The following is a 55,813-nucleotide window of genomic DNA, read 5'->3' as shown; positions in this document are numbered from 1 at the left end:
CGGCGGACCCGGCCCCGGGGCCGTCAGGCGGCCACGCCGCCGTCGATCACCAGGTCGGTGCCGACCACGGATCCGGCGTCCGGCGAGGCCAGGTAGAGCACGGCCGCCGCGACCTCGGCGGTGGAGGACACCCGGCCCAGCGGCGATTCGTCCTTCATCCGGGCCGCACGCTCGGCCTCGCCCTCCCCCGGTCGCAGCGACATCGTGGTGGCCGTCGCGCCGGGGCTCACCGCGTTGATGCGGACCCCCTCGGCGATGTGGTCCAGGGCCGCGGCCCGGGTCAGGGCGGAGACGGCCGCCTTGGTGGTGAGGTAGCCGGCGGCCCCCGGGATGCGGGTGTGCGCGCCGAGGTTCGAGGAGATGTTGACGATCGCCCCGCCGCCGGGCTGGTCGCGCATGGCGGCGACCTCGGCCTGGAGGCTGAGCAGGACCCCGGTGACGTTGATGTCCAGCATGCTGCGCCAGTCCTCTTCCACAAGGTCCGCGACCGGGCCGCCGCCCCTGAAGACGCCCGCGTTGTTCACGGCGACGTCGAGACTGCCGAACTCTTCGACGCTGCGGCGCACCATGGCCCGTACGTCCTCGGAGCGGCTCACGTCCGCGGTCACCGCGACGGCCTTGCCGCCCTCCTTCTCGATCAGCTCGACCGTCTCGTCGAGCGGCGCCGCCGTGCGGCCGGCCACGACCACCGCCGCTCCTTCGGCGGCGAAGGCGAGGGCGATGGCCCGCCCGATGCCGGAACCGGCTCCGGTGACGAGGACACTCTTGCCGGTGAAACGTGCGGACATGATGGTGATTCCTTACTCGGTTGTCTGTCAGTTGGCTGTCAGTTGGCTGTCGGTTGCTTGATGCGGGTGCTCGGTTACTTGATGCGGGTGTTGAGGAAGGCGGCTGCGGCGAAGGCGACCGCCGTGGCGGCGAGCGAGACCGTGTCGGAGCCCAGGGAGAGGACGGCGGCGAAGACGACCGTCGGGCCGAGCTCCATCGCGGTGTTCATGACCCCGCCGGCGAGTCCCGCCTGGTGCGGGGCGACTCCGTCGGTGGCGAGGACCGCGGCCCCCGCGAAGGCGGCCGCGGCGCCGGCGGGCAGCAGGAGCAGGCCGGGGAGGAGGCCGTAGGCGTACGGGATCTGCGCGGCCAGGCCGGTGAGCGCGAGGAGTGCGAGTCCGGCCGCGGCGACCACGAGGCCGGCGGTGGTGACGCGGGACGCCCCGTACCGGCCCACGAGGGGTCCGGACACCCGGCCCGCCACCAGCAGCGCCACCGCGAAGGGCAGGAACGCCGCCGAGGTCCGCAGCGCCGACCAGCCCAGTTCCTGCTGGAGGTGCAGGGAGAGGAGGACGAAGGTCACGGCCGTGCCCGCGGCGGTGAGGCCGATGGCCGCCAGGGCGAGGGCCCGGCGCCGGTCGCGGAGGAATCCGAGCGGGAGCAGGGGGTCACGGACCCGGCGCTCGACGAGCGGGAAGGCCAGCAGGAGCGCGGCCGCGGCGATCAGGGTGACCAGGACGCCCGTCGATCCCCAGGACCGGACGTCGGTGAGGACGAAGCCGTAGCTGGCGAGGCTGATCCCGGCGGTGGCCAGCAGGGCGCCCGGCAGGTCCAGGGAGCGGCCCTCCCCCGCCGGGGTGGCGGGCAGCAGCCGGGGGGCGAGGAGCAGGGCGGCGGCGGCCACCGCGACCGGGACGGCGAAGGAGAGCCGCCAGCTGCTCAGGGCGGAGATGACTCCGGAGAGCAGGTTCCCGGCGGTCGCGCCGAGCACGGACAGCCCGCCCCAGGTGGCCATCGCCTTTCCGAACGCGGCGGGGTCGGGGAAGACCGCGCGCAGGACGGCCATGGCGGCCGGTGCGGTGAGTGCGGCGCCCACGCCCTGGGCGAAGCGGGCGGTGAGCAGGACCCCGGGTCCCTGGGCGAACGGTGCGGCGAGGGAGGCCACGGCGAAGAGGAGCAGTCCGGCGGTGAGCACCCGGCGCCCGCCGAACCGGTCGGTGAGGCGGCCTCCGAAGAGCAGCAGGCCCGCGAAGCTCAGCCCGTAAGCGGCGCTGAGGAGCAGCAAGTCGTCGCGGCCCAGGGTGAATTCGCGGCCGATGGCGGGCAGCGGCACGATGAGCGAGGTGAGCGCGAAGATCAGTGTCATCTGCACGGTGCCGAGCAGTGCGAAGGCCGGTCGGGCCCCGGCTTCGGACGCGGTGAGCGTCTGCGTGCTGTGTGCTGTCTGCGTGCTGTGTGCGGTCTGCGTGACGGTCATTACTCCCCCTCAGGATGATGCTGCATGAACTGGATCGTACATTCCAGAATGAAGGTCTAAAAGAACCTCCCCGAAGGGAGGTGTCCCATCGATCAGTCGAGCAGGCTCAGAGCCTGCTCGGCCGCGTTCCGCACCCGGGCCGGGTCCTGCGAGGCCTTGCCCACGACGCGCATGCCCTGCATCAGCACCAGCAGCATGCTGGCGAGCGTGCGCGGATCGCGGTCCGCGGGCAGTTCGCCCTGGGCCTGGGCCCGGGTCAGTGCCGAGTACAGCAGGGTCTCGATGTGGCTCCAGCTCGCTTCGACCTTGCGGGCCGCCGCCGGGTCGAGCGCGCCGAGCTCCGCGGCCGTGTTGGTCACGAAGCAGCCGATCTGCCGCAGGTCGCCGCCGCTCGACTCGGCGGCGAAGCGGCGTACCACCGTGCGCACGGCCGGCAGCGCGGGCCCCGGCTGGGACAGCTCGCGCAGCAGGTCGGGGTCGCGGTGCTCGTTGTAGCGGTCCAGCGCCTTCAGGTAGAGCTCGCGCTTGTTCCCGAAGGTGGCGTACATGCTGGCTCGCCCGATGCCGAGCGCCTCGACGAGGTCCGCCATCGACGTCGCCTCGTAGCCGCGCCGCCAGAACAGCTCCAGAGCCGACTGCAGCGCGGCGTCCGGATCGAATTCCTTGGTCCTGGCCACATCCCGTACTCTACGGATACTGGAACGGTCAGTCAAGTAATCCGGGTGCTTCGTTCAGATGGTTCGGGTCTCCCCCGCCGGGTGGGCGCTCAGCTCGACCACTTCGACGCAGCGCCGCAGCTTGGCCTGGGCGCGGGGCGAGTCGGTGACGGGGACCACGATCTCGCACACCGCGAGGCCGCTGCCGTCGGCGGCCCTGAAGGACAGCGTCCTGACGGACAGGTTGTTCAGCATGGCGGAGATGCGGGTGAGTGCGTGGCCGCCGTCCCGGACGGTGATGGTCAGCGTGTGGCAGGCGGTCTCGCCGGTGCGTACGGCGTCGTCGACGGCGGGGAGAACATCGCTGCGGGTCATGAGAGGTGGGCTCCTGTCCTGGGGCGGAGGTGCGTGGTCCCGGAAAACAAGAAGACCCCTCGCGGATGCGAGAGGTCTGCGTGCGGGCGGTGGGCTGCTGGGGTGGTCTCAGTTCAGCTCCGGGCCGGCACGCCGGCGCTAATCTTCTGCTGGCGCATGCGGAAGAGTTTGGCACGCCGTCGCCGACATGTGACACCACATCTCACGATGCGGATGGCCCGCGCCACGGGGCCCGTCGGGTCACTCCGGCATGCGCAGCCAGACCGTGGTGTCCCGGGGCAGTACGGGCCCGCCGTCCGCGCCGGTGTCGAGCGGGCCGCTGCCGAGCAGGACCCGGGCGCCCGGGGGAAGCGGGACCGGGCCGGCGAAGGCGGTCAGGCAGCGGAAGCCGCCGGGGCGGTCGAAGCACAGGGTGTCGGGCCCCGCGTCGACCCACTCCAGCGTCTCGGGCAGCCGGGCCAGCTCGGCGCCGCGCAGGGCGAGCGCCTCGCGGTAGAGGGTGAGGACCGAGTACGGGTCCTCCTGTTGCGCCGCCGCGCTGAGGGCGGCCCACCCTTCGGGCTGGGGCAGCCAGGGCGCGGCCTGTCCGGCCGGGGCGGAGAAGCCGAGGGAGGGTCCGGCGGGCTCCCACGGCAGGGGGACGCGGCAGCCGTCGCGGCCCCGGTCCGTCCCGCCCGAGCGGACGAAGGTCGGGTCCTGGAGGAGCGCGTCGGGCAGGTCCTGGACCTCGGGCAGGCCGAGTTCGTCGCCCTGGTAGATGTAGACGCCGCCCGGCAGGGCCAGGGAGACCAGGGCCGCTGCGCGGCCCCGGCGGCGGCCGAGTCCGGCGTCGCTGGGGTCCAGGAGCCGCTTGTCGCCCATGTCGAAGGAGGTGTCGGCGCGGCCGTAGCGGGTGACGTGGCGGATGGTGTCGTGGTTGGAGAGCACCCAGGTGGGCGGGGCGCCGACCGGTTCGTGCGAGGCGAGTGTGGCGTCGACGACCTTCCGCAGGGCGCCGGAGTCCCAGGGGCAGCAGAGGTAGTCGAAGTTGAAGGCGGAGTGCAGTTCGTCGTGGCGCAGGTACCGGGCGAACTGCTCGGCCTCCGGGAGCCAGACCTCGCCGATGAACACGCGGTCGCCCGGATAGGTGTCGAGGATCTTGCGCCAGTCGCGGTAGACGGCGTGGACGGCGTCGACGTCCTGGTACGGCAAGTCGGTGGGGTCGGGGTTTTCGCCGACGTCGGGGAGACCGGGCTTCTTGGCGAGGCCGTGCGCCACGTCGATGCGGAACCCGTCGACCCCGCGGTCGAGCCAGAAGCGCAGCACGTCCTCGAACTCGGCGGCCACGTCGGGGTGTTCCCAGTTCAGGTCGGGCTGCTCGGGGGCGAACATGTGCAGGTACCAGGGGCCTTGGGTGCCGTCGGCCTCGGTGATCCGGGTCCAGGCGGGGCCTCCGAAGTAGGAGTGCCAGTCGTTGGGCGGCAGTTCGCCCCGCTCGCCGCGCCCGGGAAGGAACCAGAAGCGCTCGCGCTCGGGGGATCCGGGTCCGGCGGCGAGGGCCCGGACGAACCAGGGGTGCCGGTCGGAGCAGTGGTTGGGCACGAGATCGACGATCACCCGGAGCTCGTGGGCGTGGGCCTCGGCAATGAGCTCCTCGGCCTCGGCGAGGGTGCCGAAGAGGGGGTCGATGTCGCGGTAGTCGGCCACGTCGTAGCCGGCGTCGGCCATGGGCGAGACGTACCAGGGGTTGAACCAGAGCGCGTCCACGCCGAGCTGCCGCAGGTAGGGCAGCCGCGCGCGGACCCCGGCGATGTCGCCGGTGCCGTCGCCGTTCCCGTCGGCGAAGCTGCGGATGTAGATCTGGTAGATCGCGGCGTGCCGCCACCACGGGGAGGCTGCGGGGTGCGGGACGGGCTGGGTCACGGGGTCTCCTGGTGCGGTGGGTGCGGGGGCATGCGGGGTGCGCGCGAGGGCGGGAGGGGCGCGCCCGGGTGCGGGGCCCGGTCGGGCGGGGTGCTGGGGTGACCGGGCCCCGGGTTCCGGTAGGGGGGAAGGTGAAGGTCTGCGGCCGGGCTACCAGCCCGAGTTGCCGGCTCCGCGGTTGACGGTGAACCCGCCGGCGAGGCTCAGGCCGCCGGAGGCCGCGTCGGTGACCGTGACCCCGCTGAAGGCGCCCGCGCCGGCCGCGTTGATCTCGATGCCGTAGCCGCCGGCCTTGGCGATCCTGGTGTTATTCACGGTCAGGTTCCCGACGTTCTTCTGCCAGGAGACGAGCAGGCCGCTGTAGGTGCTGTCCAGGATGTCGTTGTCCTGGAGGAGCACCGGGGTGGTGATCTCGGAGGTGTCCGCGTACACCCACAGGGCGCCGAGCTTGCTCGCCCAATTGGGCTCGTAGCCGCCGGCCCGGTCGATGGTGTTGCGCTGGACGGTCGCCGGTCCGCTGAAGGGGATGCCGAAGCGGGTGCTGACCGCGATTCCGGCGGCGCCGGTGACGGTGTCGGAGACCAGGTTGTCCTCGATCCGGTTCCCGCTGCCGCCGTAGATCGCGGCCCCGTTCGCGAGCAGCGGGAGCTGGACGGTGTTGAAGCGGAGCACGCAGTCGGTGACAGCCTGAGCCTCGGACCACATCGCGAGGGCGTCGTCGCCGGTGTTGCGGATGCTGCTCTGGGAGACCTCGCTGCCCGTGGTGCCCTTGTGCAGGTTGACCCCGTCCGCGTAGGTGTCGCGGATGCGCAGGCCGGTGGCGAGCAGGCCACGGGTCGGTGCGTCGATCCACAGGCCGACCTTGCTGTGCTGGATCCAGAGGTTCTGCAGGGTGGAGCCGGTGCCGAAGTCCCCTTCGACGGCGGCGTCGCTGTTGGCGTCGTCGCGGTGGTCGGACTCTCCGGTGATCGCCAGGTCCTGCACGGTGCTGGTGCCGCCGCGGCCGAAGAGGCCGCCCTTGCCGTTTCGGCCGCGCAGGGTGGTGTGCCATTCGCCCGCGCCGCGCAGGACGGCTCCGGTGAGGTTGACGGATCCCGAGACGTCATACGTGCCGGCCGGGAGCCAGAGGCCCTTGCCCTGGGCGGTGGCCGTGGAGAGCGCGCCGTTCAGGGCGGCGGTGTCGTCGCTGCCGTCGTTCGCGGTGACGCCGAGGGTGGTGGCGGACACGAATCCGGTGGCGGGCATGGTGGACGCCGTCGGGGCGGTCTCGGTCTCGACGAGGTCGATGGCGTAGGAGGCGGCGGTGTCCCCGGCGTCCTTCTGGAACTTCAGCACGGTGCCGGCGGGGAACTCTCCGGTGAGGGTGCGGGTCTCGTCGAAGAAGCGGTGGGCTTCGCCCTGGGAGGGGTCGTTGCCGTAGGGGTAGGCCCCGTAGACCCAGCTGTACTTGGAGGTGAGGGCGAGGTCCTTGGTGTGGGCGCCGTTGGCGTAGAGGCTGAGGGTGGCGTTGTTCCCCGTGCCGGCCGTGTTGTCCGGGATCGAGTAGCGCACGGTCACGGCGTTGGCGGCCTTGGCCAGGGTGAACTGGACGTACTCCCCCGTCTGGTCGAGTACGACGGCCCGCCGGCCCGATGCCTCGGAGGCCAGGGTCTTGTAGGTGCGGTCGGGGCCCGTGACGGAGGCGTTGGTCGCGCCGGCCTCGGCCTCGTAGACGGTGTACGGGAGGCTCGCGCCGCGGGCGGCATTCGGCGCGGAGCCGGTGACCTCGATGCCGTCGAGCTGGAGGTCGCCGTTGTCCCCGGTCTCCGTGCGCAGGGTGAGGGTGTTGAGCCGGGCCCGCAGGGGTGCGTCGGTGGTGACGGCGGCCCAGGCTCCCGAGGTGGCGGGGAGGGTGAGCCGGCGGACGGGGACTCCGTTGGCCGTCAGGGTGATGGTCGCGGCGTTCGCCCCGGGGGTGCGGTAGCGGACGGCCACCTGCCGGGTGGCGGCGGTGGGCGCGGAGACGGAGAAGACGGCGCGGGCGCCGGTGGCGGTGAAGCCCGTGAGGTAGCCGGTTCCGCTGAAGCCGGCCACGGCGGAGGCGGTCGCGGGGCCGCCCGAGGCGAAGGCGGTCTCGGCCTGGTGGCTGAGGGAGGCGGGCGGCGGGTCGGTGGGGGTGGTCGTCGGGCCGGTGGGGGTGATGCCGTCGAGGTTCACGTTGCCGGAGTCGGCGGTCGTGAAGGTCAGCGCGACCGTGTTCGCGCCGTTCACCAGGGGCAGCGGCTCCTCCCGGACGGCCCAGGTGCTCCAGTTCGCGGTGGCCGGGAGGGACACCTGGCGGATCTTGACCCCGTTCGCGTAGAGGCTCAGGGTCTGCGCCGAGCCGGTGCCGTTGGCGTACCGGATCGCGACCGAACCCGTACCCGACGCGGCGGACTGCACCGCGAAGGAGACCGAAGCGGACCCCTTGTTGGCGTCCGTCAGCCCACCGACGTAACCGCTACCGGTGTAACCGGAATGCTCCGACTCGACGCGGGCACCGCCCGACAGGACGGCCGACTCCGCCTCCAGGCCGGCCGAGGGGGTGGTGGGGCCGGCGTCGGCCGGGGTGAGCTGGTCGAGGTTCACGTTGCCGGAGTCGGCGGTCGTGAAGGTCAGCGCGACGGTGTTCGCGCCGGCGGACAGCGGGACGGGCTCCTGGCGGGTGGCCCAGGTGTCCCAGTTCGCGGTGGCAGGGAGGGACACCTGGCGGACCTTGACCCCGTTGACGTAGAGGCTCAGGGTCTGCGCCGAGCCCGTGCCGTTGGCGTACCGGATCGCGACCGAACCCGTACCCGACGCGGCCGACTGCACCGCGAAGGAGACCGAAGCGGACCCCTTGTTGGCGTCCGTCAGCCCACCGACGTAACCGCTACCGGTGTAACCGGAATGCTCCGACTCGACGCGGGCACCGCCCGACAGGACGGCCGACTCCGCCTCCAGAGTGACGGCGGCGGCGTACGAGCCGGTGGCGAGGGTGCCGGTGAGGCCGGTGGTGGCCAAGGCGGTGAGGAGGAGCGGGGAGATGAGGCGGGCGGCTCTGGTGCGGGTTCCTCGGGAAGAAGACACGGCGGCGTGTCCTTTCTGAAGGCGCGCCCTGCCCGCGGGGGGTGCGGGAGGGCACGGTGGGGGCCGCCGCGGCGGTCCGTCGCTGCGGCGGTATCGGGGGGTGGAGAGGAGCGGGGGGCGGGGAGGGGTCAGCCCTTGAGGCTTCCCGCCGTGAGGCCGGAGATGATGTGCCGCTGGAAGAGGAGGAAGAGGACCAGCAGCGGGACGCTCGCCATGACCATGCCTGCGAGGAGCTGGTTGGCCGGCATGAACTCCGCGAGGCGGTTCAGGGCGACGGTGACCGGCTGCTTGGTCTCGTCCGGCAGGACGAGCATCGGCCAGAGGAAGTCCTTCCAGACTCCGACGACGGCGAAGATCGACACCACGGCCAGCACCGGACGGGACAGCGGGAGGATCACCGAGACGAGGATCCGTACCGTGCCCGCGCCATCGATCCGGGCGGCGTCGAGCAGTTCCGTGGGGATCTGGTCGAAGAACCGCTTGAGGATGAAGACGTTGAAGGCGTTCGCCGCGGCGGGCAGCCAGATGGCGAACGGGGTGTTGATCAGGTTCACGTGGACGAGGGGAACGTCCACGACGGTGAGGTACGCGGGGACGAGCAGCGCGGAGACCGGCAGCATCAGGGTGGCCAGCATCATCGCGAGGACCGCGTTGCCCAGCACCGGGCGGAGCTTGGACAGCGCGTACGCGGCGGAGACGTCGATGACCAGCTGGAAGAGCAGGGCTCCGAAGGCGAGCAGGACGGTGTTGAGGAAGTAGCCGGCGAGCCCCGTGTTCGTCCAGGCCTCGGTGTAGCTCTCGGGGTGCCAGCTGCTCGGGAGCACGGTCGGATGGGGCTGCGCCAGCTCCGCGGAGGTTTTGAGGGCGCCGGTGGTCATCCAGTAGAGCGGGAAGACGAAGGCCAGGGTGAAGCCGGTCAGGGTCGCGCCCAGGACGAAGCGGTGCAGGAACCGGCCGACGGGCCGGGTCAGTTCGGCGGGCGCGATGAGCGTGCGGGAGCGGGGTTCGGTGGCGGCCATGGCGGTCCTCCTTTCAGTCCTTGGTCCGGGTCAGCCGCAGGTAGAGGCCGGCGAAGAGGCCCAGGACGACGAAGAGCAGGGTGCTCATGGCGCTGGCCAGGCCGAAGTCGTTGTAGACGAAGGCGTAGCGGTAGAGCAGCAGCAGGATGGTGACGGTGGCGTCGTCGGGGCCGCCGCCGGTGAGGACGAAGGGTTCGACGAACACCTGCATCGTGCCGATGACCTGGAGCAGCAGGGTGATCAGGAGGATGAATCTGACCTGCGGGATCGTGACGTGCCACAGGCGTTGGCGGATGGAGGCGCCGTCGAGCTCGGCCGCCTCGTAGAGCTCTCCGGGGATGCCGCCGAGCGCCGCCAGGTAGATGAGGGTGGTGGTGCCCATGTTGGCCCAGGTGGAGACGAGGACCAGGGAGATCATCGCGAGGTGCTCCGACTCCAGCCACTGCTGGGCGGGCAGGTGCAGGATGCCGAGCACGTTGTTGAAGAGGCCGGGGCCGGGATCGTAGAACCATCGCCAGAGCAGCATGGTGACGATGGGCGGGAGCATCACCGGGAGGTAGACGGTGAGGCGCAGGTACGACTGGCCGCGCCGGAGTTCGTTCAGCACGACGGCGGTGACGAACGGGGCGGCGAAGCCGAAGACGAGTGCCAGGAGCGTGAAGTAGCCGGTGTTGCGCCAGGCGGTGGCGAAGAGCGGATCGGCGAGGAGGCGGCGGAAGTTGTCCAGGCCGACCCACTCGGCGGGCTGGGCGAAGGTCACCTGCTGGAAGCCCAGGAGGACGCCGCGGACGATCGGGTACCAGGCGAAGAGGGCGAAGCAGATCAGTGCGGCGGAGAGGAAGAGGTAGGCGACCAGGTTCTCCCGCAGCCGGCGGGCCCGGCCGGCTGCGGGGACCCGGCCCGTGGCGGGGTTCTCGCCGGTGGCTCCGGTCCGCCGGAGGTCCCGGAGGCGACGCGCGCGCCGCGGGTTCCGGGGGCGCGGGACCGGGGCCGCGGGGGTGGGGAGTACGGACATGTCACTTCACCGTGGCGAGGATGGTGTCGGTGCGGGCGGCGGCGTCCTTGAGCAGCTTGTCCATGTCCGCGTCCTCCTTGGTCAGGACGGACTGCATGACGCCGTCCAGGACGGTGTAGATCTGCTGCGCGTTCGGCGGCTCGACCTTGACCTCGACCTGGGGGCTGCGGTCGACGAACGGCTTGTAGTTCTCCTGCGGAACGTTGGCGTGCGCGACGTGGATGGCATCGATCTTCTGCTGGGCGGCGCCGCCGAAGAGGTTGGGCTGGGGCAGGCCGATCGGGACGCCGAGGCCGGAGAACTTGGTGACGTTCTCCTCCTCCCGGTCGGGGTTGAGGTACTTCCACTGGACCCACTGCAGGCCGGCCTTGATCTTCTCGGGCGTGGCCTTGGGGTTGAACATGAACCCGTCGCCGCCGCCGAGGGTGGCCGTGCCGGGGAGGGCCGCGAGGCCGAACTCCTCGTACTTGCGCTCGAACTGCTTGACAATGGTGGGGATGTTGTCCGGTCCGGCCATGTACATACCGAGCTTGCCGGAGCCCATCATCTTCTGGACGTCGCCGATCTCCAGGAGCTGGCGGGTGCCCATGCTCCGGTCGGTCCAGCGCATGTCGTGCAGGGTCTGCAGCGCCTTGCGGCCGGCGTCGCTGTCGAACGCGGCCTTCCACGTGCCGTTCTGCTCGGTGGCCACCTCGCCGCCCATGGAGTAGAGCCAGGACGTCAGGTGCCAGCCGCCCTGGTTGTTCTTGCTGTAGTCGGCGTAGCCCACGGTGTCCTCGCCGAGCTCGCTGATCTTCTTCGCGGCGGCCCGGACCTCTTCCCAGGTGGTCGGGGGCTTGTCGGGGTCGAGTCCGGCCTTGCGGAAGAGCTCGCGGTTGTAGACGAGACCCATGGAGTAGTTGCCGGTGGGCAGGCCGTAGGTCTTGCCCGCCTTGTCCTTGAACACCTTCTGGAGCTCGGGGCGTATGTCGGAGAGGTACGGGACGTCGGCCAGGTAGGGGGTGATGTCGGCGCCCTGCTTGCGCTGGATGAGCCCGGCCGGATCGGTGAAGTAGACGTAGTAGACGTCTTCGAGCTGGCCCCCGGCGAGTTTGGCCGCGAAGGTCTTGGGGTCCATCTGGCCCTCGCGGGCATCGATCTTGATCTTCGGGTGCGCCGCCTCGAACTGCTTGACCAGCTCCTCGAAGTCCTTGCGGTCGGCGGCCTGCGTCGTGGCCGGCATGCCGTTGACCGTGATCGTCACCACCCCGCCGGCCTTGTCGCCGGCCGGGGCCGGTGTGCCGCCGCAGGCGGTGAGGCCGAGGCTCGCCACGAGGGCGGTGGAGGTGAACAGGGCGCGACGTCTGGTGATGCCATCCATGCGAACAGGCCTTCCGTGCGGGTCGGGCTTCGATGGCGCGACAGTAGAAGCCGTGAACGCAAGAAGTCAATAATGTTACGCAAGAGATTACGCATCAAGATTCAGCTAGGTGACGGATCGTGACGCCCGGCCATCACCCCCGCGACGGCATCTGACACGAAGAAGAGGGCCCGGCGACAGCCGGACCCTCTTTCCCCGCGGGCCTCCCCCGCTCCCCCGTCAGCCCTGCGAGGACCGGCGCGTGGTGGAGGAGCGGACGATGAGTTCGGTGTCGAAGAGGATCTCCGAGGACAGGGCCACGCCGGTACGGATCTGCTCGGCGAGGAACTGCACCGCGGCCGAGGCCATGGCGGCGACGGGCTGGCGTGCCGTCGTCAGCGGAGGGTCGGTGGCCACCATGAAGAGCGAGTCGTCGAAGCCCACGACGGACAGTTCGGCCGGCACCCGCAGCCCCCGCCGGCGGGCCCCGCGAATGGCTCCGAGGGCGAGGGCGTCACTGGCGCAGACCACCGCCGTCACCCCGCGCGGGAGGAGCTGGGAGATCGCCGTGGCGCCGCCCTCCATCGAGAAGAGCGCATGGGCGACCAGTGGCCGCCAGTCCTGGGCCGGAACCCCGCGGCGGGCGTTGAAGGCCGCGTAACCAGCGAGTTTGCGGACCGACGGGACGTGCCCGGAGGGTCCCACGATCATCCCGATCCGCTCGTGGCCGAGCGCCGACAGGTGCTCCAGCGCCTGCTCGGCAGCCCCGGCGTCGTCCACCGAGACCTGCGCGACGCCCGGGTTCTCGTCGGCCGGGTTCACCAGGACCACGGGGATCGCACGGCGGCGCAGCTCACGGCCCTGGGCCTCGCCTATGTCGGTGTAGCTGGCGCCGACGAAGACGATCCCGCCGACGTTCTGCCCGAGCAGCATGTCCACGTAGTGCGACTCCGAGACCCCGTCGGCCGTGCGCGTGCACAGCACGGGGACCAGCCCCTGGCCGTTGAGGAGTCCCGCGAGCGCTTCCGCCGCGGCGGAGAAGACCGGGTTCTGGAGGTCCGGGACCACCAGCCCGATCAGCTGCGCCCGCTCCTTGCGGAACTCCACCGGGCGCTCGAAACCGCATACGTCCACGGCGGTCAGCACCGCCTCGCGGGTGGCGGGCGCGACGTCCCTGTTGCCGTTCAGGACGCGACTCACCGTAGTCGTACTGACGCCGGCCATCTCGGCCACCTGGGCTAGCCTCTGGGTGCTCACATGGTCAAGCTACCAGTCGGGTGCGCAAAAACCAGTCCCTCGTGCGCAAATACCTTGCAAGCGGATCGGATGCGCGTCGCGCCCATGGCCCGGCCTTGCGCCCGTCGTGCCCGCCGCACCCGCCGCGCCCGCCCAATGGCGCACCCCGGTCGCGACCCGCCCCCGGGGGTGATGGCCTGGGTGGGTGACCGTACGGCCGACCGGGGCCCGTACGGCCAGGGCGAGGAGACACATCGTGGCCAAGGCCTATCTGGTGGGTGCCGGCATCGCTTCCCTGTCGGCGGCGGCGCTGCTGATCAGGGAGGGCGGGTTCGCCGGCTCGGACATCACGATCCTGGAGGCCCAGGGCCGGACCGGCGGAAGCCTGGACGCCGCGGGGGATCCCGAGAACGGCTACACCATGCGCGGCGGCCGGATGTTCGAGCTGCACTTCGAGTGCACCTACGACCTGCTGAGCTCCATCCCCTCATTGGACGCGCCGGGCACTTCGGTCACCCAGGACACCTTCGCCTTCCACGAGGACTTCGCCTGGAACGACAAGGCCCGCCTGGTCGACTCCGCCGGCCGTCGGGTCGACACCCGTTCCATGGGGTTCTCCGAGCGCGACCGCCTGGACCTGGTCGCGTGCGTGGCCTCCCCCGAGTCCCGGCTCGACGGAAAGCGCATCTCCGACTGCTTCACCCCGGAGTTCTTCACCACCAACTTCTGGTACATGTGGTGCACGACCTTCGCCTTCGAGCCCTGGCACTCGGCGATCGAGTTCCGGCGCTACCTCAACCGGTTCGTGCACCTCTTCAAGACCTTCGACACCATGTCGGGCATCTACCGAACCCGCTTCAACCAGTACGACTCGATCGTGCGCCCGCTCCAGAGCTGGCTGCGGAGCAACGGCGTCGTGTTCACGCTGAACACCACCGTGAACGACGTGGAACTGGCCGACGGCGAGGGAACCACCGTCACCGCCCTCGTCTGTACGCGGGAGGGCGCGGCCCTGCGCATCCCCGTCGCCGCCGAGGACCTGGTCTTCGTCACCAACGGATCGATGACCGCGAACTCGACCCTGGGATCCACCGACGCCCCCGCCGTACTGGACACCTCCGCGCCGGACGCCTCGTGGCGCCTGTGGCAGACCCTGGCGGCCAAGCGCCCGCACCTGGGCGACCCTTCGGTGTTCGACTCCTCCGTCTCGGACTCCACCTGGGGCTCCTTCACCGTCACCACCCAGGACCCCACCTTCTTCAAGGCCATGGAGGAGTTCTCCGGCAGCGAGGCCGGCAAGGGCGGTCTGATCACCTTCAAGGACTCCGGCTGGCTGCTGACCATCGTCCTCAACCACCAGCCGCACTTCCACGAGCAGCCCGAGGGCACCTACGTCTGGTGGGGGTACGCCCTGTTCCCGGACAAGGCCGGTGACCACGTGGGCAAGACGATGGCCGAGTGCACGGGCCGCGAGATCCTCACCGAGGTGCTCGGACACCTGCGCCTCGCGCAGAGCGAGCAGATCCTGGACTCCTCGGTCGTCGTACCGGCCCTGATGCCGTACATCACCAGCCAGTTCCTGGTGCGCAAGGCCGGCGACCGGCCCGAGGTGGTCCCGGAGGGCTCCACCAACCTGGCCTTCATCGGTCAGTACGCCGAGGTCCCCGACGACGTGGTGTTCACGGTCGAGTACTCGGTGCGCACCGCGTGGACCGCCGTGGCCGGGCTGCTCCACCTGGACCGGCAGCCGCCGCCGGTCTACAAGGGCGGCCACGACCCCAGGGTGCTGCTCGAGGCGCTGCACACGATGCACCGCCACTGAGCCCCGGTCGCGGGCGCCGTCTCGCGCGCCGCCGCGTCCGCCGTCGCCCGGCCCCGGTTCCGGTCACCGGGCGGCGACACGGCGGGCGCGACCGGGTACCGTACGCCCCTCGACGACAGAGAGGTGCGGCCATCGTGACCCGAATCCCGGACGTGGGCGATGTGGTGGGCGATTTCTCGCTCCCCGGCGGCCGGCTCAGCGAGGACGTGTTCGTGCGCGGGCAGTACTCGCTCGGCGAGCAGCGCGGGAACCCGGTCGTTCTCGCCTTCTACCCCGGCGACAACACCCCGGTCTGCACGACGCAGTTGTGCTCCTATTCCGACGGCCTGGAGTCGCTCTCCGCGTGCGGTGCCCAGGTGTGGGGCATCAGCCCGCAGGGCGTCGACAGCCACGAGTCCTTCGCCCGGGACCGCGGCCTGCGGATGCCGCTGCTGGCCGACACCGACCGCGAGGTGGCCCGCGCCTTCGGCATCACGGCTCCCGTGATCGGTCTGCGCCGGGCCGTCTTCGTCATCGCGCCGGACGGCACCCTGCACTGGAAGCACGTCGGGACCCTGGGCATGAGGTTCCCCTCCGCGGACACCATCGCGGAGCAGCTCGCCGGTGTCACCGCCGGCTGAGGCTCAGGAGGCCGGCTCGGCCGCGGGCATGAGGCGGCCGACCGAGTTGACCATCTGCCGGCGGCTGAGCAGGCGGCCGCCGACCGCCATCACCCGGTTGAGGGCGCCGGAGATCACGCTGGGGCCCGGGTTCCTGCGGTCCAGCGCCGCCAGCGCCGTGCGGACGACCTCCTCGCACGTCTGGACCCGGGTGCCGCCGCCCACCTCGCTGGTCCCGATGACGTCGAAGAACTCCGTCTTCGTCGCGCCGGGCGAGAGCGCGAGCACCCGCAGTCCGGTGCCCTGGGATTCGTGCCAGAGCGCTTCGGTGAAGCTCAGCACGAAGGCCTTGGTGGCGCCGTAGACGGCCATCTGGGGAATGGGCTGGTAGGCGGCCATGCTCGCGACGTTGACGAGGACGCCCTTGCCGTGGGCGCGCAGGGGACCGATGAAGGCGCGGCTGATGTCGACGACCGCGCCCACGTTGACGGCGAGTTCCTGGCGCAGCCGTGCGGGATCCTCCTGATGGAGGGGGCCGAAGGTGCCGAAGCCGGCGTTGTTGACCAGGCTCGTGACCGTGATGCCGCGCCGCTCCAGCTCTGCGAGGAGCGTGTCCCCGATCCGGTCCGCCCCGAGGTCCATCGGGACGGGTGTGGCCTGGATCCCGTACTGCGCCGAGAGTTCCGCGGCGAGCCGCTCCAGGCGGTCGGCGCGGCGGGCGACCAGGACGAGGCCGGATCCGCGGGCGGCGAGCCGGCGGGCGAACTCCTCGCCGAGACCGGAGCTGGCGCCCGTGATCAGTGTGGTCTGGCCCCGGTAGTCGACCGCGTTCATGACCCGTCTCCCCTGCGCGTGGTGGCGTACCTCCCGTACGCGGCCACCGTACGCGCCGGGTCCCCGGCCGTCCGGCGGAGGCCGGACGAACGGGGACCGGATGAGCGGGAGCCTCGGGGGCCCGTGCTCAGTTGTTGGAGCCCACCGTGTTGTTGAGGCCCGCGTTGAACACGTCGTCGGCGGCGAACTGCAGCCAGTCGCCGAAGACGATGGTGTACGACTTCTCCGACGGGGCGTTGACGGTCACATCGGCGGAGGCGGCGGAGGCGCAGCCGAGGACGATGAGACCGGCGGCGACGACGGAGAGCGCGGAGCGGACGGAACGCATGGATCCACCTTTCGAGGGGGTCAGCGGGCACCTCCGAACCTAAAGAGGCTCCGCCCGTCTGTCCCGTCACACCGCCGGGCGGGGCCGAGAGCCAGCCGATCGGCCGAACGTCCCGGAAGCCGGTGGAGAAGTTCTGGGCGGCCTCGGCCCAGGGGTTGGCCGAGGCCGCAAGGCGCTGCGGGATCCGAAAGCCGACGGGACACCTGGCGTCACGTGAGGAGGAGAAACGTCACGTCGGGTGTCTGTTCTAGGAGGGTGTGGGGACACCCTCCCTGGCATCTTGACGGATGACCGCGCCGCCATCAGTAAACATATATACCGTTGAGTAAGCAAGGGTATGAAAATATTCATGTGTGAGGGTGGTGTGAATATGGCACCTCATGCCACTTCGTGGACCCCGCAGAGACGCTTGGAGGCCCCTTGGAGGGGCCTGGCGGGTCCCTAGAGGAAGAAGCCGTGCTGGTCCGCGGCCTGCTCGTAGCTTTCGAGCCGGGCCTGCGTGCGCTCGGGGTCCGCGTCCGCCATCGCCTGGAGCAGGGCCGCGGACAGCACGCCCGGCGCCGCGTAGGAGTCGAAGACCAGCCGCGAACCGGTACCGGCCGTCAGCGCGACATCGGCCTCGTCCACCAGCGGCCCCAGCGTGCGGTCCGTGATCAGCGCGATCCGCAGCCCCGCCCCGCGGGCCACCCGCAGGGCGGCCAGGGTCTCCTTGGCGTGCCGGGGCATGGCGAAGGCCAGCACCCAGCTGCCGCCCGCCGCCCGGGCCTGCAGCAGCGCGTCGGAGGCGACGCTGCCGCCCCCGGTGATCAGGCGCACGTCGGGGTGGATCCGGCGGGCCGCGTACGCGAAGTACTCCGCCAGCGAGACGGAGATCCGCAGCCCGAGGACCGTCAGCGGCACCGACCGGGCCAGCTCGCGTCCGATGTCGAGCACCTGGTCGGTGTCGGCCAGCAGCTGGCGGACGGTGCGCAGGTTCTCGATCTCGGCGTCGACGGCCGCCTGCAGTTCGTTGCGCCGGGTCTGTTCGGGACTGTCCGGGGCGCCGGCCACCGCGCTGAGCGCGATCGGCTGGAGCACGTCGCGCAGGGCCGGGTACCCGCTGAAGCCTAGGGCGGAGGCGAAGCGGGTCACGGAGGGCTGGCTCACGCCGGCCCGTTCCGCGAGCTCGGTGATCGAGAGGAACGCCGCCTCGGTGAGGTGGTCGACGAGGTACTGGGCGATCCGGCGCTGCCCCGGCGAGAGCGGGTGCCCGTCGAACAGCGCCCGGACCCGGTCGGCCGGGGCCCGCTCGTGGTCGATCGCCTGACCGCTCGGCGTGATCGCTGCCGCCTGTGCGCGCGCCTGCTGCCCCGATGACACCGGCGGTCCTCTCTTTCGTGCCGCTCTGTGATCCCAACATAGCTCACGGCATCCGGCTGACCAGCGCGCTTCCCCCCGCAGCCGGCCGCGGGGCCGCCCCCGGGCGGCCGGGGGCGGGCGCGGCGACCGCGGCAACGGCCCGGACTGACGGAGCGTCAGCAGTATTGCGCGGGCTGCCCCGTTGCGAGCCGGTTCGGGGCCCGGCCGTCGAGGAGGAGCACCACGAGGGCCCGCAGGGGCTGGTCCAGCGGGACGAACGCACCGCCGTCGGCGGCGGGTACGGACCGCACTCCGTGCAGGGCCAGGCGGTCGCCGGTACCGGCGTACTGGGCTGCGGTGAGCCGGTAGCCGCAGGGCGGGTCGGCGAGGATCTCGCCGACGGCCGCGGGGGCGTTGTCCGCGCCGGCCAGCGGGACCGGTCCCGACGCACTGCCCGCCGCCCGGCGGGCCCCGTCCGAGGCCGCCGCCAGGGGGCCCGTACGCGTGGAGACGTAGGCGAACAAGCCTTGCAGGGCTGCCAGTTGGGAGTCCACCCGGCGGCGGTGGTTCAGGGACGGGTCGGCCCTCTCCGCGTCCCCGGCCGCGCCCGCGGCTGCTTCGATGCGGGTTTCGACCAGCAGCGCGACCGCGTGCTTCACGCCCGCCGTGTTGCGCAGGATCCGCTCCTGGCCGTCGCCCGCGGACTGCCCGGCGGGGGCGCCGGTCACGGGGTCGGTGCGGATGCCGTAGGTGCCGGTGGAGCGGCCGGCCGCGCGGGCCGCCGCGCGTACGTACGCGGCGGACAGGAGGCGGGACTCCGCGTACACCGCCGGGTCGGTGTTGAGGTTGCGCGGCCAGAGGTCGAAGAGGTCCTTGTCGTACGTACCCGGCGTCGACCGGTACTCGTGCAGGTCGTACACGAGGTGCGGCCGGTGGTCGCGCAGTACGGCGGCCAGCGCCCGCGCCTCGGGCGAGACCAGGGCCGCGTGGTCCCGGTTGATGTCGGTGCCCACGGCGTTGGAGCGGGTGCCGGCCGCCCGGCCGTCCGGATTGGCCGTCGGGACCACGAGCAGGGTGACGGTCTCCAGGAGGCGCCTGGTCGCCGCGTCCCGGGCGTGGGCGAGGTCCCGCACGGTGCTCAGACAGGCCTCGCGCCCCGCCGGTTCGTCTCCGTGCTGGCTGCATACCAGCAGGACGGTGAGGGGGCCCCGGCCCAGGGTGACCAGGCGCAGCGGGCGGCCCCGTACGGTCGTGCCGATGGTCCGGACCGTGGTCCGGGCCGCGCTCCGGGCCGCGGCGTGCTCGCCGTGCCGGCCGATCGCGTCGAGCAGGTCCCGCTCCTGGGATTCGCTGGTCCAGTGCGCCCCGCGCGCGGCCTCGAAGCCGGTACGGGGCCCTCCTTCGGCCGCACGCACCGGGGCGGGGGCCAGGGCCGTCGCGAGCACGGCCGCCAGGGTCGCGGCGAGCGCGGTGAGACCGCGCGCCGTCGTCTTCTCGATCACCCTCCGGTTCTAGCGGGACCCGGACCCCCGCGGCAGGGATCCGCTCCGAACTCACCCGGGTGGCCGGGCGAGTTCCTTCCGCAGGGCCCGCCCCGCCTACGGCCGTTCGTCCAGCCCCTCCGGCAGCCGGCCGGTGTGGAGCACCCCCAGGGTCTGGGTCGCGCGGGTCAGGGCGACGTAGAGGTCGCTGGGCTCGTGGTCCGCCGGTTCCACGACGATCACCGTGTCGAACTCCAGGCCCTTGGCCTGCCGCGGAGCGAGCAGGACCACCGGGCGGGTGAGGTCGGGCTCCTCCCCCGCCCGTACGCCGGGCAGCGCGGCCGCCAGTGCCTCGTGCAGCGGGTGCGGGGCGATCACCGCGAGGCGTCCTTCGGCCGGCGCGCCCTCCCGTACCGCGTCGGCCACCGCCGCGGCCAGGTTCCCGGTCCGCTTCACCCAGGGCCGCCGCCCCGTGGAGCGGACCGAGCTCGGCGGCTCGAAGCCCGGGTGGCGGGCCCGGAGCACGGCTGCGGCCAGCTCCATGATCTCGGCGGGCGTACGGTAGTTGACCGCGAGGCGCACGAGCTCCCAGCGGTCTTCCACGTAGGGCGCCAGGATCTGCTGCCAGGAGCCGCATCCGGCCTCGTCGCCGGTCTGGGCCGGGTCGCCCACCAGCGTCATGGAACGGGTCGGACAGCGCCTCATGAGCAGGCGCCAGGCCATGGCGGACAGTTCCTGCGCCTCGTCCACGATGACGTGCCCGAAGGCCCAGGTGCGGTCGGCGGCGGCCCGTTCGGCCGCGCTGCGGTGGTCGGCCTCCTCCTGCCGCTCCGCCATCCGCTCGGCGTCGATGATGTCGTGGGCCGCGAGGAACTCGTTCTCCATGTCCTCGAACTCGTAGGAGTCCGAGCCCGCCGACAGGTCCAGGACGCCCTGTGCGTACGCGACGCGTTCGAGGCGCTCGCGCTCCTCGGCGGCGCGCCGCGCGGTGTCGTCGGTCCCGAGCAGCTCGGCTGCCTCGTCGAGCAGCGGGACGTCGGCCGGGGTCCAGTCCGCCTCGCCCGTGGCCGTGCGCCGGATCAGCCCGGCCTCCCGCTCGGAGAGGTACGTGGGCTCGGCGAGGTAGTCGGCGATCAGCTGCCGGGGGGTGAGCGGGGGCCACAGCGTGTCGATGGCCGCGTGCACCTCGGCGCTGGTCGCGATCTCCTTGCCCAGCTGGGCGATGTCGTCGGGGCCGAGCAGGTTGGGGCCGCCGTAGGGGTCGGCGCCGAGCCGGTCGGCGAGCTGTTCGGTGAGCGCGTCGATGATCCGGAAGGCGAAGTACGGGCGGGCCAGGTTGTGCGGCAGTCCGGTGGCCCGGGCCCGGTCGCGGGCCTCGTAGGCCATGGTCCGGTCGAGCAGCAGCGTCCCGTAGTCGTCGTGGTCGACCTCCAGGGCCGGTTCGGGGACCACGTCGGCGTCCTCGCCGCTGCCCGCGGGCACGGTCTCCGGCAGCGCCTGCCGGTCGCTCACGACGCGGGCGAGGATCCCGGCCATCTCCGCGCGCCCCTTGACGGCTGCGGCGCCGGGCCGGTCGGCGGCGCTCGCGCGCACGCCGGGGAACAGCTCGCCCGGGGTGGCGAGCAGGACCCCGGTCTCGCCGAGGGCCGGGAGGACCTCGCCGATGTAGCCGAGGAAGGCCGGGTTCGGTCCGACGATCAGCACGCCGCGCTTGGCGAGCAGCTCGCGGTGGGCGTAGAGCAGGTAGGCGGCCCGGTGCAGGGCCACGGCGGTCTTGCCGGTGCCCGGGCCGCCCTCGACGACCAGGACGCCGCGGTGGGTGGAGCGGATGATGCGGTCCTGTTCGGCCTGGATGGTCTGCACGATGTCGTGCATCCGGCCGGTCCGGGCGGCGTCGAGCGCGGAGAGCAGGACGGCGTCCGCGTCGGCCCCCTCGTGACCGGTGCGTTCGGTGTCGGCGAGGTCGAGGATCTCGTCGTGCAGGGCGGTCACCTCGCGGCCCCGGGTGGTGATGTGGCGGCGCCGGCGCAGCCCCATGGGGGAATGGCCGGTCGCGAGATAGAACGGGCGTGCGACATCGGCCCGCCAATCGAGCACGAGAGGGGTGCGTTCCCCGTCGTCCTGCCTGATTCCAATGCGGCCGATGTGGTGGTCCGAGCCGTCGGAGAACTCCAGCCGGCCGAAACACAGGCCGCTTTCGCCCGAGTTCAGAGCGGAAAGCAGACCGGACTGTTCAGCGACCACGATGTCCCGTTCCAGTCGCGCCTGGAACCCGCTGCCGGCCTCGCCGAGTGCGCCCTGCACGGCGCGTTCGGCCTGCTCCCGCAGGTCGTCGAGGCGCGCGTAGAGATCCGTGATGAATTGCTGTTCATTCCGGAATTCTTCGGTTGACAATTCCACTCCTGACGCGGTACGGTGTCCCCATAAGCTTTCTTCACGTCTCGGCTGTGCCGCGATGTGAAACATCAAATATACGCAGACAAACACCCCGGCCGTCAATCGGTCCGGGGTGTTTTTGCGTGCAGCGCCCCTATGGGAACGGGGTATTGCCCGGCGATTACCCGGTGCGCAGCATGCGGACCTTCTGGTCGGCCAGGTCGTAGCGTGCGACCGCGACGGCGAGCCGGCCGGCGGCTATCCGGGCGGCCAGGTCCGGCTCCGCCGCCAGCAGGGCCCGGGTCCGGCGCGCGTGGGCGTCGATGGTGGCGGCGACCCGGGCCTCGCCGTGCTGGCCGTGGTCGATGGAAGGCCGGATCTGCTCCGCCAGGTACTGGATGTGCGCGGGCAGCCGGGTACCCGTCTCATCGGCGTGCACGGCGGCGCCGACGGCCCCGCACGACTGGTGGGCGAGGACCAGGACCAGGGGGACGTCGAGCTCCAGGACCCCGTACGCGATGCTGCCGAGCACCGCCTCGTCCAGCACCTCGCCCGCCGCGCGCACGGTCAGCAGGTCGCCGAGCCCCTGATCGAAGACGAGCTCCGGCGGCACCCGGGAGTCTACGCAGCCCAGTACGATCGCGAACGGGTGCTGCTCCCGCGCCACTTGGAGGCGTACGGAACGCGACTCGTGCGGATGCTGCTGACGGTACGCCGCCCAGCGCCGGTTGCCGGCCGCCAGGCGGCGCAGCGCCTCCTCCGGGCTCGCGGGACGGGCCCCGCCGTCCACGGCTCCGGCTCCGACTCCGGCGGACTCGGCTGCGGAGGCCGGGAAAACGGAACCGAGCCCGAGGACGGAGGCGGCGGATCCGGCGGCCGCGGTACCGGCCAGGGCGGTGCGCAGCAGGACCCGACGGCTGGGCGAACTGGCGGAAGACGCCTGTGTGTTCGAGGACATTCGGGGACGTTAACCCCGCCCCGGTCCGCCACGGCCGTCCCCGGACGGAAATGGCGGGTTCCTCCCGGAGCCCGGCTCGATCGGGCCGCCGGAGTTGGAGGGAACTCCCGGCGGCCGCGATGCCGACCGGCGCTTTGCTCCAAACCCGTCGGTACCAAGGGGCTTCCGGGGAGCCGGCCGGCGCGGGGCTACGGCTTGCGGGCGGCGAGGGTCGCCGGTTTGACCGCGTCGGGGCCGTAGCGGGCCCGGGCCCGGTCGGCGGCCGCCTCGACGGCGAGCGCCCGTTCGTCGGCCGGGTCGAGGCTGAGCTGGTGCAGGGCTTCGGAGGCGGGGCGCAGGGCTTCGCCGCGGAGGTCGAGGGAGCGTACGCGGGCCCGTTGGAGGCCGAGGAGACCGTAGAGCTCGTAGGCGGTGTCGGCGAGGGGGCCGGTGTGGTGGGTGGCTTCGGTCAGGGTGCGGGTCCGGGTGGTCGTGGTGCGGTCGGCGTAGCGGACGGTGAGGGTGAGGCCGCCGGCCACCTGCTCCTCGTCGCGGAGCCGGGCGCCGAGCCGGTGGGCCAGGCCGAGGAGAGCCCGGCGGTGCTCGTCCGTGTCGAGGCAATCCGCCTCGAAGGGGTGGTGCGTGGTCAGGGACTTGGGGACGGGGCGGGCCTCGACCGGGCGCAGGTCCTCGCCCTGGGCGTGGGCGTGCAGGGACCGGCCCGTGGCCGAGCCGAAGATCCTGGTCAGGGTGGTCAGGGGGGCGTCGGCGAGGTCTCCGATCGTGTGCAGTCCGTACGCGGCCAGGGTGGCGGCGGTGGCCGGGCCGACCCCGTAGAGCGCGGCGACGGGCCGGGGGCGCAGCCAGGCGGTGACCTCCCCCTCGGTGAGGACGGTGGTGGCGCCGAGGGGGGTGAGGGCGGCCGTCATCGTGGCGAGCATGCGGTTGGGTGCGATGGCGCAGGTCGTCCGCACGCCGTGGAGTCCGACGGTCCGCATGCGCAGGACGGCCGCCAGGGCCTCGGCGTCGCGCTGCCAGTAGCGCAGGGCCCCGGTGATGTCGAGGTGGGCGGCATCGGGCGGGAGCGGCTGGACCCGGGGGGTGATGTCGGCCGCCATGTCGAGGAGTTGGGTGTAGAGGCTGGTGGCGGTGGCGGGGCCCGGGCCTGCGCTGGGGTCCGTCCCCGGGTCCGTACCCGGGTACGCGCCGGGGTCGGCCCCGTAGGCGAAGTGGAACTGGGCGTGGAGGATCTGCTGCACGGCGGTCACCCCGCCGATCCGGGGCTGGTGTAGCCGAGGGACTTGAGGTCGGCGGCGCGGCTGCCGGCGGGCTGGAGGTCCGCGTACGGGTGCAGGCGGGCTCCGCTGGTGCCGTTGGCGAGGGTGCGCGGCCGGGCGGCGCCCTGGGCCGGCGTGGGGGCCGGATCGGCGCGGCCGAGCAGGGCGAGTGCGGCTTCGGGGCCCTGGTCGCGGCGGGCGGCCGCGATCTCCTCGAGGTTCCAGACCATCTGGCCGACCACGGTGCGGCGCGGTCCGCGGGCCTCGACGGTGCCGCGGACCAGGAGCAGCCCGGAGTGGAAGACCGTGTGGGCGCAGGCGTCGTGGCTGTCTTCGAAGAACGCGATGTCGACGAGGCCCTGGCCGTCCTCCAGGGTCACGAAGATGACCCGCTTGCCCGAAGGGATCGGTGGTGTCTGCGTCGAGGCGCGGACTCCGGCGACCAGGACCGGCTGCCCGGGGCGCATCGCGCCCAGGTGGGCGGAGTCGACGGCGCCGATCTCGCGGAGCAGCCGGTGGTGGTGCTCCATGAGGTGCTGGGAGACGTCGATGGACAGGACCTCGATCTCGGCGTTGAGGGCTTCGCGGCTGGTCATTTCCGGCAGCCCCGACGGTGCGGCGGTCACGAGCGTGCCGCCGAGGGCGAGTTGTCCGTCGACCGCGCGCCCCCGGGTGTGGCGGTGGAGCTCGGAGACCTGGAGGAGGAGGTCGCGGCGGGTGAGGCGGCCGCGCAGGGTGTCGAGGGCGCCGATCCGGATCAGGCGCTCGGCGGTCGGGAGCGCGGGGCGGGCCCGCTCCCAGAAGTCCTGGAGCGAGGCGTAGGGCCGGCCTGCGGCGATGCGGGCCACTTCCTCGGCGCCGGTCCCCTTCACCGTCGACAGGGAGAGCCGTACCGCCCAGGCCCCGTCCGCCGTCCGCTCGACGCGGTGGTCGGACGCGGAGTGGTTGACGTCCACGGGGAGCACGGGCACGCCGTGGCGGCGGGCGTCGGAGACGATCACCCGGGCGGGCCACATGCCGGGGTCGTGCTCCAGCAGCCCGGCGTAGAGGGCGGCGGGGTGGTGTGCCTTGAGCCAGGCCGACTGGAGGGCGGGCACGGCGAAGGCGACGGCGTGCGCGCGGCAGAACCCGTACGCGCCGAACGCGGCGACGATCCCCCATACCTCGTCGAGCACCTCCCGGCCGTAGCCGCGGGCGGCCGCCCGCTGCCGGAACCACGCCTCCACCCGGGGCAGCCGGTCGGGGCCCGCGAGGGCGCGGCGGGCGATCTCGCCCAGCGCCCGGTCGCAGCCGGTCATCACCGCGAAGATGTCGATGATCTGCTCGTGCCAGATGGTCACGCCGTAGGTGTCGGCGAGTACGGGCTCCAGGTCGGGGTGCGGGTAGCGGGCGGCGGCGCCGTGGCGGGCGGCGATGTAGAGGGCGGGCATGCCGCCCTTGACCGGACCGGGCCGGAACAGGCTGATGTCGGCGATGACGTCCTGGACCCCGCGCGGCTGGAGCCGGCCGACGAGGTCCTGCTGGCCGGGGCTCTCCAGCTGGAACATGCCCACGGTCCGGGCCTGCCTGATGAGCTCGAACGCCTCGGGGTCGTCGAGCCGGACGTGGTCGGGATTGTCGAGGTCGAGCTGGCGGCCGGTGGTGCGGCGGATCTCGGCGACGGCGTGCGCCATCGCCGACTGCATCCGTACCCCGAGCACGTCGAGCTTGACGAGCCCGAGGTCCTCGACGTCCTCCTTGTCCGCCTGGACCATCGGGTACCGGCCGCCCGGGGTGGGCTGCACCGGCAGCCGGTCCAGGAGCGCGGCGTCGGAGAGGATCACTCCGCACGGGTGCATGGCGTAGCCGCGCGGGAGGGCGTCCAGGCCCTCGGCCAGCTCCCACAGCGGGCCGTACGAGGTCGCCTCGGCGGCGAGTTCCTTCAGCTCGGGGAGCTCGGCGAGGGCCCCGCGGATGTCGCAGGCCCGGATGTGCGGGAAGGACTTCGCGATCATGTCGACGGTCTGCGGGGGCAGGCCGAGGGCCAGGCCCGTGTCGCGCAGGGCGTGGCGGGCCCGGTAGGTCTCCGGCATCGCGGCGACGGCCACCCGTTCGGTGCCGAACCGCTCGATGATCCGGTCGTAGACCTCCAGGCGCCGGGCCGACTCCACGTCGAGGTCGATGTCGGGGAGCGAGCGGCGGCGGACGCTGAGGAAGCGTTCGAAGAGCAGGTGGTGTTCTAGGGGGTTGGCCGTGGCGATGAAGAGGGCGTGGTTGACCATGCTCCCCGCGCCGGACCCGCGGGCGGCGACCCGGATGCCCATGGCCCGGATGTCCGTGACGACCTGGGCGACCGCCAGGAAGTACGACTCGAACCCCAGCTTCCCGATCACCCCGAGCTCGTGCTCCAGCCGCCGGACCGCCTGCGGGTCCCGGTCCAGGCCGCGCGCGAACATCCCTTCCGCGCAGCGGCGGCGCAGCAGGGCCGCGGCCCCGTCCGCGCCGGGTCCGGCGCCCACCGATTGCGGCTCGGGGAAGCTGGACCGCGCGGGGGCGGGGCCGATGCCGATGCCGAGGTCGGCCACCGGGTCGACGGTGCACAGCTCCGCCGTACGCACGGTCTCCGCGAGCAGCTCCGCCGCCCGGGCCGGGTCCGAGGCGGCGCCCGAGCCGGCGCCCGGGCCGGTGGCCGCGGCGATCCGCTCGGCGGCGTGGGCCATCGCGTCCGGCCCCTTCAGCCAGCGCTCGCCGCAGTCCAGCCGGCGGCGGTCGATGGGGCGCAGCAGCCGGGCGGAGTCCAGTACGTCGGCGATGCGGTGCTGGGCGGGGTCGGCGTAGCGGACGGCGTTGCTGAGCACCGCCGGGACGCCGAGCCGGTCGGCCAGCCCCAGCGTGCGGGCGGCCAGGCGCAGCGAGCCCGGCCCGGTGCCGGGGAGCCCGTACCAGAGCACCTCCAGCCGCAGCCCGGGGCCCACGATCTCCCGCCACGGGGCGAGCAGCCGCTCGGCCAGGTCGGGCCGGCCGGCCGCGAGGGCGCGCACGGGCTCGGACACGGGGCCGAGCATGACCACCAGTCCCTGGCCGGCGTAGCGCTCCAGCAGGGACCAGGACACGACGGGCTGGGCGGGGGCGGCCCGGATTCCGTCCTCCGCACCCGCATGGGCGGCGGAGACCAGGCGGCACAGCCGGGCCCATCCGTCCGCGTCCCGCGCGAGGAGGGTGACCCGCAGCGCCGGCTCGACGACGTACGCACCACCCCGCACGGGCGTCCGCGGCCGCGCCCCGGCGGGGCCGACACTGCCGCCGGACCCGGGGGCGGCGGGGGCGGGGTGGACAGCCACGTCGACCCCGAAGACCGGACGGACCCCCGCCCCGGCAGCCGCCTTCGCGAAGCGGACCGCCCCCGCGACGGTGTCCCGATCGGCGAGCGCAAGCGTCCCGACCCCTCGCTCGGCGGCCCGTTTCACCAGGTCAGAGGGGTGCGAGGCGCCGTACCGAGCCGAGTAGCCGCTCGCGGCATGGAGGTGCACACCGCCGCCCACGGCCCACCTCCGATCGCCCGACCACCCCTTTCCAGCCATCTTGACCAGATACAACCACCGTATCGAACATAATTCGAACAGCGCGACTCCAAGGTCTCCGTGCCGCCGGGCGACACCGGCCGGGAGAACACGGCCTCGCACCACGTCATGACGGCAGCTGGAATGCTCCCGGTCGGCGAGGACGAGCGACTGCTGCACCACTCGGTGAGCTGGACGCAGGCAGCCGACAGCAGCTGAGGCGCGGTACCGATCCCGGCGAAACCGTCCCCCCGAAGGCCCGCCACGGCGGCCGTTCTCCGATGGCCCCGCCCGCCAACCGAGGACCCGGCCGGCTCGAGCGCGCTGCAGTCAAAGCGCCTGCCGCTCGACGGTCGGCCGGAGCGGCCCCAGGGGAAATCGGGTCGACGGCACCTTGCACAGCGGGGAGTATGCGACGCGACCGATCAAGCGCCCGGAGGCGTACGTGGGAAACCGACAAGCCGACATCGACTTCACGTTCGCGTACCCGACCACCGTGCGCACCCTGCTGGACGTACTGACCCCCGCGGGCTGGTCCGCCGAGGAACGCCCCGGCTACATCTCGTACATGATCAATGACGCAGACGACATGCACGACTGGTACGACAGCACCCCCGACCGCCTCGACGCCGTACTCGCGGAGCTGGATGCCGCGGCGAACCTGCCCTACACCGTGGCTCTGAACGTGTACCACCCGCAGGGCGGGACGGGCGGCATGCTCATGTTCTACGCCCGGCGCAGCAAGGTCTCCTTCCTCCCCACGATCGACCGCCGACGCATCCCGGACGCACCGAAGTTCACCGACCTCGCCTGGTACCTGCACACCCTCGTCCCGCCCCTCCTCGGAGTCGGCCTCGCAGGGTACGAGGCCCGGGAAGACCCGAACTAGGCATCGCCCGGGACGGAGTTCGGCCGCACGGCGACTCCCTACCCGGACGCGACCCGCCCTTCTGCCATAGCCATCACGGAAGCCCGGTCGGAACCCCGTAGTTGGCCTCACCTTCCTGGCACGGGATGACCGAGCCCTCCTGCTTACTGATCGGCTGCTCTGGGCAACCCTGACACCGGATGGCCGGCCCTACGACCTGTTCACCGCAGTGCCCGAACGTCGGCCTGCTCACCCTGCCTGGTGGCCGGGCCCCCGGCCGCCGGCGGGTCGTCGGCCGAGGAAGCAGGATCTACGTCCAGGCCGAGCCGTCCACGGCGTGGGGCGTGTTCGACCTCAGCGGGGAGGAGAGATGACGGGCATGAACATCGAACAGGCTGTCGCAGAAATCGGGAACGCCGAGGAGGTACCCGGCCTGCCCACGGCCTGGCGTTGGTCTCCCATGTCGCGCTTCGTGTTCTCCCTCGCCATGGACACTGACGGGCAGTGGGCCTACCAAATGAACTCGCTGGACGTCCATGACGAAGGGCTGACCAGGGCTGTTCTAGATTTCGCGAGGCAGCACCGCCTCGGGCGCGGACCCGGACATCGAGCACTCGAAGTCGTCACCGGCTTCTCCTACGGGACCTACCGGTTCGATGCGGTGGCAGCGGCCGCACCGCCCGTGCACGGCTATCACCACGGGCGAAACGAAGCCCTGAACGAGGTCGTCTCAGCGGTCTTCCCCGCATACCGGTGCGAGTTCCGCGGAGACGAAAGCCTGGAGGAAGCCGTTCTGCGGTTCAAGCGCATGCTGCGGCCGACGATCATCTCCCGGCACCCGGTTCCGTACCTTCGGATGCGCTACGAGAACACCCGGACCGGTGGCGGCAGTGTGGGCCCGTCCCATGGGTTCACCACGCACGACGTGCTGCTCGGGGAGCTCGCGCTCCTCGAAGGGGCTCCGGGGAGTTTCGTGGAGTTCGAGAACTCTCAAGGCCAGGTGTGGAACGTCGAGTGGAACGATTCGTGGCGCGTGAACGGCGCGACCCACGACGGACCGCCCTCCGAAATCTGGGTGACATCGCGCTTGGGATGGCCGTAGACATCCCGCCGGCCCACATCCAGCTGCTTCCAAACCAGGCCAGACCTGCGGGCAGGATCTAGCGGGTCGACGATCCGGTTGGTCGGACCGAGCGCGGTTGGGCGCGCAGGGCAGGCAGCCGGGCACTGTCGTCCGTTCCGGCCAGGCTCTCGCCCAAGGTCAGGAGAGAGAGGATCCGCACGGGTCGACCGGCTGTGGCGGCGGCCTCCAGTTTGTGGTGGCCGTCGAGGAGGAAGTGAGTCAGGCCCCAGTGCACGAAGTAGTCGTCTCCCCGGTCGATGGCGGGCTGGCACACGTCCAGCGTGGAGATCGCCACCGCCGTGGGGACCGCCCCCTGCTCCATGAACCCGACGTACTCCTCGACGCGCTCCCTGTCGTTCCACGTCGGGGGAACCATGGGCACGATGAACTCGTAGAGGTGGGCGTTCGCATCGACGGCGGTCTCGAAGGTCCGGTAGTACGGGGTGTGCGGGTACTCCGGGAGGCCCCAGAACTGATCGACCCCCCACGTCGTGACCTGTTCGCCACTGAAGTAGTCGCCCTCCTTGCCGGGGATGACCAGCCGGGGTTCCACGTCCAGGAGCAGCGGAAGGTACTCGCCATCCGGCAGCAACGCGCCGAACGCATCGATCACGCCGCCGTCGTTCGGATCGTCCAGTGAACCGGTGAGCCGCTCCTGCATGCTCTCCAGGGACAGCTTCTCCCTCGCGGTCTCCAGCCGGCGAAACAGGAGCGGGCACGTTCCGCAGTAGAAGCTGAGCTCGAAGGCAGGCGCGTCGTCGACCATGAGCAAGCGTCGGCGTGGCCCGCCGCCGAGTTCCTGCAGTTCCGTATCGAAGTGCAGCCGCGCCTCGGAGGAAGGGACGCCGAGACTGCGGGGGTCGCCCGTTTTGATCATCACGGGCCGACCGTACGGGACGCCGTGCATCGGCTCTACCGAGTACTGAGCGGGTGTCTGGCGGGGCCACAACAGCGCCCTGAGCCCGCGCGTGGTGATCGCGTGGCCCTGAGCAGCGCCGGAACAGCCTGGGATGCCGTCCCCTGGGATCCGGCACGGGTGGGCGGTGACGGTCCTGCGCCTCACCAGGGAACTACGCCGGCGTCGTTGAAGAACTGGCCGGTCGGGCCGTCGTCGGGCAGGGTCGCGAGCTTGACGGCGATCGCCGCGCCCTGTTCGGGGGTGCGCACGCCGTGGAAGCCGTTGAGGTCGGTCGCGACGTAGCCGGGGCAGCCGGCGTTGATCAGGATGTTCGTACCGGTCAACTCCCGGGCGTACTGGAGCGTGACGGCGTTCAGGAACGTCTTCGACGGCGCGTACGCCGCGGACACCGGACCTGCCGTCTGCGCGGCATCGGGTCCTGACTGCCGGGCGAGGGAGCCTACGCTGCTGGACATGTTCACGATCCGTGGTGAGGCGGAGCGGTGCAGCAGCGGCAGCATCGCGTTGGTGACGCGAATGACGCCGATCACGTTGGTCTCCACGACCGTCCGGATGGTGGCGGGATCGACCCGGGTGGGTTCCTGGGGCATGGCGCCGGTGATGGCGGCGTTGTTGACGAGCACGTCGAGGCGTCCGGCCCGTTCCTCGATCAGCCGTGCGGCGGCGGTCGCGCTCGCGTCGTCGGTCACGTCCAGGGGTACGCCGAACGCCTCGACTCCGGCCGCGCGCAGTCTGTCCACCGCGGCGTCGCGGCGCTGTTCGTCGCGGGCGCCGACGCCGATGCTCCAGCCGAGTGCGCCGAGGCCCGCAGCGATCTCGTAGCCGATTCCCTTGTTGGCGCCGGTGACCAGCGCCGTCGTTCGTTCGCTCATGGGGACCATGCTGCTCGCCGGGCCCGACGGGGTCCAACACCGATCGAGTGGGCAGCGATACCGTCCGGGTATCGATCCGGGATACCGTGGCGGCATGGAGACCCGGGAACTGCGGTACTTCGTCGCCGTCGCCGAAGAGCTGCACTTCGGGCGCGCCGCACAGCGGCTCGGGATCACGCAGCCGCCCCTGTCCCGGGCGATCCAGCAGCTCGAACGCCGACTCGGGACAGCGCTGCTGGATCGGACCAGTCGTACGGTCACGCTGACCGAAGCCGGCCGGGTGCTGCTGGTCGAGGGCCGGGCGGCCCTCGACGCGGTCGGCGCGGCCGAGCGGCGGACCCGCCGCGCCGCGCTGCCCGCGACCGGCGGTCCCGGCCTGGTCCTGGTCACGAAGGCCAGCGCGTCCAGCGAACTGCTGGCGAAGCTGCTCGACGCGTATGCCGCCGAGCCCGGCGCGGTTCCCGTCGAGGTCATTCTGTGCGGCCCGGCGGAGCAGGCACGACTGCTCCGCGAAGGCCGGGCCGACGTGGCGCTGCTGCACCGGCCGTTCGACTCGACGGCCGGGTTCCACACCGAAGAGCTCAGCACGGAGGGCCAGGTCGCGGTCCTGCCGGCCGGGCATCCGCTCACCGCCCGGGCCCATGTGCGCATGGCCGACATCACCGGGTTGCCGGGTCTGCCCCTGCCGCGCTGGCCCGAACCCGACGGCACCTACCTGCCCGGCCCCGGCCCGCAGGTCCGCGACCACGCGCAGCTGCTCCAGCTCGTCGCGCTCGGCCGGGCCTGCGCGGTCTCACCGCAGTCGTGCCGCGCCCAACTGCACGCCGACCTGGCCGCCGTACCCGTGCTGGACGCGCCCCCGGTCACCACCGTGATCGCCTGGCCACCGCACAGCCGGTCCAGAGCCGTCGCCGACCTCGTCCGGACTGCGATACGGCTCCTGTAGGGCCGGCACGCCTGGCACCAGTACGTGTGCGGCACCGACGCGTTCACGAGCCACTGGGCGCTGCGGTTCTCGACCACCACCCGCCCGAGCCTCTCCACCGTCGGACCGGCGCTGTTCGCGGACGGCGACGGCACGTTCGGGGTGGGTACCGGCGTCATCACGCCGGGGGTGGCGCCGGGAACGGCTGAGCGCCCTGCCTACGGCGTGGCTTCCCGCCAGCGGTGGAGCGTTTCGCTCTTGTCGTCGTACGTGAGCCAGGTCCCGTCGCCGAGCGGGCGGACGTAACTGTCGGCGGGGCCCGTCGGATATCCGACCGTCCCGCGCGTCTCCAAGGTGCGGGCATCGAGCAGCCAGTGACGGGCCCGCTCCGGCTCCTCGTCGTATTCGACCGTCGAGGCGATGACGGTTCCGGCGTCTACGAAGCCACAGCTGTAGTCCCAGTAGGGCGGATCCTCGGCGTCGGACGGTTCCGGCGCCGCCTCGGAGAGGACGGCGCCGTCCAGGGTGTGCAGTTGCAGGTCGGCTCCGTAGTGCTCGACCGTCAGGAAGCCCGGGAGCCCCGTGTGGACGTCCGCCAGGATGCGGTCCATGGACGCGTTGAGGTCCCAACCCGTCAGGGTCTCGCCGTTCCAGCTCGCCCAGTGGAGCAGGATGCCGTCTTGGCCCATGCCGATGCACAGACCCATGTGGATGCCGTCGTGGTGGGAGACGTGATGTGAACCCGCGGCCGCGCTGTCCAGCGGCAGCCGGGCCAGTTCCCGTCCGTCGAGGGCGTCCAGGACGACCCAGTATTCCTGCCCGTCCGCTCCCCCTGCCCCTCCCCTTTCCTCCGGGTCCGTCACGACGTGCGCCCAGACGAGTCGGCCGTCGTCGGAGACCCGGCAGGATCCGTGTTCGAGTCCGCGGCACACCTCCTGGTCGTCGCCCGTGTGCGGGTGGCCGAGTACGGTCCCCCAGCAGCCGTGCCGGTACTCCCACAGCGTTTCGCCGTCCACGCCCACGGCCCTCACCGCGCGCTGGCCCGAGAACACCGCGAACGAGCCGTCGGGGCTCACCGAATGGACACCGTGTTCCCACCCTGGCCAGGGGACGGGGAAGACCGCGGCCGGTGCGCGCTCCCCCGCGAAGAGCTCGTACAGGTCGTAGACCCGCAGGTCCCGCCCCTTCCGGAGGAGGGCACGGCGCGGCCCGTCCCCACGCCCCTCGAAGGCGAAGCCGTTGACGAGTGCGTCCCCACCCGGCAGCTTCACCGAGTCACACATGTACGCGGTGATCAACATGGCCTGAAGATAACGGACCCGGTCGACGGCCGGACGGCCGGGCGACAGGGCGACAGGGCGACAGGGCGACAGGGCGACAGGGCGACAGGGCGACAGGGCGACAGTCCACGTCGAGGAGCCGTATCGAGGAGGAGCGTGCCGAACGACGGTGGGATCACGAGGTGATCCGCCGACGCCTGAGGCAAGATCAGGTGTGTTTTCTGTATGCCTAGGGGGGCGACTGATGAGGCGACTGATGCCGCTGGTCACTGCGGTGGTGGTACTTGGGGCGGTCGCGTGCGAGAGCGCGCCGGCCGCGAAGGGGTCCGGGGCGGTGAGCGGCGCCGAGGGAAGCAAGGGGTCCCCGGGCGCTGCGAAGGCGTTGAGCGCGGACGAAGCCCGCCGCCTGGCCGAGGAGGTCGACAAGCGTGCCGAGCAGGAGAGCCTGGATCCGGAGGTGATCAAGGCGTCCGCCGAAGGGCCGTGGCTGGACCAGCAGCTCGCCGCCGCCGACGCCGGCCGGAAGTACGGGACCAGCACGCCGCCCGGGCCCACCAACTCGCCCGAGGTCGCACCCGCTGTCCACGCCTGGGCGGGCGCCGGTACGGATGCGGGCGACCGGTGGATCCTGGCCGCGCGCGAGGTGAGCAGCCACACGGTCGGCGCCTCGAAGGAGTCTGCCGAGCTGCGCTGGACCCTCCACCACCAGGGAAAGGACGGCACCTGGCGTGCCGCCTTCCGGGCCTTCGCGCCGACCGTCGGAGCACTCCCCGAGCCCGCGGTCGGACCCGACGGCCAAGCCGTCACCGGCGGCGACACCTCACAGCTGGGCGCGGATCCGGCCGAGGTCTGCGGCCGCTACCACGATTACGGGAACAGCAAGGACGGTACGGACCCCTCGGACGCGGCATGGGACGCGGACATCGCCGCGGCGCGTGTGAAGAACGCCGAAGGACGCAAGGGGCTGTCCGCGCGACTCGGCAGGCCGAAGTCGCTCACGATGAAGCAGGAGCCCACGCGCACCCCGTACGGGCCCCTGTGGCGGACCGTGGACGGGGGTGCGCTGGTGGCCTGCCTGTCGGTGAACACGCTCACCGTCGACATGGGACCCGGCCGCTACCAGACGTTCACCTCCAGCGGATGGACGGGGACGACCGGCATCCGCTGGAACGGTTACACCCAGACCCAGCTGAGCATGACGGTGCTCAAGATCCCGGCCGGACCGGGCAAGGTGTCCGTCGCCGCCGAGGTGTCCTGGCCCTACACGTTCGACGGCACCCGCTACAACGGCAGCTGAGACCGCATCGTCAGCGAGGGTGCCGCGAGCGGTCCCCGGGGCGGGTTCGGGGCGGGCGGGTGGTGGAGGAGCTGAAGGCGCTGAAGGTACTGAAGGCTCTCTACCGGGTGACGCGGGCGAACTGGGCCGACGGGCACGGGAATGACGGGGCCGCGCGGTGCCATGCCGAGGCGGAGCTCCGTAACGAGGGGGGGGTCGGCGGGCCCGCCTGCGCACCCTTTCCGCCTACCCCGGCACGCTCACCGACCCGGGCGTGGCGGTGCCGAACCACTTCGGCAGGTGGGGGTCCAGGTCGTGCTGGTTCTCCCCGGCCCACACGACGTGGCCGTCGGGGCGCAACAGCACGGCGGGTGCGTCGAGTTCCTCGCTGACGTCGACCACGTGATCGATGCGGTCCTCCCATCCGGAGACCGAGAGCCGGCCGGTCTGGTCGAGCAGGAGTCCGCGGCCGGCGTGCATCAGCTCGTAGAGGCGCCCCCGCTTCAGCCGCACGTCCCGCAGCCTGCGGCCGAGCAGTGCGTGGCCCTCGCCGAAGTCGTAACGGACCTCGACCGCGGTGATCATCCCCGTCACGTACCGGTTCACCTCCTCGAAGTCCATCAGCTTCGCGAACAGTTTCCGCAGTGCGGTGGGACCCGCTTCGCTCCCCATCAGCGTGATCTGTGCGCGGGTGTTGTCCAGTACGGCGGCGCCCACCGGGTGGCGTTCGGCGTGGTAGCTGTCGAGGAGATCCTGCGGGGCCCAGCCGTTGACGGCGGCGGCGAGCTTCCAGCCGAGGTTGAAGGCGTCCTGCACGCCGAGGTTGAGTCCCTGGCCGCCGGTCGGCGGGTGGATGTGCGCCGCGTCGCCCGCCAGCAGGATCCGGCCGACCCGGTAGTGCTCGGCCTGCCGGGTGGCGTCGCCGAAGCGGGACAGCCAGCGCGGCGAGTGCACCCCGAAGTCGGTTCCGCCGAAGGCCCGTAGCTGCTGCTTGAACTCCTCCAGCGTCGGCGCGCTGCGGTCCTCGGACACGCCGTCGGCAGGGACGATGATGCGGCACGACCCGTCCTCGCCCGCGTGGACGCCGAAGCGGAGCTGGGTCTTGTTGACCTCCGCGACGACGGCGGCGATCGTCTCCGCATCCGCGGCCACCTCCATCTGGCCCAACAAGGTCTCGACCGTGGCGGGCTCGCCGGGGAAGCCGACGCCGAGCAGTTTGCGCACCGCGCTGCGGCCGCCGTCGCAGCCGACGAGGTAGCGCGAGCGCAGGCGCGTACCGTCCGCCAGCTCGACGGTCACCCCGTCCTCGTCCTGGCTCAGGCCCACGGCTTCGCAGCCGCGCCGGATCTCCGTACCGGCTTCGAGGGCGTGCTCGCCCAACAGCCGCTCGGTGACGGGCTGCGGGATGGCGAGGCCGTACGGGTGCGCCGTGTCCAGCCGGTCCGGCCACGGCTTCATGATGCCGCCGAACAGGCCGCCGACCTGGAACTTCTCACTGACGGCGAGGAAGCGGTCCAGCAGGCCGCGCTGGTCCATCAGCTCCACGCTGCGCGCGTGCAGGCCTTGGCCGCGGGACTCTCCGGTGGGCCGGGGCAGCTTCTCGACCACGACCACGCGGACGCCGTGCAGGCGCAGCTCGGCGGCCAGCATCAGGCCGGTCGGCCCGCCGCCGACGACGATCACGTCCGTCGTGTCCGTCGTGTCGGTCGTGTCGGTCGTGTTGGTTGTGTCGGTCGTGTTGGTTGTGTCCGTCGTGCTGGCAGTTTCGGCAGTTTCGGTCGTCTGGGGCACTGCAGTCATCACGCCATCACCATTTCCACGGGTTTCACCTTCGGTCGGTGATTCTGCGTCACCACCAGGGCCTTGCCGCAAGCCCCCCGGTGCGCTATAAGTTGAGAGTGGCAAGGAGTGGGAAAACCTCCTTGCCATTCTGCGTTCCGGGGGAAATCCGCTGGCGAGCCGTTCCCCGGCGAACGAGCATGGACCGCATGAGTGATCAAGGCGAGCGATGGACCCGGTCGACCATCTACCCCGACATGTGGGTGGACCCGGACGACGACCCCCGCAACAGCGGCGGGAACAGTGCGGAGGGTGAGCTCGCAACCCTCCAGGACTTCCTCACGGACTACCGCCTGACCTTGCGGATGAAGTGCGAGGGCCTGGATCCGGAGCAGCTGGCCCGCCGGTCGGTCCCGCCGTCGACGATGTCGCTGCTCGGCCTCCTGCGGCACCTCGCCGAGGTGGAACGGGACTGGCAGAACTGGATCACCGACGGCGAGCCGCTGCCGAAGCTGTACGGAGTGCGCGACGGGGACTTCGAGGGAGCCGTCGCCGACCAAACCGTGGTCGACGGCGCGTACGCCGATCTGGAGCGCGAGCAGGGCCTGACCGATGCGGCGCTGGCCGCGCATCCGGATCTGGGCGAACGGCTGGGGAAGGACCGGCTCCCGGTGCGGGAGCTGATGGTGCACCGGGTCGAGGAGTACGCCCGGCACTGCGGGCACGCCGACCTGCTGCGCGAATGCGTCGACGGGCGGGTGGGCCAGTGACCGGGGGCGGTCCAGTCGGGGGCGGTCCCCTCGGCGGCGATCCCGTCGGGGTCCGGTCGCGGGTGGCTGGATAGGCTTTCGCCCCATGAGCGTCACAGGGCGGTGGAGACGAGCGCGCCGGGGCGACGGCCCGGCGGGCTGGTGCTGTTCCTCGCCCTGGGGATGACCCGGACCGCTGTGGTCCACCTGCTCACCCTGTTCCTGCCGCCCGCCGTGCTGATCCTGGCCCTGCTCGCCCTCTGACGGAGGCGGCGGAGGGGGCCCGCGGAGGTCCGCGGGGACCGGCAGGGCCGTGTACGGGGACGCGCGCAGCCCGTGTGACCATGGCTTCCTTCGCACATCAGCACCACATGGGGGGACCATGCGCACCCGTACCACCACCGCTTCGGCCGGCCTCGCCGCCATGCTCGCGGCGACCCTCGTCCTGTCCGGCTGCTCGGCGTCCGAGGGGAGCAGGGCCGGGAAGGGGGCAGGGGCCGGGAACCCGGCAGCGGCGTCCCCCGCTCCGGTGCCGGCCGGCGGCGGGTTCGAGGGGCCGCGGCCGCAGGACCAGAACCTGCTGGCCTGGACCGGGGACCCGAACGACGCGGGGCACGTCACCGCCCAGTCCGCGGCCGGGGTCGGCGGACGGGTCACCCTGGTGCGGATGGTGCTGCGCGAGCAGCTCACCTGGTCCAGCATCTGGCTGGGGCTGGCCGGCATCGACCCGAACGCCCAGCTGTCCAACTGCTACCTCGGCGTGTACGACGCCAAGGGCACCCTGGTCGCCTCCACCGCGGACGTCTCCCCGCAGCTGATGACCGACGCGATAGCCAAGCCGTTCCCCCTCGCCAAGCCCTTCACCGCCGCCCCCGGCACGTACTTCGTCGCCCTCCTCCTCAACGGCAGCTGGGCCACGAACGCCCTCACCCTGAAGGCCACGGGCGCCGGGATCTCGGTGAACGCGGGCCTGAACCCGCCCAGCCTGCGCTACAGCACCGTCCTGACCGGTCAGACCTCGCTCCCGGCGAGCGTGAACCTCGCCGAGCAGTCCACGAGCACGATCAACACCGGCTGGGCCAGCCAGTGGTACGCGATCTCCTGAACGCTCCCGAGGCGCGTGCCGCATCCGCCTCGAAGCTCCTGCCGCGAATGACTAGTAGGAAAGTTTCCTGTTTGCTAGCATCCCGCTTCGGCGGCCCGGCGCGGTGCCCGCATCCGCGGGCATGACGCGCTCAGCGAGAGCTCTGACCCGGCCGCCGTGACCACGCCCGCCCTTGCCCTCAACCGGGCGGGGGCGCAGGGTCTCGTACCGGTGCCAGCTCTCGCCACCCACCAGGCCAGGGAGTCAGGAATGCGCCTGAACACCCCCAGCACACCTCATGTTCACACACCGCGCCGCACGGTCGGCGTGGTCATCACCGCCGTACTTCTCCTCGTAGGCGCCATGTTGCTCGCCTATCCCGATCGGGCCGGCGCCGCCGCCGACCCCCTCATCTCGCGCGGCAAGCCCGCCACGGCTTCCTCCGCGGAGAGTTCGGGCCTCGGTGCGCAGAACGCCTTCGACGGCAGCTCCACCACCCGGTGGGCCAGCGTAGAGGGCAAGGACCCGCAGTGGATCCGCGTCGACCTCGGCGCGAACGCCAACGTCACACGGGTGGCGCTGCGTTGGGAGGCCGCGTACGCCAAGACGTACCGGGTCGAGATCTCCGCCGACGGCACCACCTGGACCCGGCTCGCCAACGAGACGGCCGGGAACGGCGGCACCGACGACTGGACCGGCCTCTCCGGCAAGGGCCGCTACCTGCGCGTGTACGGAACCGCCCGCGGCACCGCCTACGGGTACTCCCTCTACGAGGTCGAGGTGTACGGCACCCCCGACGGCGGGACGCCCCCGCCGACCGGCGCCTTCACCGTGGTCGCCGCCGGCGACATCGCCGCCCAGTGCACCGCCTCGGACAGCTCCTGCGCCCACCCCAAGACCGCGGCGCAGGCCCAGAAGATCAACCCGAAGTTCTATCTGACGATGGGTGACAACCAGTACGACGACGCCCGGATCTCCGACTACCGGGCCTACTACGACACCTCGTGGGGCGCGTTCAAGGACAAGACCCGTCCCGTGCCGGGCAATCACGAGACCTACGACCCGGCCGGATCGCTCGCCGGCTACAAGGCGTACTTCGGTGCCGTCGCCTACCCCCAGGGCAAGAGCTACTACAGCTTCGACGAGGGCAACTGGCACTTCATCGCGCTCGACTCCAACTCCTTCGACCAGAAGGCCCAGATCGACTGGCTCAAGGCCGATCTCGCGGCGAACTCCAAGGGCTGCATAGCCGCTTACTGGCACCACCCGCTGTACTCCTCCGGCGGTCACGGCAACGACCCCGTGAGCAAGCCGGTTTGGAACATCCTGTACGGCGCCAAGGCCGACCTCGTACTGAACGGGCACGACCACCACTACGAGCGGTTCGCCCCGCAGGACCCGAACGGGAAGGCCACCGCCGACGGGATCACCGAGATCGTCGGCGGCATGGGCGGCGCCGAGCCGTACGACATCGAGAACGTCCAGCCCAACAGCCAGAAGCGGATCAGCGGTACGTACGGGGTCCTGAAGCTGGACTTCACCGACTCCGGCTACGGCTGGAGCTACGTCGCCACCGACGGGACGACGAAGGACACCAGCCCGAAGTACACCTGCCACTGATGTACCTGGCCACCACTGGCCGCCGGGCCGCTCCGGCCCCGCCCCCCGTCACGGGGGCGGGCCGGCGCGTCCCCGCCGCCGTCCTGGCGCTCGGTACGGTCAGCCTCGTCACCGACGTCTCCTCCGAAATGGTCAGCGCGGTGCTCCCGCTCTACCTCGTCCTGGGACTCGGCCTGTCCCCCCTCCAATTCGGCTTCCTGGACGGGCTGATGGGGGCGGCCGGCGCGGTCGTGCGGCTGCTCGGCGGACACCTCGCCGACCGCGGCCACCGGTACAAGCACGTCGCGGGGATCGGCTACGCCGTCTCGGCCTGCTCCCGGCTCGGCCTGCTGCTCGCGGGCGGCGCCACCGGCGGGATCGCCGCGGCCCTGGCCGCCGACCGGGTCGGCAAGGGCATCCGCACGGCGCCCCGCGACGCGCTGATCACCCTCAGCAGCCCTCCCGAGGAGCTCGGCCGGTCCTTCGGCGTGCACCGGGCCATGGACACCACCGGCGCCCTGCTCGGCCCGCTCGCCGCCTTCGCCCTGCTCTGGGCGACCGCGGGCGCGTACGACGCGGTGTTCGTCGCCAGCTTCTGCTGCGGCCTGCTCGGCGTGCTGCTGCTGGTGCTCTATGTTCCCGGGCACCACCGCCCGGCCGCCGCGCCCGGCCCGGCTCCGACCCGGAGCAAGGCCTTCGCGGCGCTGCGCGACCCCGGCTTCCGGCGGATCCTGTGGGCCGCCGCCCTGCTCGGCGGCGCCACCATCGGCGACGCCTTCGTCTACCTGCTGCTCCAGCGCCGCCTCGGCCTGGACCCGGGCTGGTTCCCCCTGCTGCCGCTCGGGGCGGCAGCGGGCTACCTGCTGCTGGCCGTCCCGGTGGGCCGGATCGCCGACCGGGTCGGGCGCCGGCTGCCGTTCCTGTACGGGCACCTCGCCCTGCTCGGCGCCTACCTGGTCCTGCTCGCCCCGGCCGGCGGGCCCGTCCCGCTGCTCCTCGCGGCCGTCCTCGCCCTGCTCGGGGTGTTCTACGCGGCCACCGACGGGGTGCTGATGGCCCTCGCCGGGCCGGTGCTGCCCGCCGGGGGCCGGGCGGGCGGGCTGGCCGTGCTCCAGACCGGCCAGGCAGTGGCCCGGATGCTCGCCGCGGCGGGCTTCGGCGCCGCGTGGACGGTGTGGGGGCCGCGGCCCGCCCTGTGGGGGGCGACGGCGGTGCTGCTCGCCGCGCTGGCGGGCGGCTGGGCGCTCCTGCCGCGCGATCCGGGAACCCCTGGAGCCACCGGAGCCCCGGAAGCCCGAGCCGCGGAGCCCGCAGCACCCCCCACCAGCGAGAGGAGCACCTCATGACCACACCGCTCACCGGGCCCGCGCCCGCACGCCGGCTCGGCGCCCGGGCCCGTACCGCCGTCACGGTCGCCGCGGTCCTCCTCCTGGCGGGCTCCGCCACCGGGTACGCCCTGCACGCCGGGCACCGGCCGGCCGGCCAACGGGGCGGCGCCGACGCCTCCTTCACCCTCGGCGGTCCCGCCCTGTACTTCCGCGACTCCGCCACGGGCCGGGTGGCGCACCAGCCCCTCACCGCGACGGAGGGTACGGCCGGGCGCACCGCGGGCGGCCCCGTCTGCGACCGGTTCCACGCCGCCGGGGGCACCGCGCTCTGCCTGCGCGCCGAGCCCGGGGTACTGCCGAAGACGTACGCCGTCGTCCTCGACCGGAGCCTGCGCGAGGTGAGCCGGACGACCGTGCCGGGGGTTCCGACGCGGGCCCGGGTGTCCGCGTCCGGGCAGATGCTCGCCTGGACGGTGTTCGCCAGCGGGGACTCGTACTCCACCACCGGCTTCTCCACGCGGACGGCCGTCCTGGACCTGCGCACGGGGTACTTGGTGAAGTCCCTGGAGGAGATACCGCTCACGATCGACGGCGTCCGGTACCACTCCCCCGATGTGAACTACTGGGGCGTGAGCTTCGCCCGGGACGACAGCCGGTTCTACGCGACCGTCTCCACCAAGGGGCGTACGTACCTCGTCGAGGGGAACATGTCCGACTGGTCGGCGAGGACGCTGCGGGAGAACGTCGAATGCCCCTCCCTGTCGCCCGACAACACCCGGGTCGCCTTCAAGAAGAAGGTGTCCGGCGATCCGGCCGCACCCTGGCGGCTGTACGTACTCGATCTGCGGACGATGGCCGAGACCGCGCTCGCCGAGACCCGCGGCGTGGACGACCAGGCGGCCTGGACGGACGACGGAACGGTCGCCTACGCCCTGCCGGGCGCGGGCGGTCGCGCCAGTGACATCTGGAGCGTCCCCGCGGACGGCACCGGAGCACCCCGGCTGTCCGTCGCGGGCGGGTCGTCGCCGGTGGCGGTGGCGGGAGCCGCCGACGCGCGGTGATGCTCAATGATGCACAGTAGGCCGCCACTTCGAGCATCTATTGACATAGACCTGTCACTACGCTGCACTGTGGCCACTCCCTCCGGCAGTCACGGCCGGAGGGAGATGCCGCCGTGATCACCTGGGGACTCGCCATGCGTCTGCTCAGATTCCTGACCGCCTCCGCGCTGGCCCTGGCCGCGTTGTCCCTGCCCTCCGCCGCCGGGGCCCAGCCCCTGCGGGCCGGGGCGGCCGTCGCCGCCGCGCCGCCGCAGACGGTGCCGGCCCTGCGGCAGTGGACGGCCGGCAGCGGGGCGTACGGCTTCACGAGCACCAGCCGGATCGTCGTCGATCCCGCCCACACCGCGCAGCTCTCCGACGAAGCGGCCACGTTCGCCGAGGACTTGCAAGCACTGGCCGGGCGGCCCGTGGCCGTGGTCACCGGGAGCCCCTCCCCCGGTGACATCGCCCTGAGCCTGGGCGACGGCTCGCTGCCCGCCGAGGGGTACCGGATGACCGTCGGACCGTCCCTCGCCATCCAGGCCGGGACCGACGCCGGGGCCTTCAACGGCACGCGTACGGTGCTGCAGTTGCTGCACCAGTCGGCCTCCGTGCCGGCCGGCACGGCGGTGGACTGGCCGACCAAGGCCGAACGCGGGCTGATGATCGACCAGGGGCGGAAGTTCTTCACGGTCGACTGGGTCAAGCAGCACATCAAGGAGCTGGCCTACCTCAAGCTCAACTACTTCCACTTCCACCTGTCGGACACCTTCGGCTTCCGCCTGGAGAGTTCGACGCACCCGGAGATCGTCTCCGCCGACCACTACTCCAAGCAGGAGATCGCGGAGCTGATCGCGCTGGGGCAGAAGTACCACGTCACGATCGTGCCCGAGATCGACACCCCGGGGCACATGAACCAGATCCTGGCCGCCCACCCGGAGCTCAAGCTCAAGGACGCCTCGGGCACGGCCAGTTCCGAGTTCATCGACCTTTCCCTGCCCGGTACTTACACCTTGATCAAGGACCTGGTCGAGGAGTACCTGCCGCTGTTCCCGGCCCCGTACTGGCACATCGGCGCCGACGAGTACGTCACGGACTACGCCAGGTACCCGCAGCTGCTCAGTTACGCCCGCGCCCACTACGGTGCGAACGCCACCGCCAAGGACACCTACTACGGGTTCGTGAACTGGTCGGACGCCCTGGTCCGCTCGGCCGGCAAGACCACCCGGATGTGGAACGACGGCATCAAGTCCGGGGACGGCACCGTCTCCCCCGACGCCCGGATCCTCGTCGAGTACTGGTACAGCTACGGGCTCACCCCCCAGCAGCTGGTCAACGCCGGGTACACGGTCGCCAACGAGTCCTGGACGCCGACCTATTACGTGCTCGGCGGCGCGAAGCCGGACACCAAGTGGATGTACGAGACCTGGACCCCGGACCGGTTCGAGGGGGGCAACACCATCAATGACCCTGCGAAGAACCGCGGTTCACTGATCCACGTGTGGTGCGACAACCCGAACGCCGAGACGGAGACGCAGATCGCCGCCGGGATCATGTACCCGCTGCGCGGGCTCGCCCAGCAGACCTGGGGTTCGCCGAAGCCCGTGGCCACGTACGCGGCGTTCACGCCGATCGTGGCCGCGATCGGACACCACCCCTCCTGGCCGGGGGTCGCCCAGCCGGGCAACCTCGCCCGCAACCGCCCCACCACCGCGTCCAGCACCGAGACCGCGAACTTCCCGGCCGCACTGGCGACGGACGGCGATCCGGGAACCCGGTGGTCGAGCGCGTACACCGACCCGCAGTGGCTGCAGGTGGACCTCGGCTCCGCCCAGGCCGTCAACCGGGTGGTGCTGCGCTGGGAGGCCGCGTACGGGAAGGGGTTCCAGATCCAGGTCTCCGACGACCAGAGCACCTGGCGCACCCTGTACTCCACGACCAACGGCACCGGCGGGGTCCAGGACCTGACCAGCCTGTCCGGCTCCGGCCGCTACATCCGGGTGTACGGGACCCAGCGCGGCACCACCTACGGCTACTCGCTGTACGAGTTCGAGGTGTACGGAGGCCAGTTGAGCGGGGCACGGACCCTCACCGCGGCCGGCAAGGCGCTCGACGACCCGGCGAGCTCCACCGCCTCCGGCACCCAGCTGATCACCTGGACCCCGCACGGCGGCCCCAACCAGCAGTGGCGGCTGACCCTCACCGGCGACGGCAGCTACACGATGGCCAACGGCTCGTCCGGGCTCTGCGCGGACGTGGCGGGCGGCTCCACGGCTCCGGGTGCGGCGGTGGTCCAGACCGCCTGCGGCAGCGCCGACAGCCAGCGCTGGCTGGTCACCCCGCTCGGCTCCGGCGACTACGCGGTGGCCAACAAGAAGAGCGGGCTGCTCCTGACCACCGCCTCCGGCACGGACGGGGCCCTGGCGAGCCAGCAGTCCAACAGCGGCTCCGTCTACCAGCGCTGGCAGATCAGCTGACCCCGGGCGGGGGTCCGGCTGCCTCGGGCGGCGGTCCGTCAGTCTCGGGCGGCGGTCCGGCTGCCGTCACCGAGGCCAGCCGGGCCCCGGGTCCGGTCAGCCGGATCCGCAGCTCGCGCACGGTGCGGGGTTCCACCCGGTGGACGCGCCGGACCCCCACCGTGTGGCCGGAGGCGATCAACAGGCCGTCCGCCCAGACCTCGTGGCCGTCCACGCGCTGCCCCCGGGCGAGGTCCTCGCGCAGCTCCACGTGGTCCACGCGGACGGGCCGGCCGAAGTCCGCGAGGAGCTCGTCCCCGGCGGCCGTGAGGGCAGCGGTGACGGGATCGCCCAGTCGCCGCTCCAACTCCGCGGTGAAGGCGAGGAGTCGCTCCCGGTCGGCGTCGTCGATAAGACCGCGCCGGTCGGGCGGGACGCCCAGGAGCAGACCGGCGCCCAGCCCTACGGAGGAGTACCAGATCTCCAGGAGCTCGTCGCGGCTCTTGAGGGTGTCGTGGTTCCCGGGCTGCCAGAACCAGTCGCCCCGGATGGGGACATCGCATTCGGGCGGCAGGTAGGCGGCCGCTTCGAGCTCGGAGTGGCGGTCGTCGTACAGGCTGATGTCCGTGGAGTGCGTGACGTAGCGGCAGGGGTCGGCGGCGAGCCCCTCCTCGTTCCCGACCCAGCGGATCGTGGGACGCCCCATGTTGAAGACCATGGCGTCCGGCTGGTGCCGGTCGACGACGGCCATGACGGCGTCCCAGTCGTACGTGCGCCCCTCGGAGCCCGCACCGTCGAACCACAGCTCGCACAACGGGCCGTAGCGGGTGCAGAGTTCGGTGAGCTGGCGGAGGTAGAAGGAGTCGTACGCGGTGGGCTCCTCGTAGCACTCCGCGTTGCGGTCCCAGGGCGAGAGGTACAGCCCGAGGCCGAGGCCTGCCTCCCCGCAGGCCCCGGCCAGTTCGGCGACCACGTCGCCCGCTCCGTCCTTCCAGGGCGAGGAGGCCACGGAGTAGGCGGTGGTGTCGGTCGGCCAGAGGCAGAAGCCGTCGTGGTGCTTGGCGGTCAGCACGACGTACTTCGCCCCGGCCTCGGTGGCGGTACGGACCCACTGGCGCGCGTCGAGCCGCGCGGGCCGGAAGGTGGCCGGGTCCAGGGTCCCGTCGCTCCACTCGACGCCGTTGAAGGTGTTGATGCCGAAGTGCAGGAAGATCCCGAATCCGGCTTCCTGCCAGGCGAGTTGTCCCGGCGTGGGCGCGAGGGGGCTTGCGGCGGGACCGGCGAGTGGGGTGGGCGGACCGAGTGTCATGGCGGGTGGGCTTTCGGGGGTCGGCGGCGGGGCGTTCAGGCCGAGTGGGCCAGGCTCGCCGGGTGGACGGCGTAGGCGAAGGGAAGCCCTCGGGCGTACCGCTCCAACTCCTCGGCGGCGCAGGCCGCGAGGCGTCCGAGTTCGTTTCCGAGGGATCCGGCGATGTGCGGGGTGAGCAGCACGTTCGGCAGGTCGTAGAGCGGAGATCCGGCAGGCAGGACGTCGGGGTGGGTGACGTCGAGGACGGCGTGCAGCCGGCCGGAGACCAGCTCCTCGGTGAGTGCGTCGGTGTCGACCAGCGTGCCGCGCGCGGTGTTGACGAGGGTCGCGCCGTCGCGCATGAGGGCGAGGCGTCGGGCGTCGACGAGGTGGCGGGTCTCGGGGGTCTGCGGCGCGTGCACGGTCACCACGTCGCTGCGGCCCATCAGTTCGTCCAGGTGGACGGGTTCGACCCCCAGGGCCCTGGCTTCGTCCCCGTCCAGGTACGGGTCGTGGACCAGCACGTGGGCGTCGTAGGGGCGCAGCAGCTCGATGACGCGGCGGCCGATGCGCGAGGCTCCGATGATGCCGACGGTCCTGCCGTAGTTGCCGATCGCGGGGTACAGGGTGAGCGGGCTGATCTGGCTGCGGGCCTCCCGGTAGGCCCGGGCCGTGGTGAGGACGCGCTTGTTGGCGAAGACGATCGCCGCGACGGTGAACTCGGCGACGGGCCGGGCGTTGGCCTCGGCCGCGCTCGTGACGCTCAGCCCGCGCCGCCAGGCCGCTTCCGTCATCAGCCCCTTCACGGTTCCGGCGGTGTGCACCACCGCGCGCAGCGCCGGGAGGAGGTCGAGGGCCTGCTCGGTGAGGGGCGGGCAGCCCCAGCCGGTGAGGAGGACCTCGGCTTCGCGCAGCCGCGCGGGGTCGGCGGTGGCGAAGTCGGTGACCAGGTGCGCGGGGTCCAGCAGCGCGGTGGCGCCGAGCCGGGCCAGGGCCTGCTCGTCGAGCAGGGCGGCCTTCGTGGCCCGGTCCATGGCGAGGAGGGTACGCGGCTTGCGGGGCCCGCCGGGCTCACGGGCGGAGTCGGGCTCGCGCGTGGGGTCGGGCTCGCGCGTGGGGTCGGAGGCCGTCACTTGAGCGCTCCCGCCGAGAGTCCGGAGCGCCAGAACCGCTGCAGGCCGACGAAGGCGAGGGCGAGCGGGACGACGGCCACCAGGGATCCGGTGATCACCAGGGAGTAGAACTCCGGTCGCTCGAGAACGAATTGGTTCCAGCTGTAGATGCCGAGCACCGCCGGATACAAGTGCTGGTCGTTGAGCATGACCAGCGGGCCGAAGAAGTTGTTCCAGCTCCCGGTGAAGGAGAAGAGGAAGAGGGTCATGAAGCCGGGCAGGAGCATCGGCAGCGAGATCGAGCGGAAGACGCGCAGCTCGCTCGCCCCGTCGATGCGGGCGGCCTCCAGGACCTCACCGGGTACGTAGCCCTCGGAGAAGACCCGGGCCAGGTAGACGCCGAAGGGGTTCACGAGCGCTGGGACGAGCACCGACCAGTAGGTGTTGACGATCCCGACCTCGGAGGCGAGGAGGTATTGCGGGAGGGTGATGATGACGCTGGGCACGAGGGTGCCCGTCAGGACGAGGCCGAAGAGCGCGCCCTTGCCGCGGAACTCGTACTTGTCGAAGCAGTATCCGGCGGCGACGCTGATCAGCGAGGACGCCAGTGATCCGACGACGGAGTAGAGGAGGCTGTTGAGCAGCCAGCGGCCGAAGATGCCGTCGCCGTACGTGAAGACGGCCCGGAGGTTGTCGAAGAAGTGGAAGTCTCCGAAGGCGAAGCCCGCCGTCCCGAAGAGGTCGGCGTGGTTCTTGGTGGCGGCTATCAGCAGCCAGGTCAGCGGCATCAGGGTGTAGAGGACCGCCACCAGGAGCACTGCGTTGACCACGGCCCTGGAGGCCATCGCGCCGCTCCGGCGCGGCCTCGCGGCCGTCTTGCGAGCCGCCCGTCGGGCGGTCGGGGCTCCGGGTGCGGGCGCCGGTTCGGCGCCGGGAGCGGCCTCGGACGGGGCCGAGGGGGCGGTCTGGGTGCTCATGCCGAGTCACCTCGCTTTCCGATCCGGGTGACGACGTAGGAGAGGGTGCCGGCGACGAGGGCCACGATGAGGGAGGCGGAGGAGGCGAGGCCGTAGTCGTGCCGCTCGAAGGCCGCCTTGTAGATGAACATCATCGGGGACCAGTCCGAGCCCATCGAGCCGGACCGCTTCGAGAGGAGCATCGGCTCGCCGAAGATCTGGACCACGCCGACACAGGTGAACAGGAGCGTGAGGAAGACGGCGGAGCGGATCATCGGCAGTTTGATCCGCAGGGCGATGCGCAGTTCGCCGGCGCCGTCCATGACGCCCGCTTCGATGACCTCGCGGGGCACGGCCTGGAGCGCGGCGAAGAAGATGATCATGTTGTAGCCGATCCACTGCCAGGCCGCGACGTTCACCAGCGAGGGCAGGACGCTGCCCGGGGCGAAGAAGTCCCACTGCCCGCCCGCCGCCTCGATCCAGTCCAGGACCGGGCTCAGGCCGGGGGTGTAGAGGTAGGTCCAGATGATCGCCGCGATCAGTCCGGGGACCGCGTGCGGCATGAAGACGGCGAACTGGACCAGGCGCTTGGCCTTGGCCGCGGCCGAGTCGACGAGGAGGGCCAGGGCGAGCGCCGCGCCGATCATCACCGGGATGTACACGGCGCAGTACGCGGCCACGTGCAGGAAGGAGGTGGTGAAGCCGTGGTCACCGAGGGCCTTGGTGTAGTTCCCGAGTCCGCTGAAGACCCGTTCGGTGCCGCCGAATCCGAGGCCCGAGGACTGCTCGGTGAAGAAGCTCATCCAGAGCGCGTACACGACGGGCAGGATCAGGACCGCGATGAAGAGCAGGAAGAACGGGCCGAGGAAGACGAGCACCGCCCTGCCCTGGCCTGGCCGGTGCACGGGGGCGGCGCCGCGCGCGGAACGAGTGAGTGGTGCTGCCACCGGATCTCCTTGGTGGTGCGCTGCGGAGGAACGGACGGGGATGGACTTCGAGGCCGGAGGGGCCGGAGGGGCCGGAGAGGCGGAAGGGGCGGGAGCGGGGCCCGGGGGCCGGGAGGGCTTCGGGCCCCGCGCGGCGCCTACTTCGCGAGGTTGAGCCCTCGGCCCTTGATGGCCGCCTCGGCGGCGGTCTGGCCGGCCGCGAGTCCGTCGGTCAGGGTGCCCTTGAGGCCGGCGTCCTGGATGGCGGTGTTGGTCGCGGTCTGCACCGGTCCCCAGACCCAGCCCGGGACGATGGTGTCGACCTGCGCGCCGGCGATCTCGTAGACCTTGTCGCCGCCGAAGAAGCCCTTGTCGTCGAAGGCCGCGGCGGCGATCGGACGCAGTTCGGGGCTGGCGGGCAGGCTGCTGCTCGGCGCCTTCAGGCTGCTGAGGCGGGCCTTGACCCCTTCGGGGCTGGTGGCCGCCCACGTGGCGAACTCGGCCGCTTCCTTGACGTGCTTGCTGCCCTTGGTGACGGCGTAGCTGGTGCCGCCGAACATGCCGGTGGCCGGGGTGCCCCAGTGCGGCAGCGGGGCGACGCCCCACTTGCCCGAGTCCTTGGCCAGAGCCGTCATCGTGCCGCCCGCGCTCCACGAGGCGCCGATGAAGCTGGCGATAGCCCCGTCGGCCTTGGCCTTCGCGATCTCCGGGCCGTTGAACTTCAGGTTCGTCACCAGGTCGTCCTTGACCAGGCCCTGCCAGTACGAGGCCACCTTCTGCGAGGGGGCGTCGTTGATGTCGACCTTCCAGCCGTCACCCTCGGTGCCGTACCACTTGGCACCGGCCTGCCAAGAGAGCGCCGCCAGCATGGGCGCGTCGTCGTTGCCCCAGCTGCCGATGCGCACGTTCTTGTCGGAGGCCTTGATCTTCTCGGCGGCGGCCTTGTACTCGTCCCAGGTCTTGGGGACTTCGACGCCCGCGTTCTTGAAGAGGTCCTTGCGGTAGTAGAGGAGGTTGGGCGTGGCGTCGTACGGCACGGCCCAGGTCTTGCCGCCGAGGATCACCCGGTCCTGTACGCCCTGGGGGAACTTCGCCTTCACGGTGGCGCCGGCCGGTGCGGTGATGTCCTCCAGGAAGCCCTGGCTGACGAACTCGGGGAGGGTCGGGTACTCGATGCCCGCGACGTCGGGAGCGTTTCCGGCCTTGATCGCGTTGCTGATCTTGGCGTATCCGTCCGGTCCGCCGGTGATGGCCGAGAAGGTGACCTTGATGTTCGGGTGGGACGCGTTGAAGGCGTCCACCACCTGCTGGGCACCGCCGGTCCAGCCCCAATAGGTCAGGTTGACCGGCTCCTTGGGGGCTTCGGCCTGGGGCGCGGCGCCCTCGCTCCCCCCGCAGGCAGTGGCGAAGAAGGCCAGCGAGAGAGTGGCGAGGGCGGCGCGGGAGGTACGGGAAGTGAGCTTCACTGCTCTGCTCCTCAGATGCGAGCCGTCGATGCGGCGAGGTGATGCACATCATTCGGCCAGAGGAGAAGGGAGTCAATAGAAAAGGAAACTTTGAGAAAGGAAAGCGAAGTAACAGTTAGGCCTCTAGCCCCGAGACCTCACTGGACGCCCGCACCCGCAGCTCGGGAAGGATGGCGATCCGCCGCCGGGGCCGGCCCGGCTCGCGCAGCCGGCGGACGAGCAACTCCACGCCGGTGACACCGACTTCGTGCTTCGAGGGCGCCACCGCGCTCAGCGGCAGGTCCGCCAGGGAGGCCACCTCGTCGTCGTACGAGACCAGCGCGACGTCGCCCGGTACGGCCAGCGAGGCACCGCGCAGCCGCTGCATCAGCACCATGGCCTCGTGGTCGGGATGGACCAGGGCGGCGTCGACGCGTCCCTCCCGCACCGCCGCCACGAAGGCGTCCATCACCTGCTCGTAGGCGGTTTCGCCCGCGCCGTACTCCGCGAGGTCGAGGAAGAGCGCGTGCCCGGCGGCGTCGGGGCCGGCCTCCTCCATCGCCGCGAAGTAGCCCTTCTTGATCCAGGGCGCCGTGGGCGTCCCGCCGCGCATGACGAGGGCGATCCTGCGGCGCCCCGCGTCCAGCAGGTGGCCCACCGCCAGTCTGGCCCCGTACCCGTGGTCCGTGCCGACGTGCTCGGCGGCGGAGGCCTGCTGTTCGGGGCGGCGCTCGATCAGGACGACGGGCACGCCGAGCTCCTCGTACCACTGGCCGCCCGGCCTGCCGTCGCCGGCGGAGGGGGCGAGCAGCAGCCCGTCGACGCCGTCCGCGACCATTCGCGCGGCCTGCGCCTTCTCGGTGTCCACGTCGTACGTGGACACGGCCAGGGTCAGCCGCACCCCGAGGGCGTCCGCCGCCTCCCGGGCCCCCTTGATCACCTCGGGGTAGTAGTACGCGGAGGACGGCACGATCAGCCCGAGGACCAGCGGCCGGCCGGTCCCGGCGGCGGGAGCGGCCGAGACGGCGCGGGCCGCCGCCGGGACCGCGGTCGCGGGGGCGGTCTCCGCCCAGTCCTCGGGGAGCATCGCACCCCCGTGCACCCGGGCCAACAGGCCGCGTTCGGCGAGGACTTCGATGTCCTTGCGCACGGTCACCACGGACACGCCGAGCTCCGCCGCGAAGTCCGTGACGCGCATCGATCCCGCTTCGCGGACCCGGCGCAGGATCGCCTGCTGTCGTTCCTCTGCGTGCACGGTGGAGCTCCCCTCGACTGCGTCCCTGGTCGAGGTCAGCGTAGCGCGGGAAAGCCGAAACTTCCGTTTTCTTTCGAACGAAAGGATTGCGTAGCGCCCGCCTTCCTCAGAAACCTCGTGTACGGACCACACACAAGGTCCATTAGGGTTCAGTGCAACCTTGTTGAGCCGGCCCGTACCCCCAGCGACGCAGCCCGACAGAGTGCTCGACCACGACTCTCGGAGAAACGATGCGCCGTTCCCACGTCCCATGCGCCGCCCTGGCAGCCCTGGCCGCCCTCCTGTGTGCCGGATGCGGCCCGGGGCCCGACTCCCGTCCCGCCTCGGATACCGCCTTGAAGGCGTCGGCCGAGCCCGCCCCCGACCACGCCGGCACCGTGCGGGCCGCCGCCGAAGCCACCCGGGCGACCTCGGCGCGGACCAGTCAGACGATGGAAATCGGCGACGGATCCAAGACCTACACCCTCACCGCCACCGGCGACTTCGACATGGCCGGGGACAAGGGCGCGCTGTCCGTGGACCTCCCGGGCGGCGGCATCAGCCACGTGGACCAGGTGTTCGCCGACGGCAAGGTCTACGTCCGCGGGGCAGGCGGCATGGACAAGGACACCTGGGCGAGCATCGCGCGCGACAAGGCCGAAACCCACTACGCCCTGCGGGCGCCTCTCAACGACCCGGAGCACGTGCTGGAGCAGGTCTCGGCGCTGACGAAGGTGACGAAGGCCGGGGAGCAGGACCTGGGCGGCGTACCGACCGTCCACTACCGCGGAACCCTGCCCTTCCAGGCCACGGCCGCCCGGCTCGCGAGCGACAAACGGGCCCTCTTCGAGGAGCTCCAGGCGAAGATCGGCGGCGAGGTGCCCGTGTCCGCCGAGGTCTGGGTCGACGGTCAGGGCCGCCTCGTCCAGTCGCGGATGACGCTCGCCCTCGGTCCGGCCAAGTCCGTGACGACCGTGGCGTTCACCGAGCTGGGCAAGCCCGTGCGCGTCGAGGTGCCCGCCGCCCGGGACACCGAGCCCGTCACCACGATCACCGGGGTCCTGGCCGGCTGACCCGGCCGGGCGGCCGGCCGGCCCCGTGCGCCCGGCCGGCCCATAGGCCAGCCCGCCGCTATCCGGCGTCCGTGTCGCCGCCGCCACCGCAGTCGGGGTGGCCCCAGCGCGAGCCGAGCTTGCTGATCTTCTCCCCCGCCGCGTACTGCTTTCCGCAGGGGCAGGTGCCGGGGAACTTGGCCTTGATGGTCACCCCGGCCCGGCCTGCGGTCGCGCTCTTGGTGGCCGTCGTGCCCTTGGCGCTCGCGGTTCCGGCGGGACGGCGGGCCGGGGTGCTGCGGGCCGGGGCCGGGACGGGCATGGACGCGTGGCCCAGTGCGGTACCGGCCGGCTCCTGGCTCACGGCCGCGTCGCTGGCCGCCTGGTCGGCGATCGCGTTCAGGTGGTCACCGTCCTCGCGGTGCGCGGGGACGTAGCGGAACTCCACGTCCCGGTCGGTCAGCAGGGCGTCGATGCTCTCGACGAGCTCCCGGTTGGCCACCGGCTTGCCCGCGGCGGTCTTCCAGCCGTTGCGCTTCCAGGCCGGGAGCCACTGGGTCACGGCCTTCATGGCGTACTGGGAGTCCATCCGCACCTGCACGGCGGTACCGGGGGCCACGGCCTCCAGCAGCCTTTGCAGGGCGGTGAGTTCGCCCACGTTGTTGGTGGCCCGGCCGAGCGGCCCGGCCTCCCAGCGCTCGGGGTGTCCGTGGACGTCGGCGATGACCCAGGCCCAGGCGGCCGGCCCGGGATTTCCCTTGGCCGCCCCGTCGCAGGCGGCGATGATGCGATCAGACATCCCCCGATCATGCCTCACCGCGAGCGCCGCCCGTGCCCACGGCCGTTGCCGAGGGCGTACCCACGGCCGCGCCCCGCTCCGGCGGCTCCTCCCGCCGGTCCGCGTCGTGCGGCCGCGGCAGGAGCCGGTCCAGGAAGGGCGGCAGCCACCAGTTGGCCCGGCCCATCAGGAACATCGCCGACGGGACCAGCACCAGCCGCACCACGGTCGCGTCCAGGATCACGCTCACCGCCAGGCCCACCGCGAGCATCTTGACCACGACCGTGGGCGAAGCCGCGAAGGACAGGAAGACCGCGGTCATGATGAGCGCCGCACTGGAGATGACCCGCCCGGTGGCCGCCAGGCCCGTACCGACGGCGAGGGTGTTGTCCCCGGTGCGGTGCCAGGAGGCGGCGATGGCGGAGAGCAGGAAGATCTCGTAGTCCATCGACAGTCCGAAGACGATCGCGAACATCATCATCGGTACGAACGACTCGATGGGGACGGGCTCCGACACCCCGATCAGCCCGCTCCCCCAGCCCCACTGGAACACCGCGACGAGGACCCCGTAGGACGCGGCGGTGGTGAACAGGTTCAGGGCGACCGCCTTGAGCGGGACCACGACGCTGCGGAACACGAAGGTCAGCAGGACGAGTGCGGCGGCCAGCACGATGCCGATGATGAGCGGCAGCCGGTCCTTGACGGTGTCGCGGAAGTCCAGCTGGCCGGCGGTGGATCCGGTGAGGTAGCCCTGCGCGCCGGTGCCGTTCAGCGCGCGGGGCAGGGTGGTGCCGGTCAGCGTCGTGAACAGGCTCCCCGTGCCGGCGCTCTGCGGTCCGGTGGCCGGGGTGACGGTGGAGACGAACAGGCGGCCGTCCGGGGTCGGCGCGAGCGGGGTGAACCCGGCCATCCCGGCCGTGTCCCGCAGCGCCGCCGTGAGTCCGGCGCCGATCCGGTCGGCCGGGACGGAGGCCTCGTGGAGGTCGACGACCAGGAGGAAGGGGCCGTTGGCCCCGGGGCCGAAGCCGGGTCCCTCGCTTTCGGCGATCCAGTCGTAGGCCGTGCGCGTGGTGCTGCCCGCCCGGTCGGCGCCGTCGTCGACGTGGCCGAGGCGCATCGAGAACAGCGGTACGGCGCACAGCGCGAGCAGCAGCGTGCCCGCGGTCAGGAACTTCCGGGGATGCCGTGCCACCAGGGCGGCGTAGCGGTGCCAGCCGTCGTGGTCGCCGGAGGTCTCGGCGACCGGGCGGCGCAGGGCGAAGCGGTCGATCCGGCGCCCCACCAGGCCCAGGGCGGCCGGTACGAGGGTCAGGGCGGCCGCTCCGGTGACGACCACGACGAGGGTGGCGGCCAGCCCCATGCGGCCGATGAAGCTCAGTCCGCAGGCGTACAGGCTCAGCATGGCCACCGCGACGGTGACGGCGGCCACGACGACCGCGCGCCCGCTGGTGGCGGCGGTACGGCCGGCCGCTTCGAGCGGATCGTGCCCGTCGAGGAGGTCCTGGCGGAAGCGGGTGGTGAGGAAGAGCGCGTAGTCGATGCCCACGCCGAGGCCGATCATGGTGGCCAGGGTGGGGGCGGCGGTGGCGAAGTTGACGACTCCCGCCACGATGCCGACGACCCCGAGGCCCACGCCGACGCTGATCACCGCGGTGAGCAGGGGCAGCAGGGCAGCGACGACGCTGCCGAAGGCGAGCAGGAGGATCAGCAGGGCCACGAGGACGCCCGCCGCCTCACGGGCCTTGTCGTCGGCGGGCGGCCGGACGACCTGGTTCAGGTCCCCTCCGTACGCGACCTCCACGCCCGAGGCGCGGGCCGCGGCGGTGGCCGTGTCCAGGGTGCCGGTGTACTCGTGCCCGAGGGTCTTGACCTGCCGGTCGAAGGAGACCGTGGTGTAGGCGGTACGGCCGTCCGCACTGGTGACGACCGGGGAGGCGGCGGTGACGTGGGGCATCCGCGCGAGGCGGGCCGCGCTCTCGTCGACGGCCTGGCGGTGCCCGGCCAGGGAGCCGGAGTCCACGTGGAAGACCACGCGTCCGTTGGGGTCCCCGATCCCGGGGGCGGACGCGGCCAGCAGATCGGCGCCGGTACGGGACTGCGTGCTGGGGAGGCTGATCTGGTCGCTGTAGACGGGGGCGGAGAGCCGGCTGCCGGACATCGCGCCGGCGAGCAGCAGGAGCCAGGCCGCGATCACCCAGACGGGGTGGCGGGCACAGAAGCCGCCGAGGCGGCCGAGACGGCCGGGACGGCCCGTTCGGCCGAGGGGGGAATGCACGACGCCTCCAAGAAGTGTCAGGGCTGACACGAAGCACCTTGGCA

At 71.9% G+C, this 55,813-nt stretch carries 47 protein-coding genes; 17 read left to right on the top strand and 30 right to left on the bottom strand.

The annotated features are described in order from the left end of the window. Positions 1-23: 23 nt before the first annotated feature. From ACFWNV_RS05945 to ACFWNV_RS05900, 10 genes are all read right to left on the bottom strand, one after another. Entirely contained in the window at positions 24-788 is a 765-nt protein-coding gene (locus ACFWNV_RS05945; RefSeq protein ID WP_383941120.1) for an SDR family NAD(P)-dependent oxidoreductase, read from the bottom strand. 74 nt (positions 789-862) lie between these two features. Continuing rightward, on the bottom strand, positions 863-2,245 hold the full coding sequence (locus ACFWNV_RS05940; protein WP_383941117.1) for an MFS transporter: 1,383 nt from the start codon (positions 2,243-2,245) through the stop codon (positions 863-865). Positions 2,246-2,337: 92 nt separating this feature from the next. Then, entirely contained in the window at positions 2,338-2,922 is a 585-nt protein-coding gene (locus ACFWNV_RS05935; RefSeq protein ID WP_383941116.1) for a TetR/AcrR family transcriptional regulator, read from the bottom strand. A gap of 54 nt (positions 2,923-2,976) precedes the next feature. Next, positions 2,977-3,276, bottom strand: coding sequence for a hypothetical protein (locus ACFWNV_RS05930; RefSeq protein ID WP_383941113.1), 300 nt, complete (start codon positions 3,274-3,276; stop codon positions 2,977-2,979). A 240-nt stretch (positions 3,277-3,516) separates the two neighbouring features. Then, positions 3,517-5,178: a glycoside hydrolase family 13 protein gene (locus ACFWNV_RS05925; RefSeq protein WP_383941110.1), complete on the bottom strand. Its 1,662-nt coding sequence runs from the start codon at positions 5,176-5,178 to the stop codon at positions 3,517-3,519. Between the two features lie 150 nt (positions 5,179-5,328). Continuing rightward, on the bottom strand, positions 5,329-8,265 hold the full coding sequence (locus tag ACFWNV_RS05920) for a CBM35 domain-containing protein (RefSeq protein ID WP_383941108.1): 2,937 nt from the start codon (positions 8,263-8,265) through the stop codon (positions 5,329-5,331). A 128-nt stretch (positions 8,266-8,393) separates the two neighbouring features. Then, complete coding sequence (locus ACFWNV_RS05915) at positions 8,394-9,284, bottom strand: carbohydrate ABC transporter permease (RefSeq protein WP_383941104.1); 891 nt, start codon at positions 9,282-9,284, stop codon at positions 8,394-8,396. A 13-nt stretch (positions 9,285-9,297) separates the two neighbouring features. Further along, entirely contained in the window at positions 9,298-10,299 is a 1,002-nt protein-coding gene (locus ACFWNV_RS05910; protein WP_383941102.1) for a carbohydrate ABC transporter permease, read from the bottom strand. Position 10,300: 1 nt separating this feature from the next. Continuing rightward, on the bottom strand, positions 10,301-11,659 hold the full coding sequence (locus ACFWNV_RS05905) for an ABC transporter substrate-binding protein (RefSeq protein ID WP_383941099.1): 1,359 nt from the start codon (positions 11,657-11,659) through the stop codon (positions 10,301-10,303). A gap of 219 nt (positions 11,660-11,878) precedes the next feature. Beyond that, positions 11,879-12,895, bottom strand: coding sequence for a LacI family DNA-binding transcriptional regulator (locus tag ACFWNV_RS05900; RefSeq protein ID WP_383941096.1), 1,017 nt, complete (start codon positions 12,893-12,895; stop codon positions 11,879-11,881). A gap of 235 nt (positions 12,896-13,130) precedes the next feature. Here ACFWNV_RS05900 and ACFWNV_RS05895 point away from each other — a divergent pair, with 235 nt between their 5' ends. Both ACFWNV_RS05895 and ACFWNV_RS05890 read left to right on the top strand, forming a co-directional pair. Then, on the top strand, positions 13,131-14,696 hold the full coding sequence (locus ACFWNV_RS05895; RefSeq protein WP_383941094.1) for an oleate hydratase: 1,566 nt from the start codon (positions 13,131-13,133) through the stop codon (positions 14,694-14,696). 134 nt (positions 14,697-14,830) lie between these two features. Beyond that, positions 14,831-15,316, top strand: a complete 486-nt coding sequence (locus ACFWNV_RS05890) for a peroxiredoxin family protein (protein WP_383941092.1) — start codon at positions 14,831-14,833, stop codon at positions 15,314-15,316. 3 nt (positions 15,317-15,319) lie between these two features. Here the strand turns inward: ACFWNV_RS05890 and ACFWNV_RS05885 are convergent, their stop codons facing one another. The 5 genes from ACFWNV_RS05885 to ACFWNV_RS05865 form a co-directional block, all read right to left on the bottom strand. Continuing rightward, the gene (locus tag ACFWNV_RS05885; RefSeq protein ID WP_383941090.1) at positions 15,320-16,129 is read right to left on the bottom strand and encodes an SDR family NAD(P)-dependent oxidoreductase; all 810 of its coding nucleotides are present in this window, start codon (positions 16,127-16,129) and stop codon (positions 15,320-15,322) included. 127 nt (positions 16,130-16,256) lie between these two features. Continuing rightward, positions 16,257-16,457 (bottom strand): hypothetical protein, encoded by a 201-nt coding sequence (locus ACFWNV_RS05880; protein WP_383941088.1) that lies wholly within the window; start codon positions 16,455-16,457, stop codon positions 16,257-16,259. A gap of 441 nt (positions 16,458-16,898) precedes the next feature. Further along, positions 16,899-17,816, bottom strand: coding sequence for a MurR/RpiR family transcriptional regulator (locus ACFWNV_RS05875; protein ID WP_383941086.1), 918 nt, complete (start codon positions 17,814-17,816; stop codon positions 16,899-16,901). Positions 17,817-17,971: 155 nt separating this feature from the next. Then, positions 17,972-19,297 (bottom strand): M14 family zinc carboxypeptidase, encoded by a 1,326-nt coding sequence (locus ACFWNV_RS05870; protein WP_383941084.1) that lies wholly within the window; start codon positions 19,295-19,297, stop codon positions 17,972-17,974. A 96-nt stretch (positions 19,298-19,393) separates the two neighbouring features. Next, a complete protein-coding gene (locus ACFWNV_RS05865; RefSeq protein ID WP_383941081.1) occupies positions 19,394-21,313 on the bottom strand; it encodes a HelD family protein in 1,920 nt (639 codons plus the stop codon). Positions 21,314-21,319: 6 nt separating this feature from the next. Here ACFWNV_RS05865 and ACFWNV_RS05860 point away from each other — a divergent pair, with 6 nt between their 5' ends. After that, positions 21,320-21,667, top strand: a complete 348-nt coding sequence (locus ACFWNV_RS05860) for a hypothetical protein (RefSeq protein ID WP_383941079.1) — start codon at positions 21,320-21,322, stop codon at positions 21,665-21,667. Between the two features lie 166 nt (positions 21,668-21,833). Here the strand turns inward: ACFWNV_RS05860 and ACFWNV_RS05855 are convergent, their stop codons facing one another. The 3 genes from ACFWNV_RS05855 to ACFWNV_RS05845 form a co-directional block, all read right to left on the bottom strand. Next, positions 21,834-22,610 (bottom strand): carbonic anhydrase, encoded by a 777-nt coding sequence (locus ACFWNV_RS05855; protein ID WP_383941076.1) that lies wholly within the window; start codon positions 22,608-22,610, stop codon positions 21,834-21,836. A gap of 188 nt (positions 22,611-22,798) precedes the next feature. Next, complete coding sequence (locus tag ACFWNV_RS05850; RefSeq protein ID WP_383941073.1) at positions 22,799-23,848, bottom strand: hypothetical protein; 1,050 nt, start codon at positions 23,846-23,848, stop codon at positions 22,799-22,801. Between the two features lie 5 nt (positions 23,849-23,853). After that, positions 23,854-27,426, bottom strand: coding sequence for a DNA polymerase III subunit alpha (locus ACFWNV_RS05845; protein ID WP_383941070.1), 3,573 nt, complete (start codon positions 27,424-27,426; stop codon positions 23,854-23,856). Positions 27,427-27,486: 60 nt separating this feature from the next. Here ACFWNV_RS05845 and ACFWNV_RS05840 point away from each other — a divergent pair, with 60 nt between their 5' ends. From ACFWNV_RS05840 to ACFWNV_RS05830, 3 genes are all read left to right on the top strand, one after another. Beyond that, entirely contained in the window at positions 27,487-27,624 is a 138-nt protein-coding gene (locus ACFWNV_RS05840) for a hypothetical protein (protein ID WP_383941067.1), read from the top strand. A 226-nt stretch (positions 27,625-27,850) separates the two neighbouring features. Further along, positions 27,851-28,294 (top strand): hypothetical protein, encoded by a 444-nt coding sequence (locus tag ACFWNV_RS05835; RefSeq protein ID WP_383941065.1) that lies wholly within the window; start codon positions 27,851-27,853, stop codon positions 28,292-28,294. Between the two features lie 358 nt (positions 28,295-28,652). Next, the gene (locus tag ACFWNV_RS05830) at positions 28,653-29,375 is read left to right on the top strand and encodes a hypothetical protein (protein ID WP_383941062.1); all 723 of its coding nucleotides are present in this window, start codon (positions 28,653-28,655) and stop codon (positions 29,373-29,375) included. A gap of 58 nt (positions 29,376-29,433) precedes the next feature. On the opposite strand, the gene ACFWNV_RS05825 is transcribed toward ACFWNV_RS05830, so the two are convergent. Then, positions 29,434-30,273: a hypothetical protein gene (locus ACFWNV_RS05825; RefSeq protein ID WP_383941136.1), complete on the bottom strand. Its 840-nt coding sequence runs from the start codon at positions 30,271-30,273 to the stop codon at positions 29,434-29,436. A gap of 182 nt (positions 30,274-30,455) precedes the next feature. Then, the gene (locus ACFWNV_RS05820; RefSeq protein WP_383941059.1) at positions 30,456-31,187 is read right to left on the bottom strand and encodes an SDR family NAD(P)-dependent oxidoreductase; all 732 of its coding nucleotides are present in this window, start codon (positions 31,185-31,187) and stop codon (positions 30,456-30,458) included. 94 nt (positions 31,188-31,281) lie between these two features. Here ACFWNV_RS05820 and ACFWNV_RS05815 point away from each other — a divergent pair, with 94 nt between their 5' ends. Both ACFWNV_RS05815 and ACFWNV_RS05810 read left to right on the top strand, forming a co-directional pair. After that, positions 31,282-32,133 (top strand): LysR family transcriptional regulator, encoded by an 852-nt coding sequence (locus tag ACFWNV_RS05815; RefSeq protein WP_383941056.1) that lies wholly within the window; start codon positions 31,282-31,284, stop codon positions 32,131-32,133. A gap of 24 nt (positions 32,134-32,157) precedes the next feature. Continuing rightward, the gene (locus ACFWNV_RS05810; RefSeq protein ID WP_383941053.1) at positions 32,158-32,418 is read left to right on the top strand and encodes a DUF6193 family natural product biosynthesis protein; all 261 of its coding nucleotides are present in this window, start codon (positions 32,158-32,160) and stop codon (positions 32,416-32,418) included. Here the strand turns inward: ACFWNV_RS05810 and ACFWNV_RS05805 are convergent. Then, positions 32,331-33,413 (bottom strand): hypothetical protein, encoded by a 1,083-nt coding sequence (locus tag ACFWNV_RS05805; RefSeq protein WP_383941050.1) that lies wholly within the window; start codon positions 33,411-33,413, stop codon positions 32,331-32,333. The two genes, ACFWNV_RS05810 and ACFWNV_RS05805, sit on opposite strands and share 88 nt — an antisense overlap. A gap of 223 nt (positions 33,414-33,636) precedes the next feature. Between ACFWNV_RS05805 and ACFWNV_RS05800 the strand changes: the two genes are divergently transcribed. Next, positions 33,637-34,689 (top strand): hypothetical protein, encoded by a 1,053-nt coding sequence (locus ACFWNV_RS05800; protein WP_383941047.1) that lies wholly within the window; start codon positions 33,637-33,639, stop codon positions 34,687-34,689. Positions 34,690-34,914: 225 nt separating this feature from the next. Here ACFWNV_RS05800 and rox read toward each other — a convergent pair whose 3' ends face one another. After that, entirely contained in the window at positions 34,915-36,468 is a 1,554-nt protein-coding gene (gene rox / locus ACFWNV_RS05795) for a rifampin monooxygenase (protein ID WP_383941044.1), read from the bottom strand. A gap of 179 nt (positions 36,469-36,647) precedes the next feature. Here rox and ACFWNV_RS05790 point away from each other — a divergent pair, with 179 nt between their 5' ends. The 7 genes from ACFWNV_RS05790 to ACFWNV_RS05760 all read left to right on the top strand — a co-directional run bounded on the left by ACFWNV_RS05790 (position 36,648) and on the right by ACFWNV_RS05760 (position 44,724). Continuing rightward, positions 36,648-37,217, top strand: coding sequence for a DinB family protein (locus ACFWNV_RS05790; RefSeq protein WP_383941042.1), 570 nt, complete (start codon positions 36,648-36,650; stop codon positions 37,215-37,217). 102 nt (positions 37,218-37,319) lie between these two features. Next, positions 37,320-37,460: a hypothetical protein gene (locus tag ACFWNV_RS05785; protein WP_383941039.1), complete on the top strand. Its 141-nt coding sequence runs from the start codon at positions 37,320-37,322 to the stop codon at positions 37,458-37,460. 118 nt (positions 37,461-37,578) lie between these two features. Further along, positions 37,579-38,301: a hypothetical protein gene (locus ACFWNV_RS05780; protein ID WP_383941036.1), complete on the top strand. Its 723-nt coding sequence runs from the start codon at positions 37,579-37,581 to the stop codon at positions 38,299-38,301. Between the two features lie 249 nt (positions 38,302-38,550). After that, positions 38,551-39,900, top strand: a complete 1,350-nt coding sequence (locus ACFWNV_RS05775; RefSeq protein ID WP_383941033.1) for a discoidin domain-containing protein — start codon at positions 38,551-38,553, stop codon at positions 39,898-39,900. Continuing rightward, positions 39,900-41,225 (top strand): MFS transporter, encoded by a 1,326-nt coding sequence (locus ACFWNV_RS05770; protein ID WP_383941030.1) that lies wholly within the window; start codon positions 39,900-39,902, stop codon positions 41,223-41,225. Before ACFWNV_RS05775 ends, ACFWNV_RS05770 begins: the two co-directional genes overlap by 1 nt. After that, positions 41,222-42,268 carry a TolB family protein gene (locus tag ACFWNV_RS05765; protein WP_383941027.1) on the top strand — a complete coding sequence of 349 codons (1,047 nt, stop codon included), beginning with the start codon at positions 41,222-41,224 and terminating at the stop codon, positions 42,266-42,268. The genes ACFWNV_RS05770 and ACFWNV_RS05765 overlap by 4 nt, the downstream gene beginning before the upstream one ends. A gap of 113 nt (positions 42,269-42,381) precedes the next feature. Continuing rightward, a complete protein-coding gene (locus ACFWNV_RS05760; RefSeq protein WP_383941024.1) occupies positions 42,382-44,724 on the top strand; it encodes a family 20 glycosylhydrolase in 2,343 nt (780 codons plus the stop codon). Here ACFWNV_RS05760 and ACFWNV_RS05755 read toward each other — a convergent pair. The 6 genes from ACFWNV_RS05755 to ACFWNV_RS05730 form a co-directional block, all read right to left on the bottom strand. Beyond that, positions 44,717-46,012, bottom strand: a complete 1,296-nt coding sequence (locus tag ACFWNV_RS05755; RefSeq protein WP_383941021.1) for an alpha-L-fucosidase — start codon at positions 46,010-46,012, stop codon at positions 44,717-44,719. The two genes, ACFWNV_RS05760 and ACFWNV_RS05755, sit on opposite strands and share 8 nt — an antisense overlap. A gap of 35 nt (positions 46,013-46,047) precedes the next feature. Then, on the bottom strand, positions 46,048-47,025 hold the full coding sequence (locus tag ACFWNV_RS05750) for a hydroxyacid dehydrogenase (RefSeq protein ID WP_383941134.1): 978 nt from the start codon (positions 47,023-47,025) through the stop codon (positions 46,048-46,050). Positions 47,026-47,120: 95 nt separating this feature from the next. Next, positions 47,121-48,080: a carbohydrate ABC transporter permease gene (locus ACFWNV_RS05745; protein WP_383941018.1), complete on the bottom strand. Its 960-nt coding sequence runs from the start codon at positions 48,078-48,080 to the stop codon at positions 47,121-47,123. Further along, a complete protein-coding gene (locus ACFWNV_RS05740) occupies positions 48,077-48,937 on the bottom strand; it encodes a carbohydrate ABC transporter permease (protein WP_383941131.1) in 861 nt (286 codons plus the stop codon). Before ACFWNV_RS05740 ends, ACFWNV_RS05745 begins: the two co-directional genes overlap by 4 nt. Positions 48,938-49,143: 206 nt before the next feature. Next, positions 49,144-50,451, bottom strand: a complete 1,308-nt coding sequence (locus ACFWNV_RS05735; RefSeq protein WP_383941016.1) for an ABC transporter substrate-binding protein — start codon at positions 50,449-50,451, stop codon at positions 49,144-49,146. Positions 50,452-50,566: 115 nt separating this feature from the next. Next, entirely contained in the window at positions 50,567-51,685 is a 1,119-nt protein-coding gene (locus tag ACFWNV_RS05730) for a substrate-binding domain-containing protein (RefSeq protein ID WP_383941013.1), read from the bottom strand. A gap of 335 nt (positions 51,686-52,020) precedes the next feature. Between ACFWNV_RS05730 and ACFWNV_RS05725 the strand changes: the two genes are divergently transcribed. Next, a complete protein-coding gene (locus tag ACFWNV_RS05725) occupies positions 52,021-52,737 on the top strand; it encodes an LppX_LprAFG lipoprotein (RefSeq protein WP_383941010.1) in 717 nt (238 codons plus the stop codon). Between the two features lie 58 nt (positions 52,738-52,795). Here the strand turns inward: ACFWNV_RS05725 and ACFWNV_RS05720 are convergent, their stop codons facing one another. Further along, a complete protein-coding gene (locus ACFWNV_RS05720) occupies positions 52,796-53,515 on the bottom strand; it encodes a ribonuclease H (RefSeq protein ID WP_383941007.1) in 720 nt (239 codons plus the stop codon). Positions 53,516-53,522: 7 nt separating this feature from the next. Continuing rightward, positions 53,523-55,769: an MMPL family transporter gene (locus ACFWNV_RS05715; protein ID WP_383941004.1), complete on the bottom strand. Its 2,247-nt coding sequence runs from the start codon at positions 55,767-55,769 to the stop codon at positions 53,523-53,525. Between the last annotated feature and the right edge of the window lie 44 nt (positions 55,770-55,813).

The organism is Streptomyces sp. NPDC058401, assembly GCF_042722885.1.
In the GTDB taxonomy this organism is placed as follows: domain Bacteria; phylum Actinomycetota; class Actinomycetes; order Streptomycetales; family Streptomycetaceae; genus Streptomyces.
Note: the sequence above shows the minus strand (reverse complement) of the source record. Positions and strands in the feature narration are given on the sequence as shown.

What these genes read in the sequence shown, in the direction of transcription:
- ACFWNV_RS05815 (WP_383941056.1), top strand. Translation starts at nt 31,282, where the DNA reads ATGGAGACCCGGGAACTGCGGTACTTCGTCGCCGTCGCCGAAGAGCTG.
- ACFWNV_RS05800 (WP_383941047.1), top strand. Translation starts at nt 33,637, where the DNA reads ATGAGGCGACTGATGCCGCTGGTCACTGCGGTGGTGGTACTTGGGGCG.
- ACFWNV_RS05845 (WP_383941070.1), bottom strand. Translation starts at nt 27,426, where the DNA reads ATGGCTGGAAAGGGGTGGTCGGGCGATCGGAGGTGGGCCGTGGGCGGC.
- ACFWNV_RS05945 (WP_383941120.1), bottom strand. Translation starts at nt 788, where the DNA reads ATGTCCGCACGTTTCACCGGCAAGAGTGTCCTCGTCACCGGAGCCGGT.
- ACFWNV_RS05790 (WP_383941042.1), top strand. Translation starts at nt 36,648, where the DNA reads ATGGACCGCATGAGTGATCAAGGCGAGCGATGGACCCGGTCGACCATC.
- ACFWNV_RS05865 (WP_383941081.1), bottom strand. Translation starts at nt 21,313, where the DNA reads ATGGGGCTGCGCCGGCGCCGCCACATCACCACCCGGGGCCGCGAGGTG.
- ACFWNV_RS05885 (WP_383941090.1), bottom strand. Translation starts at nt 16,129, where the DNA reads ATGAACGCGGTCGACTACCGGGGCCAGACCACACTGATCACGGGCGCC.
- rox (WP_383941044.1), bottom strand. Translation starts at nt 36,468, where the DNA reads ATGACTGCAGTGCCCCAGACGACCGAAACTGCCGAAACTGCCAGCACG.
- ACFWNV_RS05880 (WP_383941088.1), bottom strand. Translation starts at nt 16,457, where the DNA reads ATGCGTTCCGTCCGCTCCGCGCTCTCCGTCGTCGCCGCCGGTCTCATC.
- ACFWNV_RS05775 (WP_383941033.1), top strand. Translation starts at nt 38,551, where the DNA reads ATGCGCCTGAACACCCCCAGCACACCTCATGTTCACACACCGCGCCGC.
- ACFWNV_RS05805 (WP_383941050.1), bottom strand. Translation starts at nt 33,413, where the DNA reads ATGTTGATCACCGCGTACATGTGTGACTCGGTGAAGCTGCCGGGTGGG.
- ACFWNV_RS05770 (WP_383941030.1), top strand. Translation starts at nt 39,900, where the DNA reads ATGTACCTGGCCACCACTGGCCGCCGGGCCGCTCCGGCCCCGCCCCCC.
- ACFWNV_RS05830 (WP_383941062.1), top strand. Translation starts at nt 28,653, where the DNA reads ATGAACATCGAACAGGCTGTCGCAGAAATCGGGAACGCCGAGGAGGTA.
- ACFWNV_RS05930 (WP_383941113.1), bottom strand. Translation starts at nt 3,276, where the DNA reads ATGACCCGCAGCGATGTTCTCCCCGCCGTCGACGACGCCGTACGCACC.
- ACFWNV_RS05910 (WP_383941102.1), bottom strand. Translation starts at nt 10,299, where the DNA reads ATGTCCGTACTCCCCACCCCCGCGGCCCCGGTCCCGCGCCCCCGGAAC.
- ACFWNV_RS05905 (WP_383941099.1), bottom strand. Translation starts at nt 11,659, where the DNA reads ATGGATGGCATCACCAGACGTCGCGCCCTGTTCACCTCCACCGCCCTC.
- ACFWNV_RS05720 (WP_383941007.1), bottom strand. Translation starts at nt 53,515, where the DNA reads ATGTCTGATCGCATCATCGCCGCCTGCGACGGGGCGGCCAAGGGAAAT.
- ACFWNV_RS05745 (WP_383941018.1), bottom strand. Translation starts at nt 48,080, where the DNA reads ATGAGCACCCAGACCGCCCCCTCGGCCCCGTCCGAGGCCGCTCCCGGC.
- ACFWNV_RS05820 (WP_383941059.1), bottom strand. Translation starts at nt 31,187, where the DNA reads ATGAGCGAACGAACGACGGCGCTGGTCACCGGCGCCAACAAGGGAATC.
- ACFWNV_RS05940 (WP_383941117.1), bottom strand. Translation starts at nt 2,245, where the DNA reads ATGACCGTCACGCAGACCGCACACAGCACGCAGACAGCACACAGCACG.
- ACFWNV_RS05780 (WP_383941036.1), top strand. Translation starts at nt 37,579, where the DNA reads ATGCGCACCCGTACCACCACCGCTTCGGCCGGCCTCGCCGCCATGCTC.
- ACFWNV_RS05860 (WP_383941079.1), top strand. Translation starts at nt 21,320, where the DNA reads ATGGCCGGTCGCGAGATAGAACGGGCGTGCGACATCGGCCCGCCAATC.
- ACFWNV_RS05855 (WP_383941076.1), bottom strand. Translation starts at nt 22,610, where the DNA reads ATGTCCTCGAACACACAGGCGTCTTCCGCCAGTTCGCCCAGCCGTCGG.
- ACFWNV_RS05825 (WP_383941136.1), bottom strand. Translation starts at nt 30,273, where the DNA reads ATGATCAAAACGGGCGACCCCCGCAGTCTCGGCGTCCCTTCCTCCGAG.
- ACFWNV_RS05915 (WP_383941104.1), bottom strand. Translation starts at nt 9,284, where the DNA reads ATGGCCGCCACCGAACCCCGCTCCCGCACGCTCATCGCGCCCGCCGAA.
- ACFWNV_RS05750 (WP_383941134.1), bottom strand. Translation starts at nt 47,025, where the DNA reads ATGGACCGGGCCACGAAGGCCGCCCTGCTCGACGAGCAGGCCCTGGCC.
- ACFWNV_RS05755 (WP_383941021.1), bottom strand. Translation starts at nt 46,012, where the DNA reads ATGACACTCGGTCCGCCCACCCCACTCGCCGGTCCCGCCGCAAGCCCC.
- ACFWNV_RS05765 (WP_383941027.1), top strand. Translation starts at nt 41,222, where the DNA reads ATGACCACACCGCTCACCGGGCCCGCGCCCGCACGCCGGCTCGGCGCC.